Raw genomic sequence first — 57671 nt, forward strand, 5'->3', positions numbered from 1 at the left:
GGGTCGGGATCCCGACCGGGCCGCCTTCCAGGATGACTTCCCCATCACCAGACACGTCGGTCTCCTCCTGCCGAATCGAGCAGATCACCGATGCAACCGAACTCAAAGTTGTTTCCCCACAACGAAGTCTGTCGACATGGTCACGGTTTCTCAATAATTGAGCGGCATTTTCACACCTGTGGGCGTGATCCGGCCGGGGGCCGGCGCGCAAGGGATTCACACGGAATCGGGCACCTTCAGCCGCTGGTCGAGCACCGCGAGCACCTCCGCCTGGTGCTCGACCAGGTAGAAGTGCCCGCCGGGGAAGACGCGCAGGTCCACTTCGGCGTCGGTGTGCTCCCGCCACGCTTCGGCTTCCGCCAGGGTGACCTTCGGGTCGTCGTCACCGAGCAGCACCGTGATCGGGCAGGCCACCTTCGCCCCGGCCTCGCCCTGGTAGGTCTCGGCCGCGCGGTAGTCGCTGCGAACCGCGGGCAGGATCATGCGCAGCAGCTCGTCGTCGCCGAGCACGCCCGCAGCGGTCCCGCTCAGCTTCCGCAGGTCCGCGACGAGCCCGTCGTCATCGCTCAGGTGCACCCACTCGTCCCGGTGCGTCGACGGTGCGCGGCGGCCGGACGCGATCAGCCGGATCGGCGCGACCTCCATGCGGCGCGCCACCTCGAAGCCGACCGCCGCGCCCATGCTGTGGCCGAAGAGCGCCAGCGGGCGATCCGCCCACGGCCGCAGCTCGGCGGCGAGCCGGTCCGCGAGCTCACCGATGTCGTCGATGCAGCGCTCCGCCAACCGGTCCTGGCGGCCGGGGTACTGCACCGACAGCACCTCGACCCGCGGCGCGAGCGCGCGGGACAGCGGGAAGTAGAAGCTGGCCGAGCCGCCCGCGTGCGGCAGCGCGACCAGGCGGACCCCGGCGTCGGGCGCCGGGTGGAAGCGGCGGATCCACAACTGGCCGCCGCGTGCTGGAACAGTCACCGTTCTTCCTCCGGTCACAGCGGAATGTTGCCGTGGTGGCCGCGGCCGGCGACGGCCTCGGCGAGCGCGGCGGCGACCCGGCGCCGGGTGTCCGCGGGATCGATCACCTCGTCCACCACGCCGATGTCAAGCGCACGGCCGACGCCGCCGGCGAGGCGCTCGTGCTCGTCGACGAGCTCGGCCCGCAGCGCCGTCCGCAGGTCTTCATCGTCCACTGCGGACAGTTTCTTGCGGTGCAGGATTCCCACCGCCGCCTCGGTGCCCATCACCGCGACTTCGGCCTCCGGCCAGGTGAACACCGCGCTCGCGCCCAGCGCTCGGGAATTCATCGCGATGTAGGCACCGCCATATGCCTTCCGTGTCACCAGCGTCACCCGAGGCACTACGGATTCGGCGAAGGCGTAGAGCAACTTGGCGCCGCGGCGCACCACCCCGGCCCATTCCTGGTCCACGCCGGGCAGGTAGCCGGGCACGTCGACGATGACCAGCAGCTGCACGCCGAACGAGTCGCACATCCGCACGAACCTCGCCGCCTTCTCCGCCGACGACGAATCCAGGCAGCCGCCCTTGCGCAACGGGTTGTTCGCGACGACGCCCACGGTGCGCCCGCCGAGCCGGCCCAGGCCGGTGACCACGTTGGGCGCCCACTTCTGCTGCAACTCGTCGAAACCGCTGGCGGCATCGAGGATCTCGCGCACCAGCGGGTGCACGTCGTAGGCGCGGTTGGCGGCAGCCGGCAGCAACGACCGCAGATCCTTGCGCTCCGCCACCGCGCGCAGGTCGAAAGCGCCTTGCTGGGCGAGCAGGCCGGTGATCCGGCGAGCCCTGGTGTAGGCGTCCGCCTCCGAGTCGGCCAGCACGTGCGCGACGCCCGACTTCTGCCCGTGCGCCGCCGGACCGCCGAGCCCGGCCATGTCGACCTGCTCGCCGGTGACGCTGCGCACGACGTCCGGCCCGGTGACGAACAGCCGACCGTCGGCCGCCATGATCACCACATCGGTCAGCGCCGGCCCGTACGCTGCGGCACCGGCCGCGGGACCGAGCACGACCGAGATCTGCGGGACCCGCCCGGAAGCTCGGATCATCGCGGCGAACATCTGGCCGACGCCGTCCATCGACTCCACACCCTCGGCGAGCTTCGCCCCGCCGGAATGCCACAGCCCGATCACCGGGCACCGGTCCCGGACGGCGCGGTCGACGGCATCGACGATGCGCCGCGCCCCGTCCGCACCCAGCGCGCCGCCCATCTTGGTGGCGTCCGTGCAGTACGCGATCACCCGGGCACCGTCGATCCGCCCCGCCACCGCAGCCACCCCGCTGTCGTCCGGCAGGTGCAGCGGGGTGGTGGAATCGCTGTCGAGCAGCAGCGCCAGCCGCGCGACCGGTAGGCGGGGATCCGGGGCTCGTTCGGCGATCAGCCGCGGTGCGGCGGTGGCAGTCAACTTCAACCTCCCGGCTTCTGCGAGTCGTTGACCCGATCAGTCCTGCCGCCGGGGGATTCCGGCGAGGCACGAGCAGAACGCGCGGTTTCAACCGGAACCGCACCGGACTTCGCGAGGTGATCGGCGCCCGCCCCATCTTCGGGCATCGGGCACCGCCTCGCCGCGCGAATGCGAGCGAGTCCAAGAGCGGCGGCTAAAGGAAAAACCTCTTCACCGCAACAGGAAATCCCGTGCCGAGATCGTCTCCGGCGGCCCGCGTCCGGAATCGCGACTACCGCGAGGCGCCGGAACTCGTTCGTGCCACCGGGAAATCGGTCCACGACCACCGATCGGGGCGGCACCCGCACGATCGTGGGCAGCGCCGTCAAGGTTCCAGCACGAGCTTGCCGCGCGTCCGCCGGCCGAGCATGTCCTCGTGCGCCCGCCGCGCCTCGCCGAGCGGGTACACGCCGCCGATCGCCGGGCGCAGCCGGCCGGCGGCGGTGAGGGCGAACAGCTCCGCCAGCGGCTCCCGGTACCTGCCGGGCAACGAGATCACCTGCGGCAGCCAGAACCCGCCGACCGCAACGGTGCGTTCGATGACCTGCGCCGTCGCGATCGGGGCGGGCAGCACGTGGGACGCCACGCCGTAGGTGACGATCCGCCCGAGCGGGGCGAGCGCGTCCAGCGCCGCGTCGAAGACCGCCCCGCCGGTGGCGTCGAAGATGATGTCCACCGGCCGCCCGGCGTTGGCCTCGACGACCCGGTCGCGATATCCCGCGGCCGCGCCGTCCACGGCGACGTCGGCGCCGACGGCCATCGCGAAAGCCCGCTTGTCGGGGCTCGACGCCGCGGCCACCACCCGGCCCGCCCCGAACAGCTTCGCCAGCTGGACCAGCAGCGATCCCACCCCGCCCGCGGCCGCGTTCACCACCACCGACTCGCCGGGGACGATCCGCGCGCAGGTGCGCAGCAGGTGCCAGGCCGACAGGCCCTGGACGCCGAGCGCGACGGCCTGGTGGTCGTCGACGCCGTCCGGGACCTCGGCGACGAACGGGGAGGACGTGACGACCAGCTCGGCGTACCCGCCGCCGTCCATCATGGCGAGGACGCGCCGCCCGTCGGCGGTGCGGCCGACCACCTCACCACCCGGGACGTAGGGCAGCTCTACCGGCTTGAGGTAGGAATTCGCCGTGCACATGGTGTCCATGTAGTTGACGCCGGCGGCGCTGACCCGGATGGCCACCGCACCGTTGCCGGATGCCGGATCCGGCACTTCTTCCTGTACGAGCACTTCCGGCCCGCCGTACCGGGAAATCTGGATGGCGCGCACCGCATCTCCAAGCGCTGTGCTGCGATCACGGACCACCCAGGACTACCACACGGTCCCCCGCTGGGCGCACCAGAACGGATCACCTCATCGAAAGACTGAAAACCATTGCGCCGCAACAATATATGAAGCGATCTCGGCATCATCATTGCGAACCGTAATCGCCCTTCCGGGCAGGACAACGAAGACGAGTGAGCTGCCTTCTCGATCGGGCATGATCGGTCGAGAAACCGCCTTGGGTGCCTTAGAAATGGGGCGGATCTCCCGCATTCACCCCGGAAGGAGCCCCTCCCATGAAGGCCCAGACCCCCAGCAACGCGCCCCGGCCGAACGAGAAAGCCGCGCCGCTGATCGGCCGTCGGGGCAAGTGGGTGTTGGCGAGCCTCTCCGCCGGCCTGCTGGCCGCCGGAACGCTGGTGGTCTCGAGCGGGCCGACCGCGCTGTCCGCGGCGAACGTCGACGAACCGGTGCACGGCGAATCGTGCAGCGGAACCGCGACGCTGAAGATCACGCCGGGCCTCAAGCGGACCGAGCAGGAGATCACCTTCAGCTACGTCGAGGGCGGGCACAGCGGGCGGTGCGTCTCCACCCTGCCGATCACCGGCACGAAGGCCCACGAGGTCGAGGTCAAGGGCAAGGGCGACTGCGAGTCCGCGATCGTGTGGGTGAAGGACCGCGTGCGCTGGACCACCCACGACCAGTCCGAGCGCACCAGCGTGATGGAGTTCGTGAGCACGTTCCAGATCGCCGGGGACGTCATCATCGAGCGGTCGGTGGGCCGGGTCACCGAAGGCGAGCTCAAGGGCCACATCATCGAGAACAACACCATCGGCCGGATCGACCCGGCGAAGTGCGACTCCCCGGAAGGCCTCACCGAGATCACCCTGACGGGTCTGTACAACACCAGCCTCGGCTGAGCACCTGCGCCCGGCCCCGGAACCCGCGTGTTGAACGAGCCGACAGGGAGTTCACTTGGTACCCGGATCTGACCGCGCAGGGATAGGAGATCGTTCGGCCGCCGATGACGGGATCGCCGTCATCGGCGCCGCATGTCGGCTCCCGAAGGCAGCGGACATGCGCGCGTTGTGGCGGCTGCTGCGGGACGGCGGCAGCGCGATCGCCGACGCACCTGCCGACCGCTGCGGCCCCGATGCGTCCGGGGCCACCCGCCGGGGCGGGTTCCTCGATCGCGTCGACGGCTTCGACGCCGACTTCTTCGGCATCTCGCCGCGCGAGGCCCGCGCGATGGATCCCCAGCAGCGGCTGGTCCTGGAGCTGGCCTGGGAGGCGCTCGAAGACGCCGGGCTCGTCGCGGACCGGATCCGGGGCAGCCGGGCCGGCGTGTTCCTCGGGTGCGCGGCCGACGACTACGCGACCCTGCTGCACCGCCGCGCGCCGCGGGCGATCGGCCGGCACACCTCGACCGGCTTGCAGCGCGGCATCATCGCGAATCGCGTGTCGTACGCCCTGGGGCTGCGCGGCCCGAGCATGGTCGTCGACAGCGCGCAGTCGTCGTCGCTGGTGGCCGTGCACCTCGCCTGCGAGAACCTGCGGTCCGGGGAGACCGACCTGGCGCTGGCGGGCGGTGTGAACCTCATCCTCGCGCCGGAGAGCTCGGAGTGCGTGGAGGAGTTCGGCAGCCTGTCTCCCGACGGCCGCTGCTACACCTTCGACGCCCGCGCCAACGGATACGTGCGCGGCGAAGGCGGCGGCGTGGTCGTCCTCAAGCCCCTATCGCGGGCGGTGGCCGACGGCGACCCGATCTACTGCGTGATCCGCGGCGGAGCGATCAACAACGACGGCGCTGGCGACGGCCTGACGGTGCCCGATTCGTTGGCACAGCGGGAAGTCATCCGTGCGGCGTACGCGGCGTCCGGCGTGGACCCGGCGGAGGTGCAGTACGTCGAGCTGCACGGCACGGGCACGAAGGTGGGCGATCCGGTGGAGGCCTCGGCGCTCGGTGCGGCGCTGGGCGCCGCCCGGCCGACCGGCTCTCCCCTGCCGGTCGGCTCCGCCAAGACGAACGTCGGGCACCTGGAGGGCGCGGCGGGCATCGTCGGCCTGCTCAAGGTGGCGCTGGCCATCCGGCACCGCATGCTGCCGCCGAGCCTCAACTTCGAGACGCCGAATCCCGCTATTCCGCTGGATTCCCTGAACCTGGCGGTCCAGCGGGAACTCGGGCCGTGGCCCCGGCCGGACCGGCCGCTGACGGCGGGCGCGAGTTCCTTCGGCATGGGCGGCACGAACTGCCACCTAGTCATGACGGAGCCGCCGGCCACGGAGACCGACGCGCCCGGCGACATCACCGGCACCGTGCCCTGGCTGGTTTCGGGGAAGACCCCGGAAGCGCTGTGCGCGCAGGCGGCCCGGCTGCACGCACACCTCCGCGAGCACCGGGAGTGGTCGCCGTCCGACGTGGCGTGGTCGCTGGCGACCACGCGGAGCCAGCACGCGCAGCGCGCCGCGATCCTCGGCAGCGACGAAGAAGAACTGCTCGCCCGGCTGGAAGAACTCGCGCGGGGCGGTGAAGGTCCGGGGCTCGTGCGCGGCGTGGCGACGAGCGGCAGCAGCGTCGCGATGCTGTTCTCCGGGCAGGGCAGCCAACGGGCCGGGATGGGACGCGAACTCCACCGCACCTTTCCCGAATTCGCCGAAGCTTGGGACGAGGTGTGCGAGCACCTCGATCCGCTGCTCGGCCTGGACCGCCCGCTCACCGAGGTCGTCTTCGCAGGCAGCCAGGACGCCCTGAACGAGACGCTCATCGCGCAGCCCGCCCTGTTCGTGCTCCAGGTCGCGCTGTTCCGGCTGTTCGAGGTGCACGGCATCGGCGCCGACTTCCTCATCGGCCACTCCGTGGGCGAGCTGAGCGCGGCGCACGTCTCCGGCATCCTCACCTTGCCCGATGCGGCGACGCTGCTCGCCGCCCGCGCGCGCCTCATGCAGTCGCTGCCGGCCTCCGGCGTCATGGCCGCCGTGCAGGCGACCGAAGCCGAACTCGCCCGGTCCCACCCCGAACTCGCCGACCCGGCGAGCGGTGTGGCCATCGCGGCGCTCAACGCGCCGGACAGCACGGTGATCTCCGGCGAGCCCGAGCCGGTGGACGCGATCCTGCGGCATTGGGGTCAAGCAGGCCGCCACGTCCGGCCGCTGCGCACCAGCCGCGCCTTCCACTCACCGCACTGCGACGCCATCCTCGACGAGTTGGAGTCGACCGCGGCACGGCTCACCTACCACCGGCCGCGCATCCCGATCATCTCCACCCTGACCGGTGATCGCAGCGATGCGATCACGACGCCGGGCTACTGGGTGCGCCAGCTGCGCGATCCCGTCCGGTTCCACCCGGCGCTGACCTGGCTCCACCGCAACCACGAAGCGACCCACCACCTGGAGATAGGCCCGGGTACGACCCTCACGACGCTCGCGCGCGAGGTGCACGGCAACATCCCGGCCATCCCGGCGCTGCACCCGGACCTTCCGGAACCCGAGAGCGTGCTGACCTGCCTCGCCCGCGCGCACGCGACCGGCGTTCCCGTCGACTGGACGGCTCTGCTGCCCGCAGGCCGGCGGATCGACCTGCCGACCTACGCCTTCCAGCGGCGGCGGTACTGGCTGGATGAGGAGGCGACCGACGACGAGGCGGTCGCGGCGCCCGCGGCCAAGAGCGAGCAGGACCCGCTGGAGCTCGTGCGCTCCCAGGCCGCCGTCATCCTGGGGCATTCCTCGCCCGAGGACGTCGAACCGCGACGCACGCTCCGCGAGCTCGGCTTCGACTCGCTCGGGACGGTGGAGCTGCGCGACCGTCTCTCCGCCGCCACCGGGCTCCGGCTGACGACCGCTGCGCTCTACAGCTACCCAACGCCCGTCGAACTCGCCGATCACCTGCGCGCGGAGCTCGCCGGGGCCGGTGGGGAATCGACCGCGGTCAGCACGTCGGCCAGCGATGAGCCGATCGCGATCGTGGGCATGGCCTGCCGCCTGCCCGGTGGCGCGCGGTCGCCGGAGGACCTGTGGCGGCTCGTCACCTCCGGTGCGGACGCGATCTCCGGGTTCCCCACCGATCGCGGCTGGGACCTGGACGCCCTCTTCGACCCGGATCCGGCCGCGGCCGGCAAGTCCTACACCCGGCAGGGCGGATTCCTGCACGACGCGGCGGCCTTCGATCCCGCCTTCTTCGGCATCAGCCCGCGCGAAGCGCTGGCGATGGACCCCCAGCAGCGGCTGCTGCTGGAAACGTCGTGGGAGGCGCTGGAGCGCGCCGGGATCGATCCGGCGGCGCTGCGCGGCACGTCCACCGGGACGTTCGTCGGCGCGACCGCGCAGGACTACGGGCCTCGCCTGGACCAGTCCGGCGAGGGGCATGCGCTGACCGGCACCACGCCGAGCATCCTGTCCGGGCGGATCGCCTACTCCCTGGGCTTGCACGGCCCGGCGGTCACAGTGGACACCGCATGCTCGTCGTCGCTGGTGGCGATGCACCTGGCCTGCGAATCGCTGCGGTCGGGCGAGTCGGGCCTGGCGCTGGCCGGCGGCGTGACCGTGATGGCCACGCCCGGCATGTTCGTCGAGTTCAGCCGCCAGCGCGGGCTCGCGCAGAACGGGCGCTGCAAGGCGTTCTCCGCCGACGCCGACGGAACCAGCTGGGCCGAAGGCGTCGGAGTGGTGGTGCTGGAGCGGCTGTCGGAGGCCGTGCGCAACGGCCACCGGGTCCTGGCGGTGATCCGGGGAAGCGCGATCAACCAGGACGGCGCCAGCAACGGCCTGACCGCGCCGAGCGGACTTGCCCAGGAGCGGGTGATCCTGCAGGCCTTGGCCAACGCCGGGCTCACGCCCGCAGACGTCGACGCCGTGGAAGCCCACGGCACGGGCACGGCGTTGGGCGATCCGATCGAAGCCCAAGCGCTGCTCGCCACCTACGGCAAGCACCACAGCCCCGAACGGCCGGTGTGGCTGGGATCGCTGAAGTCCAACATCGGGCACACCCAAGCAGCTGCGGGCGTCGCCGGTGTCATCAAGATGGTGCAGGCGCTCCGCCACGAAGAGCTGCCCGCCACGCTGCACGCCGACGAACCGTCCCCCCACGTCGACTGGAGCAGCGGCGCCGTCGCACTGCTCGATCAACCCCGGCCGTGGACCGAGGGCGAACGGCCGCGTCGCGCCGCCGTCTCGTCGTTCGGCATCTCCGGCACCAACGCACACCTCGTCCTCGAACAGCCGCCGACCGCGTCCACAACGGACGCCCCGATCTCGACTACGGATTCGGGCGCCGTGCCGTGGATGATCTCCGCGAGAACGCCGGAAGCTCTTTCATCGCAAGCAGAACGCCTGCTTTCCCACCTCGGTGACCGGGACGACTGGACCCCGGCCGAGGTGGCTCGGTCGCTGGCCACCACCCGCACCGCCTTCGCGCACCGGGCTGCGATCGTCGGCACCGGCCGCGAGGAATTGCTGGCGGGACTGGAAACCCTCGCCCGTTCCGAGGACGCTTCGGACATCGTGCGAGGCATCGCCGCAGACCAGCCGAGCCTCGCCATGCTGCTGTCCGGCCAGGGAAGCCAGCGACCCGGCATGGGCCGTGGGCTGCACGAAGCGTTCCCGGTGTTCGCCCGCGCCTGGGACGACACATGCGCGCACCTGGACCCGCTGCTGGGTCTGGACCGACCGCTCACCGACATCGTGTTCCACGGCGACGACGCCGAGGTGGAACGAACACTGGTCGCTCAGCCTGCGCTGTTCGCACTGCAGATCGCGTTGTTCCGGTTGCTCGAACACCACGGCATCGTGCCGGATCACCTCATCGGCCATTCCGTCGGCGAGCTCACCGCCGCGCACCTGGCCGGGGTGTTCTCCCTGCCCGACGCCGCCGACCTGCTCGCCGGGCGGGCCCGGTTGATGCAGGCGCTCCCCGCGCACGGGGTCATGGCCGGGATCCAGGCAGCGGAGCAGGAACTCCTCGACGCGCACCCCGAGCTCCGCGATCCGCGCAGCGGCGTCTCGATCGCCGCGGTCAACGCCCCGCAGTCGACCGTCGTCTCCGGTGATCCCGACGCCGTCCACGCCATCGGCGAGCACTGGCGCGGGCAGGGCCGCACCGTCCGGGACCTGCACACCAGCCGCGCTTTCCACTCGCCGCACTGCGAGCCGCTGCTCGACGAGCTCGAACGCATCGCCAGCGCGCTGACCTTCCACCCGCCGAAGATCCCGATCATCTCCACCGTCACCGGGAACGTCACCGACGAGCTCACCACCCCGGCCTACTGGGCACGCCAGGTACGTCGACCGGTCCGCTTCGCGCCTGCCCTCGCCTGGCTCCACGAGCACCACAACGTCACCCATCATCTGGAGCTCGGGCCCGACGCGACCCTCACCACCCTCGCGCGCACCACGCGCGACACACCAAGCCACCCCACCTTGCGCGCCGGCACCGACGACGTGACCGCCTACGTCGCCGCCCTCGCCGGTGCCCACGCCACGGGCCTCCCGGTCCGCTGGCCCGCGCTCCTCCCGCCGAGCCGGACCGTCGACCTCCCCACCTACGCCTTCCAGCACCAGCGGTACTGGCTGAACGCGGAACGGTCGGCCGGACCCCCCGAGGCGCTGGGGCTGGCGAGCACCGGGCACCCGCTGCTAGCCGCACGCGTCGACATGCCGCAGACCGGCGAGACGGTCTTCACCGGGCGGCTCTCGCTCGAAACGCAGCCGTGGCTGGCCGACCACGTCGTCCAGGACACCGTGCTGCTCCCGGGCACCGCGCTACTCGACATGACGTTGCACGCGGCCGCGCAACTCGACTGCACCGTCGAAGAACTCACCCTCCACACGCCGCTCGCGTTGCCCGCCCACGGGCACCTCGCGCTGCGCCTGACGATCGCGCCGGAGAGCGAGTCCGGAAATCGCGATGTCACCATCCACTCCCGCGAGTCGGCCGACGACGAAGCCCAGGACTGGGTTCAGCACGCTGCGGGTGCTTTGAGCGTCGACGCGCAACGTCCTCGGGGTGACTTCCCGGAGACCGCGCCGCCGGAGCACGCCACGCCGGTGGATCTGGCCGATGCGTACGACATCTTCGGCGACCGCGGCCTCGACTACGGGCCAGCGTTCCAGGGGCTCCAGGCCCTGTGGGAGGACGGCGACGACCTGTACGCCGAGGTCACCTTGCCCGAAGAAGCCGGCGCAGGCGGCTGGGCGATCCACCCCGCACTGCTCGATCCGGCGGTCCAGGCGGCCCTGCTGCCGAGGCTCGGCGACTCCCAGGACGCGCTCCTTCCCTTCTCCTGGAGCGGAATCCGGCTCCACCAGCGGGGCGCGCAACGCCTCCGGGTCGGCATCCGGCCGGTCGGTTCCGGCACGATCCGCATCGCCGCCGCGGACGAGACCGGCGATCCCGTGGCCGAGATCGAGGCCCTGACCCTGCGGCCGGCCGCGACCACCGGCGGCCGGGACGCCGAGCTGCTCCGTCTGAAGTGGACGCAGCTGAACGCGGATCTGCACGCGGACAGCGGTGATCCGCGCCCCGATGTGGTACTGGCCGACTTCCGCGCGATCGATCCGCCGGAGGACGTCCCGGCGTGCGTTGCGCGAGTCACCCGGGAAGCGCTGGATCAGGTGCAGAGCTGGTTGTCGGACGGCGCGGAGACGCGTCTGGCGTTGGTGACGCGGGGCGCGGTGGCGGTGCAGCCGGGAGAGGTTCCGGACCTGGTCACCGGCCCGCTGTGGGGTCTGCTGCGGGTGGCGCAGAACGAGCACCCCGACCGGATCCTGCTCGTCGATGCCGACGCGCACACCGATCACGACGGGCTGCGGCAAGTCGTCGGCGTTGCCCTGCACCAGGGTGAACCGCAGATCGCGGTGCGCGGCGATTCGCTGTTCGTACCCCGGCTGACGCGCGCCCAGGAGGTCCTCACGCCGCCCGAGGGCCGTGCGTGGCGGCTGGACGTGACCGACCGCGGCAGCATCGACAACCTCGACTTTGCGGCATTCGAGGCGGCCGAGGCGCCGCTTTCGGCTGGTCAGGTCCGGGTCGCGGTGCGGGCCGTCGGGTTGAACTTCCGCGATGTGCTCAACGCCCTCGGCATGTACCCCGGCACCCCGCCGCTGGGCATCGAGGTCGCCGGCGTCGTCACCGAGGCCGCCTCCGATGTCGATCACCTGTCGGTCGGCGACCGGGTGGCGGGCATGCTGCCCGGCGCGATGGGCCCGCTGGCGGTCGGCGATCATCGGGTGTTCGCCCGCGTACCGCAGGACTGGACTTTCGCCCAGGCCGCCGCCACGCCCGCGGTGTTCCTCACCGCGTACCACGCCCTCCACCACCTCGCGCGGGTCCAGCCCGGGCAGCGCGTGCTCGTGCACGCCGCAGCGGGCGGTGTCGGCATGGCCGCAATCCAGCTGCTCCAGCACTACGGCGCCGACATCTACGCCACCGCACACCCGGGCAAATGGGCGACCCTGCGCGAACTCGGCATCCCCGCAGATCACATCGCCTCGTCGCGCACCCCGGATTTCGCGACGCAGTTCCCCTCAGTCGACGTCGTCCTCAACTCGCTCACCGGCGATCTCCTCGACGCATCGCTGGAACTGCTCAAACCGGGTGGGCACTTCGTCGAACTCGGCAAGACCGACCCCCGAGACCCCGCCGAACACCCCGGACTGCACTACCACGCCTTCGACCTCACCGAAGCCGATCCCGGCCACCTGCAGGCCATGCTCGGCGACCTCACCCGCCTGTTCGCCAGCGGCGCCCTAGCCCCGTTGCCGGTGACCGCCTGGGACATCCGGCAGGCCCCAGACGCCTTCCGGCACCTCAGCAACGCCCGCCACACCGGCAAACTCGCACTCACCATCCCCACACCATCCAAACCTCACGGCACCATCCTCATCACCGGCGGCACCGGCGCCCTCGGCACCACCCTCGCCCGCCACCTCGCCGCACAACACCCCGGACACCTCCTCCTGGCCAGCCGCCGAGGCCCAGCAGCACCGGGAGCGGCACAGCTCCGGGACGAGCTGCGAGCGCTTGGGGCGGACGTCAGCATCACGGCCTGCGACTTCACCGATTCCGCTGCCGTGCAACGACTTCTCGACACCATCCCGGCCGACCGGCCGCTCACCGGCGTCGTCCACGCCGCCGGCGCCCTGCACGACGCCCCGGTACACGCGCTCACCGCCGAGCAGCTCGCCGCAGTACTGAAATCCAAAGTGGACTCGGCCTGGAACCTGCACCACGCCACCCGGCAGCACGATCTCGCGTTCTTCGCCCTCTACTCCTCCGCCGCCGCACTGTTCGGCAACCCCGGCCAGGCCAACTACGCCGCCGCCAACACCTTCCTCGACACCCTCGCCGAACACCGCCACACCCAAGGGCTTCCGGCGCACTCGCTCGCCTGGGGACCTTGGAGCACCGACCGCGGCATGACGCAGCACCTCACCCCCGGCGAGCGGGAGCGCATGGCGGACATCGGGATGCACTTCCTCGATCCCGGCGAGGCGCTCCGCCTTTTCGACCAGGCCGGCGGCAGCCCGGACCCGTACCTGGTGCCGCTCCGCCTCGACAACAAGCGCCGGCCGGTCGCACTGCTGAGCGACCTGGCTCCCGGCCGGACCCGAACGCGGCGGGCAGCGGCACCGTCGTCGTTGGCCGGTCGCTTGGCGGCCGTGCCCGAGGCGCAGCGCCACCGCATGGTGCTGGAGCTCGTCCAAACCCACGCCGCTGCGGTGCTGGGCCACTCCGATCCGGCGAGCATCGACGCGCGGCCGAGCTTCAAGAGCCTGGGGTTCGACTCGTTGACCTCGGTGGAGCTGCGGAATCGGCTCGCCGCCGCCACCGGGCTTTCCCTGCCGCCCGGACTGATCTTCGACCACCCCACGCCCGGGACGCTGTCCGACCGGCTGTGCGCCCTCCTGCTCGCCGATCGCCCGAAGACCCGGCCCGGCCCGAGGACGACGCGGCGCGCTGACGACGAGCCGATCGCCATCGTCGGCATGGCCTGCCGGCTTCCCGGCAGCGTGCGTTCGCCGGACGAACTGTGGCAGCTGGTCGCGGCCGGCGGCGACGCCATCACCGGCTTCCCCACCAACCGCGGCTGGAACCTGGATGACCTCTTCGACCCGGACCCCGACGCGTCGGGGAAGTCCTACGCCCGCCACGGCGGGTTCCTGCACGACGCCGACCAGTTCGACCCCGCGTTCTTCGGTATCAGCCCGCGCGAAGCGCTCGCCATGGACCCCCAGCAGCGACTCCTGCTGGAAACCACCTGGGAGGTCCTCGAAAACGCGGGCATCGACCCCGACGAGCTGCGCGGCAGCCCGACCGGCGTCTTCGTCGGAGCGATCCCGCAGGACTACGGGGCGCGGCTGCACAACGCGGCGAAGGACGTGGAAGGGCACGTCCTGACCGGCACGACCTCCAGCGCGATCTCGGGGCGCGTGGCCTATCTGCTGGGGTTGGAAGGCCCGGCGGTGACCGTGGACACCGCGTGCTCGTCGTCGCTGGTGGCGATGCATCTGGCGTGCCAGTCGCTGCGGTCGGGCGAGTCGAGCATGGCGCTGGCAGGCGGGGCCACCGTGATGGCCACGCCCGGGATGTTCATCGAGTTCAGCCGCCAGCGCGGGCTCGCACGGGACGGCCGCTGCAAGGCGTTCTCCGCCGACGCCGACGGCACGAGCTGGGCCGAAGGCGCCGGGGTCGTAGCACTGGAACGCCTCTCCGACGCGCAGCGCAACGGCCACCGCGTTCTCGCCGTGATCCGGGGTAGCGCGGTGAACCAGGACGGCGCCAGCAACGGCCTCACCGCACCCAACGGACCGTCGCAGGAACGCGTCATCCTGCAAGCACTGGCCAACGCCGGGCTCACCCCCGCCGACATCGACGCCGTCGAAGCCCACGGCACCGGGACCTCGCTCGGCGACCCCATCGAAGCCCAAGCCCTGCTGGCCACATACGGCCAGAGCCACACCGCCGAACGACCGGTGTGGCTCGGGTCGCTGAAGTCCAACATCGGCCACACCCAGGCAGCGGCAGGCGTCGCGGGCGTCATCAAAATGGTGCAGGCGTTCCACCACGACGAACTGCCCGCGACGCTGCACGCCGACGAACCATCGGCACACATCGACTGGAGCGGCGGCACTCTCGCGCTACTCACCGAGCCGCAGCCCTGGCCGGAAACCGACCGGCCACGCCGCGCCGCCGTCTCCTCCTTCGGCGTCTCCGGCACCAACGCACATCTCATCCTCGAACAGGCGCCGCCAGAAGAGTCCACATTGGACGACGACTCTGCGGAAATCATCGTCGGTACTGGTGATCTGGTTCCGTGGGTGGTCTCCGCCAGGACGCCCGAGGCCCTCGCGGCGCAAGCAGCACGGCTGCACGACCACTTGGCGCAGGACTCCGGTTGGACGCCTTCGAACGTGGCATGGTCGCTGGCCACCACCCGTGCCGCGCTCGAGCACCGAGCCGTGGTCCTCGGGCGCGACCGGGACGAGCTTCTGAACGAGCTGCATGCCTTGGCCCGCGGCGAGGTCTCCCCCCGGCTCATGCAGCGCACCGGCCCCATGACGCCGGACCCGGATCGCGTGGTGCTGGTCTTCCCCGGCCAGGGCGGCCAATGGCCCGGCATGGGCCGCGAACTGCTCGACACCAACCCCGTCTTCACCGCCGCCCTGGCCGAATGCGATCAAGCGTTGTCGCGGTATCAGGACTGGTCGGTGACCGACCTGCTCCGCAACGGCAACGCCTTGGAACGGGTCGATGTCATCCAACCCGCGCTGTTCGCCGTCATGGTCTCCCTGACCCGAGTCTGGCAATCCCATGGAGTACGACCAGCCGCCGTCGTCGGCCACTCCCAAGGAGAAATCGCCGCCGCACACATCGCAGGCGCACTCGACCTCGACCAAGCCGCACGCATCGTCGCCCTGCGATCCCAGCTGATCCGCACCCACCTCGCCGGACACGGCAGCATGCTCTCCACCGCACTCTCCGTCAACGACCTCAAACCCCATCTCGACGAACGCGTTTCGATCGCCGCGATCAACAGCCCCACCGCCACGGTGCTCTCCGGCGACTCCGACGCCATCCACCACCTCCACGCCACACTCACCGACCAAGGTGTGCGATCCCGCGTGCTACCGGTGGACTACGCCTCCCACAGCCACCACGTCCAGAACCTCCGGCAGCCGCTGCTGGAACGACTCGCCGGACTCACCCCGCGAGCCGCCGAAATCCCGTTCCACTCCACCGTCACCGGCGAGGCGCACGACACCACCGGACTCGACGCCGAGTACTGGTACACCAACCTCGCCACCACCGTCGAATTCCACCGCACCATCACGCGGCTGAACGCCTCCGGGCACCACACCTACCTCGAACCCAGCCCGCACCCCACGCTGACGCACCACATCAACACCATCGCCGCCGACGCGACCAGCGCGACCACGCTGCACCGCGACCACCCCGGCCGGGACACGCTCCTCGCCAACGCCGCGCACCTCTGGGCCAACGGCACACCCATCGCATGGCAGGCCGTCCTGCCCGCCCGCGAGCGCATCGCCCTCCCCACATACCCGTTCCAGCGCGAACGGTTCTGGCTCGCACCGAACACCACCCGCATGGCGGAAAGCGAGGTCACCCGCCGCCCCAAGCGCGACACGACATCCACCGCCAAGCTCCGCCAGCAGCTCGCCCAGCTCCCCGAGCACCAACGGCACACCCACCTCCTCGACCACGTCATCCGGCACGCCGCCGCCGTCCTCGACTACGCCGATCCCGACTCGATCCCCACCCACCACACGTTCCAGCAGATCGGCTACGACTCCGTCACCGCGATCCAGCTCCGCAACCAACTCGCCGCCACCACCCGGATCTCCCTCCCCGCCACCCTCATCTACGACCACCCCACGCCCACCCAGCTGGCGGACCACCTGCTGGAACTGCTGCTGGGCGAGCCGAGCGCCCGGTCCACACCGGACTCCGCGCCGATCGACGAGCGCGAGCCGATCGCGGTCGTCGGCATGGCGTGCCGGCTGCCGGGCGGTGTCGCATCGCCGGACCAGCTCTGGGACCTGGTCGCCTCCGCCACGGACGCGATCTCGGACTTCCCGGCGAACCGCGGCTGGGACCTCCAGCGCCTCTTCCACCCTGATCCCGACAACCCGGGGACGACGTACTGCCGGCAGGGCGGGTTCCTGCTGGACGCGGCGGAGTTCGATCCGGCGTTCTTCGGCATCAGCCCGCGCGAGGCGCTCCCCATGGATCCCCAGCAGCGCCTGCTCCTCGAAACCACGTGGGAAGCGATCGAGAACGCCGGAATCGATCCGGCAACGCTCCGCGGCACCGCGACCGGGACCTTCGTCGGAGCGACCGCGCAGGACTACGGTCCGCCGCTGCACCAGGTGGCACCGGATTCCTCCGGCCACGCGCTCACGGGCACGACACCGAGCGTCATGTCGGGGCGGGTCGCCTACACCCTCGGGCTGGAAGGCCCGGCGGTCACAGTGGACACCGCGTGCTCGTCGTCGCTGGTGGCGATGCACCTCGCGTGCCAGTCGCTGCGCTCCGGCGAGGCGAGGCTGGCGCTGGCCGGCGGGGTGACGATCATGGCGGCTCCGGGCATCTTCCTGGAGTTCAGCCGCCAGCGGGGCCTGGCGCGGGATGGGCGCTGCAAGGCGTTTTCCGCCGCAGCGGACGGCACCACCTGGTCGGAAGGCGTCGGGGTCGTGATGCTGGAGCGGCTCTCGGACGCCCAGCGCAACGGTCACCGCGTGCTGGCGGTGATCCGCGGCAGCGCGATCAACCAGGACGGCGCCAGCAACGGACTGACCGCACCCAACGGTCCTTCCCAGGAACGCGTCATCCAGCAGGCGCTCGCCAACGCTGGGCTCGCACCCGCCGACATCGACGCCGTCGAAGCCCATGGCACCGGAACATCGCTGGGCGACCCCATCGAAGCGCGGGCACTGCTGGCCACCTACGGCCAGCATCACACCGCCGAACGTCCCTTGTGGCTGGGATCGCTGAAATCCAACATCGGCCACACCCAAGCAGCGGCCGGAGTTGCGGGCGTCATCAAGATGATCCAGGCCCTCCAGCACAACCAGCTGCCCGCCACGCTCCACGCCGACGAGCCCTCGACCCACATCGACTGGAGCAGCGGTGCGCTCGCGCTGCTCACGGAGTCCCGGTCCTGGCCGGAAGACGACCGGCCGCGCCGGGCCGCGGTCTCGTCCTTCGGTGTATCCGGCACCAACGCACACCTCATCCTCGAACAGGCACCACCGAACGAGTCCACAAAGGACTTCGTCGGTTCGGTTCAGGTGCCGTGGATGATTTCCGCGAAGACACCGGACGCCCTGACAGCGCAAGCGGAACGGCTGCACACCCAGCTCCGCGACCGGGACGACTGGACGCCCGCCGAGGTGGCCTGGTCACTCGCCACCACCCGAGCCGCCTTCGAACACCGCGCCGCGATCCTGGGCTCCGACCGCGAGGAATTGCTGGCAGGGCTGGATGATCTGGCCCGTGGCCGGGACGCGGACGGGATCATCCGCGGTTCGGCGACGAGCCGCCGCAACCACGTGGCGATGCTGCTGTCCGGGCAAGGCAGCCAGCGCCCAGGCATGGGACGCGGCCTGCACGAGGCGTTCCCGGTGTTCGCCGAAGCCTGGGACGAGGCATGCGCACACCTAGACCCGCTGCTCGGACTGGACCGGCCACTCACCGACATCGTCTTCCACGGCAAGCCCGACGAAGTCGAAGACACGCTGATCGCGCAGCCAGCGCTGTTCGCGCTGCAGGTCGCCTTGTTCCGTCTGCTCGAACACCACGGCGTCACCCCCGACTACCTCATCGGCCACTCCATCGGCGAACTCACCGCCGCCCACCTCGCGGGCGTACTCACGTTGCCCGACGCAGCGCGCCTGCTGGCCGCGCGGGCCCAGCTGATGCGCACCCTGCCCAGCACCGGGGTGATGGCGAGCATCCAGGCCGGCGAAGACGAACTCACCGCTGCCCACCCCGAACTCCTCGACCCGGACAGCGGCGTGTCCATCGCCGCGATCAACAGCCCACAGTCCACGGTGATCTCCGGCGACCCCGGCCCGGTGCGAGCCATCACCGAGCACTGGCGGGATCAGGGCCGCACCACCCGGGAACTGCACACCAGCCGCGCTTTCCACTCGCCCCACTGCGAGCCGCTGGTCGACGCGCTCGAACAGACCGCCCGGGAGCTGACCTACCACCCGCCGACGATCCCGATCGTCTCCACCGTCACCGGGACCATCACCGACGACATCGCGACTCCGGTCTACTGGGCCCGGCAGGTCCGGCGGGCCGTCCGGTTCCACCCCGCGCTCACCTGGCTGCACCAGAACCACACCGTCACGCACCACATCGAGCTCGGGCCGGACACCACGCTCTCCACCCTCGCCCGGACCACCCACGACACGCCCAGCCACGCCACCCTCAAGCCCGGCACGAACGACACCACCGCGTACCTCACGGCTCTGACCTGCGCGCACACCACCGGACTCGGCCCGCGCTGGGCCACCCTCCTGCCCCCGGCCCGGACCTTCGACCTGCCCACCTACGCCTTCCAGCGCCAGCGGTACTGGCTCAACCCGACGGCTTCCACCGGAAGGCCCGAGGCGCTGGGGCTGGACAGCAGCGGGCACCCGCTGCTGTCCGCGCGCACCGATGTCCCCGACACCGGCGAGGTGATCTTCACCGGGCGCGTCTCGCTCGACGACCACCCCTGGCTCGCCGACCACGTCGTCCAGGGCACCGTCCTGCTGCCCGGCACCGCGTTCCTCGACATGGCGCTCCACGTCGCCACCGAGCTCGGGCATCAACTGGACGACCTCACCGTCCTCACGCCCCTCGAACTCCCGGAGCACGGCCACATCGCGCTCCACGTGACCGCCACGCCCGTTGACGACGACGGCAGGCGGAGCCTGTCGATCCATTCACGCGGTGAGGGCGAGTCGTGGACCCGCCACGCGACCGCCACCGCCAGCAGCGTCGAGGGCGACGATGCACCGGACCTGACGGTCTGGCCTCCGGAAGGGGCGGTCGCCGTCGACGTCGGCGATCTGTACGACGTGCTCGCCGGGCACGGCTTCGACTACGGCCCGGCGTTCCGCGGCCTGCACTCCGCCTGGCGGCTCGGCGACGACATCTACGCCGAGGTCGCATTGCCCGACGAGAACAGCACGCAGGGCTGGACGGTCCACCCCGCGCTCCTCGATGCCACCCAGCACGCCGCCGTCATCGGCGACGACCGGGGCGACGGCCGAACCCGACTGGTCTTCTCCTGGGCGGATGTCCGCCTCCACCTCGCCGGTTCGTCGCGGCTTCGCGTCCGGCTGCGCCACATCGGCGAGGACGCCATGGCGCTCGCCATGGCCGACCACACCGGGCGCCCGGTGGCGACCATCGGGTCGTTGACCCTTCGGCGGTCGACCGGCGGGCGCAGCGGCGAGCTGTTCCACGTCGATTGGGTGCCGCACTCCGCCGAACCCGGCGACGAGGCCCCCGAGGCGCTGGTGCTCGACTACCGGTCGCCTGCGGGCAGCGGGTCCGTTCCGGCCCGGGTGGAGAGCCTGGCGCAGGAGGTCCTGGGGCGGGTGCAGGAGTGGCTGTCGGATCCGGAGCAGCCTGCGACCCACCTGGTAGTGGTGACCCGAGGCGCGGTGGCGGTGCATCCGGGTGAGACGCCGGACCTGGTCACGGGGCCGTTGTGGGGCCTGCTGCGGGTGGCCCAGAACGAGCACCCGGATCGCATCCTGCTCGTCGACACCGACGATCTTTTCCAGCAGGACGTGCCGGATCTGCTGCGGAAGGCCATCGCCTCGGGCTCGTGGCAGCTGGCGCTGCGGGGAGGTGCGATGTTCGCGCCCCGCTTGAGCCGCGCCGATTCCCGGCAGGAGCTGACGCCGCCCGGAACCGGTGCTTGGCGGCTGGACGTGACCGAGCGCGGCAGCATCGACAACCTCCACCTCGCGGCGTTCGCGGACGCCGAGGCGCCGCTCGCGGCCGGTCAGGTCCGGGTTGCGGTGCGGGCCGTCGGCGTGAACTTCCGCGACGTCCTCAACACCCTCGGCATGTACCCCGGCACCCCGCCGCTGGGAATCGAGGGCGCCGGGGTGATCACCGAGGTCGCCGGGGATGTCGGGGACCTGTCGGTCGGCGATCGGGTGTGGGGCATCCTGCCCGGCGCGATGGGCCCGCTCGCGATCACCGACCACCGGCTCCTGGCGCCGGTGCCCGACGGGTGGAGCTTCGCCCAGGCCGCCACCGCCCCCGCGGTCTTCCTCACCACCTACCACGCCCTCCACCACCTGGTGGGAGTCCAACCAGGACAGAAGGTCCTCGTGCACGCCGCCGCGGGTGGCATCGGGATGGCCGCGATCCAACTGCTCCAGCACTACGGCGCCGACATCTACGCCACCGCCCACCCCAGCAAATGGGCAACCCTGCGAGAACTCGGCATTCCCGCAGATCACATCGCGTCCTCCCGCACCCCGGACTTCGCCACGCAGTTCCCTTCGGTCGACGTCGTGCTGAACTCGCTCACCGGAGAACTGCTCGACGCTTCGCTGGAGCTGCTCACACCCGGCGGGTACTTCATCGAACTCGGCAAGACCGACCCCCGCGATCCCGCCGAACACCCCGGTCTGCACTACCACGCCTTCGACCTCACCGAAGTCGACCCGACCCACCTGCAGGCCATGCTCACCGATCTCACCGCGCTGTTCGATCAACGCCGGCTGACCCCGCTGCCGCTGACCACGTGGGACGTCCGCCGGGCTCCGGAGGCGTTCCGGCACCTCAGCAATGCCCGCCACACCGGCAAACTCGCACTCACCATCCCCACCGCGCCCGACCCGCGTGGCACCATCCTCATCACCGGCGGCACCGGCGCCCTCGGCAGCGTCATGGCCCGGCACCTGGCCACCCGCTACCCCGGCTGCCGCCTCCTGCTCGCCGGCCGTCAGGGCCCGGCCGCGCCCAACGCCGAGAGCCTCCGCGGCGAGCTGACCGCGCTCGGAGCCGCTGTCACCATCGCGGCCTGCGACATCACCGACGCCCGCCAACTCACCGAGCTGGTCGACGGCATCCCCGCCGAGCACCCGCTGACCGGCGTCGTCCACACCGCAGGCGTCCTCCGCGACGCACCAGTGCACGCGCTCACCGCCGAGCAGCTCACCGCGGTCCTGGAATCCAAAGTGGACACCGCTTGGAACCTGCACCATGCCACCCGGCAGCAGGACCTCGCGTTCTTCGTCCTCTACTCCTCCGCCGCCGGATTCCTCGGCAACCCCGGCCAGGCCAACTACGCCGCCGCCAACACCTTCCTCGACGTCTTCGCCCGATACCGCCGCATCCAAGGGCTTCCCGCTCACTCACTCGCGTGGGGACCCTGGAACACCGGCGACGGCATGACCCAGCACCTCACGCATGCCGACCAGCAACGCATGGCGAACACCGGCGCCCTGCCGTTCGGACCGGAGGACGGGATCCGCCTGTTCGAGGAGGCGCTCGGCAGTTCCGAGCCGATGTTGCTGCCGATCAAGCTCGACCCGAAGGCGCTCCGGCGCCACCAAGCCCCCGCGTCGCTCGCCGGCCGAATCCCCGAGCAGCGCAGGGAGACGCAGCCGCGGAACACCGAGCCGCTCACGGCCCGGTTGCAGGGGATGCCCGAGCAGCACCAGCACCGCACTGTGCTGGAAGTCGTCCGGATGCACGCCGCCGCCGTTCTAGGGCACGCCGGTTGCGACGCCATCCCCGCCGATCGCCCGTTCCTGGAGCTCGGTTTCGACTCGCTCACCTCGGTGGAGCTGCGCAACCGGCTCGCCACGGCCACCGACCTGCGGCTGCCCACCACTCTCGTCTTCGAGCACCCGACGCCGCACAAGATGGCCGCGCACCTGCGCGCCGAGCTGATCGGCGGGGATGGCGACGCCACGTCCGTGCTGTCCGCGCTCAGCCACCTCGAAGACGTCCTGGCGACGATCCCCTTGCACGCCGATTCGCGGAACGAGGTCGTGGCGAGGCTGACCGCGCTGCTCGGGACCCACCACGGCGAGCGCGTCACCGCCGACGACGCGATCGACTCTGCGTCCGACGAGGAGATCTTCGAACTCATCGACCGCGACCTCGAACAGTCCTGACCCGAGCGCCCCGAAGGAGGAGGACATCGCGATGGCGAACGAGGAGAAGCTCCGCAGCTACCTCAAGCGCGTCACCGCCGAGCTGCGGCAGGCGCGGCAGCGGTTGAGCGCGGCTGCGGTCCCCGAGCCGATCGCCATCGTCGGGATGGGATGCCGGTTCCCGGGCGGTGTCGCCTCGCCGGCGCAGTTGTGGGAGCTCGTGGCGGCCGGCCGGGACGCGATCTCCGGTTTTCCCGCAGACCGGGGCTGGAACCTCGACGCGCTGTACCACCCGGACCCGGAGCACCGCGGGACGAGCTACGTCCGGGAGGGCGGATTCCTGCACGACGCAGCGGAATTCGACGCCGCGTTCTTCGGCATCAGCCCGCGCGAAGTCCCGGCCATCGATCCGCAGCAGCGGTTGCTGCTGGAAACCTCCTGGGAGGCACTCGAACACGCGGGCATCGATCCCCTGTCGCTGGACGGCAGCCCGACCGGCGTGTTCACCGGCGTCATGTACCAGGACTACGGGTCGCGGCTGGCGCCGCTCATCCCCGCCGAGTTCGAGGGGTACGTGGGCCACGGCAGCGCTGGCAGCGTGGCGTCCGGCCGCGTGTCCTACACGCTCGGGTTGGAGGGACCGGCGGTCACCGTGGACACCGCCTGCTCGTCGTCGCTGGTGGCGATCCATCTCGCCTGCCAGTCGCTGCGGGCCGGTGAGTCGACGCTCGCGTTGGCCGGTGGGGCCACCCTCATGGCCACGCCCACCATGTTCGTGGAGTTCAGCAGGCAGCGCGCCCTGTCCCCGGATGGCCGGTGCAAGCCGTTCGCCGCGGCGGCGGACGGCACCAGCTGGGCCGAAGGCGTCGGGGTCGTGGTGCTGGAACGGCTCTCCGACGCCCAGCGCAACGGCCATCCCGTGCTGGCGGTGATCCGGGGCAGCGCGGTCAACCAGGACGGCGCGAGCAACGGGTTGACCGCGCCCAACGGGTCTTCGCAGCAGCGGGTGATCTTGAAGGCGCTGGCGGCCGCGGGGCTTGGGCCCGCCGATGTCGATGCCGTCGAAGCCCACGGCACCGGCACTTCGCTGGGAGATCCGATCGAGGCCCAAGCGCTGCTGGCGACTTATGGGAAGCACCGGACCGCCGAACGCCCGTTGTGGTTGGGGTCACTGAAGTCCAACGTCGGCCACACCCAGGCCGCGGCCGGGGTCGGTGGCGTCATCAAGATGGTCCAGGCCCTCCGGCACGGCGAGTTGCCCGCATCGCTGCACGCCGAGGCGCTGTCGCCGCACGTCGACTGGAGCAGCGGGGCGCTCGCGCTGCTCACCGAATCCCGGCCGTGGCCGGATGTCGACCGGCCGCGCCGGGCCGCCGTGTCGTCCTTCGGCGTCTCCGGCACCAACTCACACCTCGTCCTCGAACTGCCGACTCGCGACACTGAGTCCACACAGGACAGTTCGCGTGCGGAGATCGTGGTTGTGGATCGTGCTTCGAGAGCTGGGGACGATCCGGTGCCGTGGGTGATCTCCGGGAAGACTCCGGAGGCACTTGAAGCATCCGCGGGGCGGCTGCACGAGCATCTGTCCGCGAGCGAGGACTGGACGCCCGGGGATGTCGGGGCGGCTCTGAGCAAGCGCAGCGGCTTCGCGCACCGCGTTGTGCTCCTCGGCAAGGATCGGCACGACCTCCTGCAACACCTACGCGATCTCGCCGGCGGCGCCGAGGCATCGGGCATCATCCGGCGCACGCAGCCCCCGGCCCACGACACCGACGGGATCGTCATGGTCTTCCCCGGGCAGGGCGGCCAATGGGCCGGCATGGGTCGCCAACTGCTCGACACCAACCCCGTTTTCGCCGCAGCCATGGCCGAATGCGATCAAGCGCTATCGGCGTACCAGGACTGGTCGGTCACCGATCTGCTGCGCAACGGATCCCCGCTGGACCGCGTCGACATCGTCCAACCGGCGCTGTTCGCCGTCATGGTGTCCCTGACCCGGGTCTGGCGGGCACTTGGAGTTCAACCTGCCGCCGTCGTCGGCCACTCCCAAGGAGAAATCGCCGCCGCGCACATCGCCGGCGCGCTCGATCTCGACCAGGCGGCACGCGTCGTCGCCCTGCGGTCGCAGCTGATCCGCACCCACCTCGCCGGACACGGCGGCATGCTGTCGGTCCCGCTCTCCGTCGATGATCTCCGCTCCCATCTCGACCCGGAACGCGTTTCGATCGCCGCGATCAACAGCCCCACCGCCACCGTGCTCTCCGGCGATACCGACGCCATCCGCGCACTTCACAACACTCTGACCGATCGGGAAGTGCGCTCGCGGATCTTGCCCGTGGACTACGCCTCCCACAGCCACCACGTCCACACCCTGCAACGGCAACTCCTGGAAAAGCTGGCCGGACTCACACCGCAGACCGCCGAAATCCCGTTCCACTCCACCGTCACCGGCAAGGTGCTGGACACCACCGGCCTGGATGCCGAGTACTGGTACACCAACCTCGCCACCACCGTGAACTTCCACGACACCATCGCCCAGCTCCACACCACCGGACATCTGGTCTACCTGGAACCCAGCCCACACCCCACCCTCACCCACCACATCACCGCCTTGCCGGACGTGGTCACCGCCAGCACGCTGCACCGCGACCACCCCGACACCGACACTCTCCTCACCAACGCCGCACACCTGTGGGTCCACGGCGCGCCGATCACCTGGCAGGCCGTCCTGCCCGCCCGCGAGCACGTCGAACTCCCCACCTATCCCTTCCAACGCGAGCGCTACTGGCTCGACGGTCCGCAGCACGACGGCCTGAACGAGGTTCGGCATCGCGTCGCTTGGCACCCCGTTCCCACACCGGCCCGGCGACCCAACGGGGCCTGGCTGGTCGTTTCGCCGCCCGATGTCGCGCGCCGATGGCAGGAGGTCGTGTCCGACGCGTTGACCGCTGGTGGCGCGATCGTGAGGCACCTGACCATCGATGAAGCGGCCGAGCGGAATCTACCGGAAGCGCTTGCCTCACAAGGATCTTTCGAAGGTGTCGTATCCCTGCTCGCCCTGACCGAGCGGCCGCAGCCTGCACGCCACGCGGTCGCAGCCGATGCTCTGGTGCAGGCCGATATCCGCACGCCGTTGTGGTTCCTGACGAGCGGGGCGGCCTCGACGGGCCCGTCCGAACCTGCGGCCGATCTCGACCGGGCGCTCCTGCTCGGGCTGACGCGGGAGGCCATCGGAGAGCGCCCAGGCATCGGCCTGTTGGACCTCCCCGCAGGCCCGGACGAGCTCTCGCCCCCCGATCTGACCGGCTGCCTGTCGCAGCCCGGTGGCGAATTCGCCCTTCGCGAGGCCGGACTCCTCGCCCGGCGGCTGGTCCACGCGCCGGTCGACAGCGCCCGGCCCGTTCGCGACTGGTGCCCGCGCGATACCGCGCTCGTCACCGACTGCACGTCCGAGAGCGGTCTGCACCTCGCGGAGTGGCTGGCCCGGCGCGGGGCGGAGCACCTGGTGCTGCTCGTCGACCCCGAGCAGCCCGACCCGATCGAGCTCGAAGCCGCGCTGACCGAGCGGGGCGCCAAGGTGACCGTCGCGCGCTGCGCCCCGACCGATCGCGCCGGGCTGGACGAAGTGCTGTCCTCGATCCCGCAGCAATATCCGCTGAGGACAATCCTGCACATCGCGGGGTCGCCGCTCGCCGAACCTCGCGGTGCACTGAACCTGGACGAGCTGACTCGCGGCCACGATCTCGACGCCTTCGTGCTCCTCTCGACCGCCGGCAGCGCCGTCAGCGAGGTGTTGGACTCGGTCGCCAGGCAGCGACGGGAGCACGGGCTACCGGCGGTCTCGATGACCTGGAGTCCCGGCGCGGCTCCCGTTTCGGGCGCCCTGAAGCAGGCGCTCGATCACGACGAGACCTCGATCGTGCTGTTCCGGCGCGAGCAGTCCGCGGAGCCGGTCGCCGACGCGGAAGGCCGACCGAGCGACCTCGCCGGACGGCTCGCCGCCGCGCCCGGCAGCGAGAAGCGGAAGATCCTCCTGGAGACCGTGCAATCCCTGGCCGCCGTCGTGCTTCGGCACTCGGAGCCGCAGCAGATCGCGCCCGGTCAGCCGTTCAAGGAACTCGGCTTCGACTCGATCACCGCGGTGGAGTTCCGCAACCGGCTCAACTCGATCACCGGGCTCTCACTGCCGGTCACCGTCCTGTTCGACCATCCCACGGCGGAGGCGCTGGTCGAGCGGCTGCACGCCGACCTCGTCCCGGCACCCTCGATCGCGGCGGCGCTCGACGGCCTGGAATCCGCGCTGTCCGCGCAAGATATGTCAGAAGTGGACAGGCGACGGCTGGCGGCGATCGCCGACTCCTGGCTGCCCGGTGCTCCGCAGCCGGACGGGGTCGCCGCGCGGCTCGAATCCGCGTCGAACGAGGACCTCGTCGAATTCATCAACCGCGAGCTCGGCATCAGCTGACCGGCAGAAAGAGGTTGCTGCGCATGACCACCGACGATCAGATGCGACACCTGCTCGCTCGGGTCACCGCTGAGCTGCACGACACGCGCAACCGGCTGCGCGCAGCGGAGGACGAGGCGTCCGAGCCGATCGCGATCGTGGGCATGGCATGCCGCTTCCCCGGCAGCGTCACCTCTCCGGACGAGCTCTGGGAGCTGGTTCGCACCGGCACCGACGCGATCTCCGAGTTCCCCGCCGATCGCGGCTGGGACGTGGACGAGCTGTACGACGCGGATGCGGACGCGGCCGGGAAGTCGTACGTCCGGCACGGCGGATTCCTCCGGGACGCATCGGCTTTCGATGCCGCGTTCTTCGGGATCAGCCCGCGCGAGGCGACGGCGATGGACCCGCAGCAGCGTCTGCTGCTGGAGACCTCTTGGGAGGCCGTCGAGAACGCCGGCATCGCCCCCGGCGGTCTTCGCGGCAGCCGCACCGGGGTGTTCGCGGGAACGGTGCTGCCGGAGTACGGCCCGCCGCTGCGCGAACCGCTGGAGGGTTTCGAGGGCTACTTCCTCACCGGCAAGGCGCTGAGCGTGGTGTCCGGCCGGGTCGCCTACTCGCTCGGGTTGGAGGGCCCGGCGGTCACCGTGGACACCGCCTGCTCGTCCTCCCTGGTGGCGATGCACCTCGCCTGCCAGTCACTGCGCTCCGGCGAATCGACGCTCGCCCTGGCAGGCGGAGTCACCGTCATGGCATCGCCCGGAATCTTCATCGAATTCAGCCGCCAACGCGGACTTTCCCCCGACGGGCGTTGCAAAGCGTTCTCCGCCAAAGCCGACGGCACCGGCTGGGCCGAAGGCGCAGGCGTCATCGTGCTGGAACGCCTCTCCGACGCACAGCGCAACGACCACCGCGTTCTCGCCGTGATCCGCGGCAGCGCGGTCAACCAGGACGGCGCCAGCAACGGCCTCACCGCACCCAACGGACCGTCGCAAGTGCGTGTCATCCAGGAAGCGCTCACCAACGCCGGACTGACGCCTGCCGACGTCGACGCCGTCGAAGCCCATGGGACCGGGACCTCGCTCGGCGACCCGATCGAAGCGCAAGCGCTCCTGGCGACCTACGGCAAGCACCACAGCGCCGAACGTCCGCTGTGGTTGGGCTCGCTGAAGTCCAACATCGGCCACACCCAGGCCGCCGCAGGCGTCGCAGGTGTCATCAAAGTAGTTCAGGCGCTCAACAACGAAGAGCTGCCCGCCACGCTCCACGCCGCAGAACCCTCACCTCATATCGACTGGAGCAGCGGCAGTCTTGCGCTGCTCACCGAATCCCGGCCCTGGCCTGAAGGCGACCGCCCGCGCCGCGCCGCCGTCTCGTCCTTCGGCGTCTCCGGCACCAACGCGCACCTCATCCTCGAACAGGCACCCCAAGGTGCCGCCGCACCTGTCGAAGGAGAGGCTGACGCCGACGCTGGAGTGGTGCCGTGGGTGATCTCGGCGAAAACGCCAGAGGCCCTTGAAGCACAGGCCGAACGCTTGCACGCTCACCTCTGCGGCCGGGATGAGTGGACGCCTGCCGAGGTCTCCCGGTCGCTGGCCACGACCCGCACCCACTTCCCGCACCGCGCCTCGATCATCGGCGCTGATCGGCAGGAATTGCTGTCAGGGCTGGGAGCCATCGCCCGTGCTGAGACAAGTGATGCGGTGACGCTCGGCGCTGCGGTGGACAACCCGGGCATCGCCATGTTGTTGTCCGGGCAGGGCAGCCAGCGGCCTGGCATGGGACGCGGCTTGTACGAGGCGTTCCCGGTCTTCGCTCAAGACTGGGACGAAGCCTGCGCACACCTCGACCCGCTGCTCGGACTGGATCGGCCGCTCACCGACATCGTCTTCCACGGCCAGCCCGCCGAGGTCGAGCAGACGCTCGTCGCGCAACCCGCGCTGTTCGTGCTGCAGGTGGCGTTGTTCCGGCTGTTGGAACACCACGGGATCAGGCCCGACTACCTCATCGGCCACTCCGTAGGCGAACTCACCGCCGCCCACCTCGCCGGTGTGTTCACCCTGGCAGACGCGGCCGTCTTGCTGGCTGCACGGGCCAAGCTGATGCAGAACCTCCCCGCCCACGGGGTCATGACCGGGATCAACGCGAGCGAGCGAGAACTCACCGAGGCACATCCCGAACTCCTCGATGCGCGAAGCGGCGTTTCCATCGCCGCGATCAATGGGCCACAGTCCACAGTGGTCTCCGGCGACCCAGATCCGGTGCAGGCCATCGCCGACCACTGGCGGAGCCAGGGCCGCACCGTCCGGAAACTCCACACCAGCCGCGCCTTCCACTCTCCGCACTGCGAGCCGCTGCTCGACGAACTCGAACGGACCGCCCGCGAGCTGACCTTCCACCCGCCGAAGATCCCGATCATCTCGACCGTCACCGGAAGCCCCACCGACGACATCACGACCCCGGCCTACTGGGCCCGTCAGGTGCGCCAGGCCGTCCGCTTCGCGCCCGCCCTCGCCTGGCTGCACCAGCACCGCGGCGTCACCCACCACCTCGAGCTGGGGCCCGACGCCACCCTCACCGCCCTCGCGCGTGCCACTCACGACACGCCCAGCCACGCCACGCTGAACCCCGGCACCGACGACGCCACCAGCTACCTCACCGCACTCGCCCACGCCCACACCACCGGACTCAGCCCCGACTGGGCCGCGCTCCTGTCACCGGCTCGGACGCTCGACCTGCCTACTTACGCGTTCCAGCACGAGAAGTACTGGCTCAACCCGCCGGCGACGGGACGCCCGGAACAGCTCGGCATGGCCACCACCGGCCATCCCCTGCTCACCGCACGGATCACCACGCCCCACACCGGCGAAACCACCCTCACCGGACGCATCTCGCTCGACACCCACCCCTGGCTCGCCGACCACGCCGTCCAAGGCAACGTCCTGCTCCCCGGGACCGCGTTCCTCGACATGACGCTCCACGCCGCCGCACAACTCGGCTGCGCCGTCGACGAACTCACCCTCCACACACCACTCGAACTCCCCGGCCACGGGCACGTCGCGCTCCACATGGCGATCGCCGCCGAGGACGCCAGTCGGCGAACCGTCGCGCTCTACTCCCGCGCTCCCGGGGCAGAAGAGGTCTGGACGCGCCACGCCACCGGCACGCTCGTCGACGTTCCCGAGGACTCGTCCACCACCGCTGTGGACCTCGCCACTTGGCCACCCGCGGGTGCGGTGCCAGTCGACGTCAGCGACCTCTACGACCGCCTCGCCGACCACGGTTTCGGTTACGGGCCGACCTTCCAGGGGCTCCACACCGCCTGGCGGGACGGCGATGACATCTACGCCGAGGTCGCGCTACCAGACGATCACAGCACCGGCGGTTGGGCGGTCCACCCCGCGCTCCTCGACGCCGCGCAGCACGCCGGGCTGATCGGGGGCGATTCGCAGGACCGCCGAACCCGCCTGGTCTTCTCGTGGTCGGGCGTGCGCATCCACGGCTCCGCGACGACCGGTCTCCGGGTCCGCCTCCGGCACTCCGGGGCCGACGCGTTCCAGCTCGACCTGGCCGACCAGGATGGGCTTCCGGTCGCCACCATCGAATCGCTCGCACTTCGGCGGGTGTCGAACGCGGTACCGGAGGACAACGGCCTGCTGCGCCTGGACTGGGTGCCGCAGTCGTTCGACGACACCGACGCACCGCAGTCGCGCTGGGCGCTGATCGACTCGGGCGTGGCCGCGCTGAGCGATGCCGTGGCATCCGGCGAGCCGGCTCCGGACATCGCGGTGCTCGACCAGCGCGGCCTCGCCGCCGATGACGACATCGCGCGGCTCGTCGGCGAGGTATCGCAGCGGGTCGTGGCGGAGCTGCAGGCTTGGCTGAAGGCGCCGCACCTCGCCGGAACGCGCCTGGTGCTGGTGACCCGCGGTGCGGTGGCGGTGCAGCCGGGCGAAGTCCCGGACCTGGTCACGGGGCCGCTGTGGGGCCTGCTCCGGGTGGCGCAGAACGAGCACCCCGACCGCTTCGTGCTCGTCGACACCGACTCCCCCGGCGACGACGAGGAGCTGCGGCGCACCGTCGATGCAGCTCTGCGGCACGGTGAGGCGCAGATCGCGGTGCGCGGCGATGCCGTGCTCGTGCCCCGGCTGGTCCGCGCCGACGCGCGGAACGAGCTGGCGGCCCCGGACTCGATGTCCTGGCGATTGGACGTGTCCGAGCGGGGCAGCATCGACAACCTGTTCCTCACTGAGTTCCCGGAGGCGCAGGCACCTCTCGCGGCCGGGCAGGTGCGGGTCGCCGTGCGGGCGGTCGGCGTGAACTTCCGCGACGTCCTCAACACCCTCGGCATGTACCCCGGGACTCCGCCGCTCGGCGTCGAGGGCGCTGGGGTGATCACCGAGATCGCCGACGACGTGCCCGGCCTGCGGGTCGGCGACCGGGTGTGGGGCGTCCTGCCCGGCGCGATGGGTCCGCTGGCGGTCACCGACCACCGGCTGTTGGCGCCGATTCCCGACGGGTGGAGCTTCGCCCAGGCCGCCGCAACGCCTGCGGTGTTCTTGACCGCCTACTACGCCCTGCGCCACCTCACGACCGTCCAGCCCGGGCAGAAGGTCCTGGTGCACGCCGCCGCGGGCGGGGTCGGGATGGCCGCCGTCCAGCTCCTCCAGGACTGCGGCGCCGACATCTACGCCACCGCACACCCCACCAAGTGGGCCCTCCTGCGCGAACTCGGCATCCGCGCAGATCACATCGCCTCGTCGCGCACTCAGGACTTCGCGACGCAGTTCCCCTCGGTCGACGTCGTCCTGAACTCGCTCACCGGGGAACTCCTCGACGCCTCGCTGGGCCTGCTCAACGAGGGCGGGCACTTCATCGAGCTCGGCAAGACCGACCTCCGCGACCCCGGCGACCATCCCGGGTTGCACTTCCACGCCTTCGACCTCTCCGAGATCGATCCCGCTCACCAGCAGGGCATGCTGGCCGATCTCACCGGCCTCTTCGAGCGCGGACGGCTCACCGCGCTGCCGGTCACGGCGTGGGACATCCGGCAGGCCCCGGAGGCGTTCCGCTACCTCGCCAACGCGCGGCACACCGGCAAGCTCGTGCTCACCGTTCCCGCAGCGCCCGATCCGCGTGGCACCATCCTGATCACCGGCGGCACCGGCGCGCTGGGCAGCGTTCTCGCCCGGCACCTCGCCGCGCAACACCCCGACTGCCACCTCCTCCTGGCCAGCCGCCACGGCTCGGCCGCGGCCAACGCCGACGCCCTGCGCGACGAGCTCGGCTCCCGGGTCACCATCGCCACCTGCGACGTCACCGACCCGCACCAGCTCTCCGCACTGATCAGCAGCATCCCCGCCGAACGCCCGCTGACCGGCGTCGTCCACACCGCCGGCGTGCTCCGCGACGCGCCGCTGCACGCCCTCACCGCGGAGCAGATGTCCACCGTTGTCGAATCCAAAGTGAACTCGGCCTGGAATCTCCACCTCGCCACGCGGCACCACGATCTAGCCTTCTTCGTCCTCTACTCGTCAGCGGCAGGAATCTTCGGCAACCCCGGCCAAGGCAACTACGCCGCCGCCAACACCTTCCTCGACGCACTCGCCCAACACCGCCACACCCACGGACTCCCCGCGCACGCCCTGGCCTGGGGCCCCTGGAACACCAGCGACGGCATGACCCAGCACCTCACGCATGCCGACCAACAACGCATGGCGGGCATCGGCGCCCTGCCCTTCGATCCGGACGGCGGCGCGGCTGCTTTCGACGCGGCCTGCAGGCGGCCGGCGCCGTTCCTCGCCCCGCTGCGCCTCGACACGTCGCGGCTTCGGAACGCCCCGGCGATTCTCGGCGATCTCAAACCTCGGCAGGCCGCCGAACGGCGTCCGAACCGGACCTTGGAACAGCTCCTCGACGGCCTCGACGAGAACCAGCGCGAGCAGGCCCTCCTGCAGGTGGTCCGGCGCGAGGCCGCCGCCGTTCTCGGGCATTCCGGGGCCGAGCCGATTCCGGCCGGCCGCGTGTTCCTGGACCTCGGGTTCGATTCGCTCACCTCGGTCGAACTGCGCAACCGGCTCGCCGCGGCGACCGGCCTGCGGCTGCCCACCACGCTGGCCTTCGACCACCCCACGCCCGAAGCGCTCGCCGCCCACCTCCACCAGCGGCTCCTCCCCCGAGCGCAGCAGGTCGCCACCCCGGCTCGTGCCTCGGCGTCCGACGAGCCCATCGCCATCGTCGGCATGGCGTGCCGCCTGCCCGGCGGTGTCCACTCGCCGGACGAGCTGTGGCAGCTCCTCGCCGGTAACGCGGACGCCATCACCGGCTTCCCCACCAACCGAGGCTGGGACCTCGCCACGCTCTTCAGCTCCGCCCCCGACAACCCGGGCACCAGCTATGCCCGGCGCGGCGGATTCCTGCACGAGGCCGACGAGTTCGACGCCGCGTTCTTCGACATCAGCCCCCGGGAAGCCGCGACGATCGACCCGCAGCAACGGCTGCTGCTCGAAACCTCGTGGGAAGCGCTCGAACACGCGCGCATCAACCCGGCGTCGCTGCCGGGTAGCCGGACCGGGGTGTTCACCGGCGTGATCTACCAGGATTACGCGGGGCGGCTCGCCGGCCGGGTGCTCCCGGAGTTCGAGGGCTATCTCGGCAACGGCAGCGCGGGCAGCATCGCCTCGGGCCGGGTGTCCTACACCTTCGGCCTGGAAGGCCCGGCGGTCACGGTGGACACCGCGTGCTCGTCGTCGCTGGTGGCGATGCACCTCGCCTGCCAATCGCTGCGGTCCGGCGAGTCGAGCTTGGCACTGGCCGGGGGCGCCAGCGTCATGGCCACGCCCACCCCGTTCATCGAGTTCAGCCGCCAGCGCGGGCTGGCGCAGGACGGCCGCTGCAAGGCGTTCTCCGCCGACGCCGACGGCACCGGCTGGGCCGAAGGCGCCGGGGTCGTGGTGCTGGAGCGGCTGTCCGACGCGCAGCGCAATGGCCATCGCATCCTTGCCGTGATCAGGGGAAGTGCCGTCAACCAGGACGGTGCGAGCAACGGGCTTACCGCACCCAATGGGCCGTCGCAGGAACGCGTCATCCTGGAAGCGCTCAACAACGCCGGACTCACGCCCGCCGACGTCGACGCCGTCGAGGCTCATGGCACCGGAACGTCACTGGGCGATCCCATTGAAGCCCAAGCACTACTGGCAACCTACGGCCAGCACCACACCGTGGAACGCCCCTTGTGGCTGGGATCGCTGAAATCCAACATCGGCCACACCCAAGCAGCTGCCGGCGTCGCAGGCGTCATCAAGATGATCCAGGCCCTCCACCACGACCAGCTGCCCGCCACGCTCCACGCCGACGAGCCCTCGACCCACGTCGACTGGAGCAGCGGCGCACTCGCGCTGCTCACCGAACCTCAGCCCTGGCCCGAGGCCGACCAGCCGCGCCGCGCCGCCGTCTCCTCCTTCGGTGTTTCCGGCACCAACGCACACCTCATCCTCGAACAGGCACCACCACAGGAGTCCACAAAGGACGATCCTCTCACGACGATCGTTCCGTGGGTGTTCTCCGCGAGAACACCGGAAGCACTGACGGCGCAAGCACAACGGCTGCACGACCAGCTCCGCGACCGGGACGACTGGACGCCTGCCGAGGTGGCCTGGTCACTGGCCACCACCCGGGCCACCTTCGAACACCGCGCCGCCGTTCTCGCAGATGACCGCCAGGAGCTTCTGGCCGGACTGGAAACCCTCGTCCGCGCCGGGGAAAGCGCGTCCGTGGCAAGAGGCGTCGCAGCAGCCGATCCGGGCGTGGCGATGCTGTTGTCCGGGCAAGGAAGCCAGCGTCCAGGCATGGGACGCGGCCTGCACGAGGCGTTCCCCGTGTTCGCCGAAGCCTGGGACGAGGCATGCGCACACCTCGACCCGCTGCTCGGACTGGACCGCCCGCTCACCGACATCGTCTTCCACGGCAACCCCGAAGAAGTGGCGGACACACTGATCGCACAGCCAGCGCTGTTCGCACTTCAGGTCGCGCTTTTCCGGCTACTCGAACACCACGGGATCAGACCCGACTACCTCATCGGCCACTCCATCGGCGAACTCACCGCCGTCCACCTGGCCGGAGTACTGACCCTGACAGACACCGCAACGCTGCTGGCCGCCCGAGCCCGCCTGATGCAAAGCCTCCCTGGACACGGCGTCATGGCCGGCATCGGCGCCAGCGAGCAGGAACTCATCGAGACGCATCCCGAACTCCTCGATGCGCGAAGCGGCGTTTCGATCGCGGCGATCAACGGCCCGCGCTCCACCGTCGTCTCCGGCGACCCCGATCCCGTGCGCGCCATCGCCGAACACTGGCGAAACCAGGGGCGCACCGCCAAGGAACTGCACACCAGCCGGGCCTTCCACTCACCCCACTGCGAGCAGATCCTCGACGAACTGGAACGCACCGCCGACCAGCTGACCTACCACCCGCCGAAGATCCCGATCATCTCCACCGTCACCGGGACGACCACCGATGACATCACCACCCCGGCCTACTGGGCACGCCAAGTACGCCAGCCCGTGCGCTTCGCACCCGCCCTCGCCTGGCTCCACGAGAACCACAGCGTCACCCACCACCTGGAACTAGGGCCCGACGCCACCCTCACCACCCATGCCCTGACCAGCCACGACGAGACGCCGAGCCTCCCCACGCAGCAACCTGGCGCCGACGGTGCCGCCGGTTACCTCGGCGCCCTCACCCACGCCCACACCACCGGACTCTCGCCGCACTGGCCCGCGGTCCTCACCCCGACCCGGACCGTCGACCTGCCCACCTACGCCTTCCAGCGCCAGTCCTTCTGGCTCGCCCCGCCGGACGACCGCGGCGCCGAGACCGGCGCCGATGCCGGTTTCTGGACCGCCGTGGAGGACAACGACCCCGGTGCGGTCGCGAAGGTCCTCGACATCGCTCCCGAGGCCCCGCTGCACGACGTCGTGCCCGCCTTGTCGGCGTGGCGACGCCGTCGGCGCGACTCGGTCAAGTTGAGCTCGTGGCGCTACGAGGTCCAGTGGCACCCGACCCCCGCGCCGGAGAATCCCACTGCACTGCAAGGGAATTGGCTGATCATCAGCGCACCCGACACCGACCGGGACATGCTCGACACCGTCGCGCAGGCCATGGCCGGGGCCGAGTCGCATCCGATCCTGATCGACGATCAGCCCTCCCGGAGCGAGTTGGCCGACCTCCTCCGGGACGAAGCCCCGACCGGCATCGTCTCGCTGTCCGGCACGGTCGCCGCCACGATCACGCTCGTCCAGGCGCTCGGCGACGCAGGTATCACGGCCCCGTTGTGGTGCCTGACGCGCGGCGCGGTCGGAGTCGACGTGCACGACGAGCCGCCCAACGCCGAGCTCGCGGCGCTGTGGGGCCTGGGCCGGGTGATCGCGCTCGAACACCCGGACCGCTGGGGCGGGCTGGTCGACCTGCCGCGCCGCCCCGACCGCCGGGCCGTCGCGTCCCTCGCCGCGATCCTCGCCGACCGCGCGGAGGACCAGGTCGCGATCCGGTCGGCAGGCGCCCACGTCGCGCGGCTGGCCCGGGTGCCCGCAAGGACCGAATCCCCCTGGCAGCCCGACGAAGCCGTCCTGCTGACCGGGGCTTCGCCCGGCGTGGATCGCCTGACCGAGCTGCTGGGCGAGCACGGCATCGCCACGACCCCGGACCCCGGGCGCACCGTGTTCCACATCGTTCCCGGCGAAACGGCCACCGGGCTCCTGGCCACCACGGACGCGGCGGACGTCGAAGCGGCGATGCGGCGCTCGATCGCCGAGCTCGCCCAACTCGACGAACTGCTCGTCAACGGGCGGATCGAAACGCTGGTCGTCCTCTCGGCCGTGACCGACGCCTGGGGCGCCGAGGGCTACGCGGCCGGGGCCGCGACCAGCGCCTGGGTCGACGCGCTGGTGCGTCGGCGCAGGGCCGCCGGACTGCGCGCGGTCTCGGTCGAGTGGGGTCCGTGGGACGACTCGGACAACGCCGAGGCGGCCCGGCGGCGGGGTCTGCTCGGGATGTCCCCGGCGCTGGCCATCGCCTCGTTGCGGCAGGCCATCGGCAACGACGACCACGTCGTCGCCGTCGCGGACGTCGACTGGAACCGGTTCGTCGCGTCGAACGCGTCCCGCTGCTTCGCCGGCCTCGCCGAAACCGGCCACGACGCGGCCGCGAGCTCCGACGAGCCGCACGCCGCACTGCGCGAGCGGATCACCGGCCTTCCCGAGAAGGAACGACGCCGGGCCGTGGTGGAGCTGGTGCGCGGCGAGGTCGCCGCCGTGTTGGGGCATGCCGATCCGGCGGCGGTCCCGGCGAGCCGGCCGCTGCAGGAGCTCGGCTTCGAATCTCTCACCGCCGTCCAGTTGCGCAACCGCCTCGCCAAGAGCACCGGGTTGCGGTTGTCGGCGACGCTGGCCTTCGACCACCCGACGCTCGCAGCCCTCGCCGACCACGTCCTCGGCCGGCTCACCCCCGAGGCGCCGGCCGCCGCACCCGTTGCCGCGCAGGCGGCCTCGGGCGAGGCCATCGCGATCGTGGGCATGGCGTGCCGGTTGCCCGGCGGCGTCGATTCGCCGGAGGGGTTGTGGGACCTGGTCGACTCCGGGACCGACGCGATCACACCGTTCCCGGCGAACCGCGGCTGGGACCTCGCCGGGATCTTCGACCCCGACCCGGACGCCGTCGGCAGGACCTACGTCCGCAGCGGCGGATTCCTGCACGACGCGGCGGCGTTCGACCCGGAGTTCTTCAGCATCAGCCCGCGGGAAGCGCTGGCGATGGACCCGCAGCAGCGGCTGCTGCTGGAGACCTCCTGGGAGGCATTGGAGCGCGCGGGAATCGACCCGGCGACGCTGCGGAGCACGCCGACCGGCGTCTTCGCGGGAACGAACGGCCAGGACTACGCGGCGGTGCTGCGGCGCAAGCCGACGCCGGGCGAGCTGGAACCGTTCGTCGGCACCGGCACCACCGCCAGCGTCCTGTCGGGCCGCGTCGCGTACATCCTGGGGCTGGAAGGCCCGGCGGTGACCGTGGACACCGCGTGCTCGTCGTCGCTGGTGGCGATCCACCTGGCGTGCCAGTCGCTGCGCTCCGGCGAGTCGAGCCTGGCGCTCGCCGGAGGCGCCAGCATCATGGCCACGCCGGACGTGTTCATCGAGTTCAGCCGCCAGCGCGGGCTGGCGCAGGACGGGCGCTGCAAGGCGTTTTCGGCCTCGGCGGACGGCACCAGCTGGTCCGAGGGCGTCGGGGTGGTGGTGCTGGAACGGCTCTCCGACGCCGAACGCAATGGTCATCGCGTGCTCGCGGTGGTTCGCGGCAGCGCGGTGAACCAGGACGGCGCCAGCAACGGCCTGACCGCACCCAACGGTCCGTCGCAGGAACGCGTCATCCTGCAAGCGCTCGCCAATGCCGGGCTCACCCCCGCCGATGTCGACGCCGTCGAAGCGCACGGCACCGGGACGTCGTTGGGCGATCCGATCGAAGCCCAAGCACTGCTTGCGACGTACGGCCGGCACCACACCGCCGAGAAGCCCCTGCTGCTGGGGTCGTTGAAGTCCAACATCGGCCACGCCCAGGCCGCCGCAGGCGTCGCAGGCGTCATCAAGACGGTGCAGGCGCTCAACCACGAAGAACTGCCCGCAACGTTGCACGCCGACGAACCCTCACCGCACATCGACTGGAGCAGCGGCACACTCGCTCTGCTCACCGAACCCCAGCCCTGGCCGGAAAATGGCCGACCTCGCCGCGCCGCCGTGTCCGCCTTCGGCGTTTCCGGCACCAACGCACACGTCATCCTCGAACAGCCGTCCCAGGCCGCAGAGCGCACGGGGGTCGCGGATCCTGGCGGCGTGCTCGTGCCGTGGGTCGTCTCCGCGAAGACTCCGGAAGCCCTTGAAGCACAAGCGGAACAACTGCACTCCCGGCTTATGGAGAACCCGGACTGGTCGCCCGCCGAGGTGGCGTGGTCGCTGGCCACCGCGCGGACCGCCTTCGCGCACCGCGCCGCGGTCTTCGGCAGCGACCACGAGGAACTGGTGGCAGGTCTGAAGAACCTGGCTCATTCAGGAGAACACCCCGGCGTAGCACGGGGTATCGCGGTAGACGAGCCCGCTGTGGCCATGTTGTTGTCCGGGCAGGGCAGCCAGCGGCCCGGCATGGGACACGGCCTGTACGAGGCGTACCCGGTCTTCGCGCAAGCCTGGGACGAAGCCTGCGCACACCTGGACCCGCTGCTGGGACTGGACCGGCCGCTCACCGACATCGTGTTCCGCGGCCAGGACAACGAGGTTCACCAGACACTCGTCGCACAACCCGCACTGTTCGTGCTGCAGGTGGCATTGTTCCGGCTGCTCGAACACCACGGCATCACCCCGGACTACCTCATCGGCCACTCCATCGGCGAACTCACCGCCGCCCACCTCGCCGGAGTGTTCACGTTGCCCGACGCCGCACGCCTGCTGGCCGCACGCGCCCGGCTGATGCAGAACCTCCCCGCACACGGCGTCATGGCCGGGATCAACGCAGGCGAGCAAGAACTCACCGAAGCACATCCCGAACTCCTCGATGTGCAAAGCGGCGTTTCCATCGCCGCCATCAACAGTCCGCGGTCCACAGTGATCTCCGGCGACCCCGCACCAGTGCGGGCCATCACCGAGCACTGGCGGAACCAGGGGCGCACCGTCCGGAACCTGCACACCAGCAGGGCCTTCCACTCACCCCACTGCGAGCCGCTGATCGCCGAAATGGAACGGACCGCCCACGGCCTGGCCTTCCACCCGCCGAAGATCCCGATCATCTCCACCGTCACCGGAACCCCCACCGATGACATCACCACCCCGGCCTACTGGGCACGCCAAGTTCGCCAAGCCGTCCGCTTCGCACCCGCCCTCGCGTGGCTCCACCGACACCACACCATCACCCACCACCTCGAAATCGGGCCCGACACCACCCTCACCACCCTCGCCCGAACCACCCACGACACACCGGGCCACGCCACCCTCGAACCCGGCACCGACGACACCACCGCGTACCTCACCTCCATCACCTACGCGCACACCACCGGACTCAGCCCCGACTGGACTGCGGTCCTCACCCCTGCCCGAACCCTCGACCTGCCCACCTACCCCTTCCAGCGGCGGGACTTCTGGGCGACGCCGCAGCAGTCGAGCCGCGCCGAAGATCTGGGCTTCGAGAGCACCGGCCATCCGCTGCTCAGCGCGCGCATCGACGTGCCGCAGACCGGCCAGGTCATCTTCACGGGCCAGATCGCGCAAGACGCGCCGCTGACTGGCACCGCCGTTCTCGACATGGCGCTGCACGCAGCCAACCGGCTAGGGCACCTGCTCGACGAGTTGACCATCCACAATGGATATTCCCAGGACCGCACCGTGCTACAGCTGGTCACCACGCCAGGCGACGACGACAACGTCGCGCTGACCCTCCACTCACGCTGCGGGGACGGCGATTGGACCCTGCACGCATCCGGCCGCCTCCGCAGCGCCACTCCCGCCGCGGCGGACATCGCTCCGGTCGATCTCCAGGACTTCTACGACGAGATCGCCGACGGCGAAGCCCATCAGGCCGGAACTGCGGGCTTGCGAGCCGCGTGGCGCTACGACGGCCCGACCGAGGTGCAGCTCGACGTCGTGGACGAGTCCGGTCTTCCGGTGGGGGCCGTGCGGCTCGACCTGAAGGCCCTCACCTCGGGCCCGGCCGCCCCCGACCGCCTGTTCCGGCTCGTCTGGCGGCCCCTCGCTCAGCAGGCCGAGGCGGTGGACCTGGGCTGGATCGCGTCCGGGCAGGACCCGTTGCCCGACAACGACATCGTCGTGATCGATCAGCGCGATCACCCGGATCCGGACGCCGACATCCCGGCGCTCGTGGGCCGGCGGACCCAGCAGCTCCTCGACCTCGTGCAGGCCTGGCTGGGCCAGGAATCCGGGTCGCGGCTCGTGCTGCTCACCCGCAACGCGGTCACCGTCCACCCCGGCGAAGCGCCGGACCTCGGCACCGCGCCGCTGTGGGGGCTGCTGCGCCCCGCGCAGACCGAGCATCCCGACCGGATCGTGCTGATGGACGTCGACGATCCGGATGCGGCACCCGAAACCATCGGCCGGGCCGTCGCAACCGCGCTGCACCACGGGGAACAGCAGGTCGCACTCCGGGACGGGGAGCTGTTCGCCCAGCGCCTGGCGCCCACCGAGCCGACCGACGACGGCTCCGCGCGCGGACTCGACCCGGACGGCACCGTGCTCATCACCGGCGGCACCGGCGCGCTGGGCAGCCTCGTAGCCCGTCACCTAGCGGCGGCGCACCGGGGGCCGCTGCTGCTGGTCAGCCGCCAGGGACCGGCAGCCTCCGGCGCCGAGCGGCTCCTCGCCGACCTGGCCGCGCTCGGCGCCGAGGCCGAGATCGCCGCCTGCGACCTCACCGATCCGGCGGCCCTGGCCGGGTTGCTCGACGGCATTCCCGATGAGCACCCGCTGACCGGTGTCATCCACACCGCCGGCGTCCTGCGGGACGCCCCGGTGCACGCCCTCCGGCCCGACGACCTGGCGGCAGTGCTGGCCCCCAAGGTCACCGCGGCGTGGAACCTGCACGAGGCCACGCGGCGGCACGAACCGGACGTGTTCGTCCTGTTCTCCTCCGCCGTGGCGATCTTCGGCAACCCGGGGCAGGCGAACTACGCAGCGGCGAACGCGTTCCTCGACGCCCTCGCCCAGCACCGGGGCGATCTCGGTTTGCCCGCGCACGCCCTGGCCTGGGGGCCGTGGCAGGTCTCCAGCGGCATGTCCACCGACCTGAGCGAGGTCAACCTCGCGAGGATGACCCAGGCCGGCATCGTTCCGCTGCAACCCGACGACGGCCTCCGGCTGTTCGACGAGGCCTGCCGGACTCCCAGCACGCACCTACTCCCCCTGCACCTCGATGCGACGACCCTGCGCGCCTACGCCCGCACAAACCCCGTGCCGCCGCTGCTGACCGAGTTCCTCCCGCGACAGCGGGCACAACGTTCCGCTGCCGAGCCGCTGCACCGGCGGCTGGCCGGGATGTCGGAGACGCAGCAGCTGGAGGCGCTGCTGGACCTGGTGCGGGATCAGGTGGCGGGCGTGCTCGGGCACGCCGGCCGGGACGACGTGCCCGAGGACCGGCCGTTCCTGGACCTCGGCTTCGACTCGCTGACCGCCGTCGAACTCCGCAACCGGATCACCGCCGCCACGGACCTGCCGCTGGCCACGACCCTCGTCTTCGACCACCCGACGCCCGCCAAGGTCGCCGTCCTCCTGCACCGGAAGTTCTTCGGCGAGCCGACCGACATCCCGCCGCATGGCGGCCGACCCGCCGCGGAGCCCGCGGCGGACATCGACGCCATGGACGTGGAAAGCCTGGTGCAGAAGGCATTCGAGAGTAGCGGGCGCTAGCCCCCGGGAACCAAGGGACCGAAATGGAAACCTCACGGGACAAGCTCGTCGAAGCGCTGCGGCTGTCGCTCAAGGAGAACGAGTCGCTGCGCCAACGGCACCAGCAGTTCACCGCGGCGGCCAAGGAACCGGTGGCGATCGTCGGCATGGCGTGCCGGCTGCCGGGCGGCGTCCGCTCACCGGAGCAGCTCTGGCGGCTGGTGAGCTCCGGCGCGGACGCGATCTCCGGCTTCCCGGTCAACCGCGGTTGGGACCTGGACGCGCTGTTCGACCCCGATCCCGATGCCGCCGGGAAGTCCTACGCCCGCCACGGCGGTTTCCTGCACGAGGCCGACGAGTTCGACGCCGCGTTCTTCGGCATCAGCCCCCGCGAGGCGGTCGCGATCGACCCGCAGCAGCGGCTGCTGCTGGAGACGTCGTGGGAGGCATTGGAGCACGCCGGGATCGCGCCGGCGGCGCTGCAAGGTAGCCGGACCGGCGTGTTCGCGGGCGTGAACTACCAGGATTACGGCGGTCGCCTCGCGCTGTGCATCCCGGAGGAGTTCGAGGGGTACCTCGGCCACGGCAGCGCGGGCAGCATCGCGTCCGGCCGCGTGTCCTACACCCTCGGGCTGGAAGGCCCTGCGGTCACCGTGGACACCGCGTGCTCGTCGTCGCTGGTGGCGATGCACCTGGCGTGCCAGTCGCTGCGGTCGGGCGAATCGACCCTCGCGCTGGCGGGCGGCGTCACGATCATGGCGACGCCGACCCCGTTCATCGAGTTCAGCCGCCAGCGCGGGCTGGCTCGGGATGGGCGCTGCAAGGCGTTCTCCGCCGACGCCGACGGAACGAGCTGGGCCGAAGGCGTCGGTATCGTCGTGCTGGAGCGGCTGTCCGAGGCCGTGCGCAACGGCCACCGCGTTCTGGCCGTGATCCGCGGCAGCGCGGTCAACCAGGACGGCGCCAGCAACGGACTGACCGCGCCCAATGGGCCGTCGCAGGAACGTGTGATCCTGCAAGCGCTGGCCAACGCCGGACTCACCCCGGCCGATGTCGACGCGGTGGAAGCCCATGGCACCGGGACGTCGTTGGGCGATCCCATCGAGGCGCAGGCGCTGCTGGCGACCTACGGTCAGCACCACAGTTCCGAGCGGCCGGTGTGGCTGGCTTCGCTGAAGTCCAACATCGGCCACACCCAGGCCGCGTCCGGGGTGGCGGGCGTCATCAAGATGGTGCAGGCCCTCCAGCACGGCCGGCTGCCTTCCACCCTGCACGCCGAGGAGCCCTCTCCCCACGTCGACTGGAGCAGCGGCAGCCTCGCACTGCTTACCGAGCCGCAGGCGTGGCCCGAGGCCGAGCGCCCGCGCCGCGCCGCCGTCTCCTCCTTCGGCGTTTCGGGCACCAACGCCCACCTCATCATCGAACAGGCACCACGAGGAGAGTCCACACAGGACACCGAGATCGCCGGAGGGAACGCAGACGGCCCGGTACCGTGGGTGATCTCCGCGAAGACACCGGAAGCTCTTGCATCGCAAGCAGAACGCCTGCTTTCCGACCTCAGTGAACGGGATGGGTGGACGCCTGTCGAGGTGGCGCGATCGCTGGCCACCACCCGCACCCACTTCCCGCACCGAGCCGCGATCGTCGGTGATCGCCGGGAACTGCTGTCCGGTCTCGACGATCTGGCCCGGGGGCAGGACGGGATCATCCGCGGTCTGGCAAGCAGCCGCCGCAGCCGCGTGGCCATGCTTCTTTCCGGGCAGGGCAGCCAACGGCCCGGCATGGGACGCGGCCTGTACGAGGCGTACCCGGTATTTGCGGCGTCCTGGGACGAAGCCTGCGCACACCTGGACCCGCTACTGGGACTGGACCGGCCGCTCACCGACATCGTGTTCCGCGGCCAGGACGACGAGGTTCAGCAGACACTCGTCGCACAACCTGCACTGTTCGCACTTCAGGTCGCGTTGTTCCGACTGCTCGAACACCACGGGATCAGGCCCGACTACCTCATCGGCCACTCCGTCGGCGAACTCACCGCCGCCCACCTCGCCGGTGTGCTCACCCTGGCAGACGCGGCCATCCTGTTGGCCACCCGCGCCCGCCTGATGCAAAGCCTTCCCGCACACGGGGTCATGGCCGGCATCCAAGCCGGCGAACGCGAGCTCATCGACGCTCACCCCGAGCTCTTGGACCCGCAGAGCGGTGTTTCCATCGCGGCGATCAACAGCCCTCAGTCCACAGTGGTCTCGGGCGACGCCGACCCGGTGCGAGCCATCACCGAACACTGGCGGAACCAGGGCCGCACCACGCGAGAGCTGCACACCAGCCGGGCTTTCCACTCACCTCACTGCGAGCAGATCCTCGACGAGCTGGCACGGGCCGCCGACCAGCTGACCTACCACCCGCCGAAGATCCCGATCATCTCGACCGTCACCGGGACCGTCACCGACGAGATCGCGACGGCCGCCTACTGGGCCCGGCAGGTGCGCGAGGCCGTGCGCTTCGCGCCCGCTCTCGCCTGGCTCCACCAGAACCACGGCGTCACCCACCACCTGGAGCTCGGGCCCGACACCACCCTGACCTCCCTGGCGGGCACCACCCACGACACGCCGGGCTACGCCACGCTGCATCCCGACTCCGATGACACCACCGCTTATCTCACCGCGCTCGTCAGCGCGCACACCACCGGGCTCAGCCCCGACTGGGCCGCGCTCCTGCCACCGGCCCGGACGCTCGACCTGCCGACCTACGCGTTCCAGCGCCAACGCTTCTGGCTCAACCCGCCGACCACCGAACGGCCCGAACAACTCGGCATGGCCACCACCGGCCATCCCTTCCTCACCGCACGGATCACCACGCCCCACACCGGCGAAACGATCCTCACCGGGCGGATCTCGCTCGACACCCACCCCTGGCTCGCCGACCACACCGTGCAGAACAACGTCCTGCTCCCCGGGACCGCGTTCCTCGACATGGCGCTCCACGCCGCCGCGCAGGTCGGGTGCCGGCTCGCCGACCTGAGCATCCACGCGCCGCTCGCGCTGCCCGACCACGGGCAGGTCGCGCTGCACATGGCCATCACCGCCGACGGCGACTCCGGCCAGCGGACGTTCACCCTCTACTGCCGCTCGCAGGACGTCTCGGCCGACGAGGTTCATCCCGAGGAGTTCTGGACGCGCCACGCCACCGGCACCCTCGTGCCCGACGACGTCCCGCACGCGGGCGACGCGTTCGCGTCGTGGCCGCCGGAAGGCGCGATTCCCGTTGACACCGCGGACCTCTACGACCGGCTGACCGACCTCGGCTTCGACTACGGCCCGGCCTTCCGGGGGCTCCACGCCGCCTGGGAACGCGATGGCGAGGTCTTCGCCGAGATCGAGCTCTCCGAGCAGCACGACACCCGGGAGTGGGCGGTGCACCCGGCGCTGTTCGACGGGGTCCTGCACACCACGTTCCTGCTGGACTGGAGCGGCGACGAAGACCGGATCCGGCTGCCGTTCTCGTGGGCGGACGTCCGGCTGCACGGCCGGTGCCCGTCGCGGCTGCGGGTGCGGACGTCCCGCACCGGCGCCGATGCGGTGCGGATCACGGCCGCGGACGAGTCCGGGCATCCGGTGGTGGAGGTCGAGTCGCTGACACTGCGGCCGCTGGCCGGGGCTCCGCGGCGCGCCGAATCGGGCCGCCTGTTCGAGCTCGACTGGCTACCGATCACCGACGACCGGAAGGCCGATCTCGACTCCGATGTCGTGCTGCTCGACTACCGGAGTGCCGGGGCCGACGCGGACGAAGACATCCCTGCGCTGGCCGGGCGCCTGGCCGACGAGCTGCTGTTCCGCGTCCAGAACTGGCTGCGCGAGGGCGAAACGGCCGGTGAGTTGCTGGTGGTGCTCACCGATCGTGCGGTCGCCGTCAGCGCCGAGGAGGCCCCGGATCTGGCGACCGCGCCGCTGTGGGGGCTGCTGCGGTCCGCACAGTCCGAGCACCCGGGCCGGATCCTGCTGGTCGACGTCGATTCCGGCGCCGACGCCGGCACCGTCGAGCGGTTGATCGCCACGGCCGTGAGCCACGACGAGCCGCAGCTCGCCGCGCGAGACGACGCGGTGTTCGTGTCGCGGTTGACGGCCGCGGCGCCGGCGACCGGAACGGTGGAGCTCTCCGGCGGGACCGTGCTCATCACCGGCGGCACCGGCGCCCTCGGCGGCGCACTGGCACGCCACCTCGCCGCACAGCACCCCGACTGCCACCTCCTCCTGGCCAGCCGCCAAGGCCCGGCCGCCCCCAACGCCCAAGCACTTCAGGACGAACTCGGTGCAGCGGTCACCATCACCGCCTGCGACGTCACCGACCCGCAGCAGCTCTCCGCACTGATCGGCGACATCCCCGCCGAACGACCGCTGACCGGCGTCGTCCACACCGCCGGAGTTCTCGACGACAGCCCCGTCCACGCGCTCACACCTGAACAGCTCGCCGCCGTTCTCAAATCCAAAGTGGACTCTGCCTGGCATCTCCACCTCGCCACGCAGCACCGCGATCTGGCGTTCTTCGTCCTCTACTCGTCCATCGCGGGGATCTTCGGCAACCCCGGCCAGGCCAACTACGCCGCCGCCAACACCTTCCTCGACGCGCTGGCCCAACACCGCCATGCCAACGGCCAACCCGCGCATTCCCTCGCCTGGGGCCCCTGGAACACCAGCGACGGCATGACGAGCGGCCTGGACCGGGGCGATGTGGAACGCCTCACCCGCGCCGGGGTCATGCCGCTGGCGGAGGCCGACGGTCTCGCGCTGTTCGACGGCGCACTTCGTTCTGCGCGGCCGAATCCCGTGCCCCTGGACCTGGACCGGGCGGCGCTCAGGCGCTACTCGCGCTCGGCTTCCCTCCCGCCGCTGTTCAGCGAGCTGGTTTCCCGGCGCACCGCCGGCCAATCCGGAGCACTCACCCAGCAGCTCGCGGCCCTGCCCGACCGGCAGCGGCACAAGGCCCTGCTGGATCTGGTCCGGACCCAGGCGGCGACGGTGCTGGGCCATGCCGGTGCGACCGCGATTCCCGCCGACGGCCCGTTCCTGGACCTCGGGTTCGACTCCCTCACGTCGGTCGAACTGCGCAACCGGCTCGCCACCGCCTCCGGCCTGCAACTCCCCACCACCCTCGCCTTCGACCACCCCACCCCGGAAGCACTCGCCACCTACCTCGACCGCCAGCTCCTCCCCCGGACTCAGCAGGCCGCCGCCGCGCCCGCCCGCACCGCCGCCACCGACGAGCCCATCGCGATCGTCGGCATGGCGTGCCGCCTGCCCGGCGGCGTGCACTCGCCGGACGAGCTGTGGCAGCTGGTCGCCTCCGGCACCGATGCCATCACCGGCTTCCCCACCAACCGCGGCTGGAACCTCGCCACCCTCTTCGACCCCGACCCGGACAACCCCGGCACCAGCTACACCCGCCACGGCGGATTCCTCCACGAGGCCGACCAGTTCGACCCCGCGCCCTTCAACATCAGCCCCCGCGAGGCGGCCGCGATCGACCCGCAGCAGCGCCTGCTGCTCGAAACGTCGTGGGAAGCGCTGGAACACGCGGGCATCGACCCCCGGGCCCTCCGCACCACCAGCACCGGCGTGTTCACCGGGATCATGTACCAGGACTACGGGGCCCGGCTGGTTCACCACATCCCGCCGGAGTTCGAGGGTTACGTGGGCAACGGCAGCGCGGGCAGCATCGCCTCCGGCCGCATCGCCTACACCTTCGGGCTGCAGGGCCCCGCCATCACCGTCGACACCGCCTGCTCGTCGTCGCTCGTCACGATCCACCTGGCCTGCCAGTCCCTCCGCGCCGGCGAATCGACGCTCGCCCTGGCCGGCGGCGCCACGGTCATGTCCACGCCCACGGTGTTCGTGGAGTTCAGCCGCCAGCGCGGGCTCGCGCAGGACGGCCGCTGCAAGTCCTTCTCCGCAGCTGCGGACGGGACGAGCTGGGCCGAAGGCGCAGGCGTCGTGGTGCTGGAACGGCTCTCCGACGCCCGGCGAAACGGCCACCGCGTGCTGGCACTGGTGCGCGGCAGCGCGGTGAACCAGGACGGCGCGAGCAACGGGCTCACCGCACCCAACGGGCCCTCGCAGGAACGCGTGATCCTGCAGGCGCTGGCCAATGCGGGGCTCCGCCCGGCCGACGTCGACGTGGTCGAAGCGCACGGCACCGGGACGTCGTTGGGCGACCCCGTCGAGGCCCAAGCCGTGCTGGCGACCTACGGACAGCACCACACCGCCGAGAAGCCCTTGTGGCTGGGGTCGCTGAAGTCCAACATCGGCCACAGTCAGGCCGCCGCGGGCGTCGCGGGCGTCATCAAGATGATCCAGGCGCTGCACCACGAAGAACTGCCCGCCACGCTGCACGCCGACGAACCGTCACCACACGTCGACTGGAGCAGCGGCAGCGTCGCGCTGCTCACCGAAGCGCGGCCGTGGCCCGAAGGCGACCAGCCTCGCCGCGCCGCCGTGTCCTCCTTCGGCGTCTCCGGCACCAATGCCCACCTCATCATCGAGCAGGCGCCGGCAGAAGAGTCCACAAAGGATGAATCCTCGCTTGCTGTTCCGTGGATCGTCTCCGCCCAGAGCCCCGAAGCGCTCCAGGGACAGGCGGCGCGGCTGCTCGCCCGGCTCCGGGAGGACGCCGACTGGGCACCGCAGGCGGTCGGCTCGTCGTTGAGCTCGCGGGCGAGCTTCGACTGCCGGGCCGCGGTCCTGGGTGGCGACCGCGAGGAACTGCTGACCGGGCTGGAGTCCATCGCCCGCGCCGGGGAAAACCCCGGCGTGGTGCGCGGTATCGCGGTGGGCGATCCGAGCGCCGCGATGTTGTTGTCGGGTCAGGGAAGCCAGCGGCCTGGCATGGGCCGCGGGCTGCACGAGGCGTTCCCGGTGTTCGCGCAGGCCTGGGACGAGGCGTGTGCGCACCTGGACCCGCTGCTGGGGCTGGACCGGCCGCTGTCGGAGATCGTGTTCCACGGCCGGGACGAAGAGGTCGAGCAGACGCTCGTCGCTCAGCCCGCGCTGTTCGTGCTGCAGGTGGCGCTGTTCCGGTTGCTGGAACACCACGGCATCACCCCGGACCACCTCATCGGCCACTCCGTCGGCGAGCTCACCGCCGCCCACCTGGCCGGGGTGTTCTCCCTGCCGGACGCGGCGGCGCTGCTGGCCGGGCGGGCCCGGCTGATGCACGCCCTGCCCGACACCGGTGTGATGGCCGGGATCCAGGCCGGGGAGGACGAGCTCACCGAGGCGCACCCCGAGCTCCTCGACCCGAGCAGCGGCGTCGGCATCGCCGCGATCAACGCGCCCCGGTCCACCGTCATCTCCGGCGACCACGGCCCGGTGCGGGCCATCGCCGACATCTGGCGGGGCCGGGGCCGCACGGTCCGGGAACTGCACACCAGCCGGGCGTTCCACTCCGCGCACTGCGATCCGCTCGTCGACGAGCTGGCGCGGATCGCCGAGCATGTGACCTACCACCCGCCGACGATCCCGATCGTCTCGACCGTCACCGGGACCCCCACCGACGACATCGCCACCCCGGAGTACTGGGCCCGCCAGATCCGCCGGCCGGTCCGCTTCCACCCGGCGCTCACCTGGCTGCACGAGAACCACGCCGTCACGCACCACCTGGAGCTGGGCCCCGACGCCACCCTCACCACTCTCGTCAGGTCCGCCCTCGACACGCCCGCACACCCCACCCTGCAGGCCGGCACCGACGACACCACCGCGTACCTCGATGCCCTCGCCCGCGCCCACACCACCGGCCTGTCGCCCCGCTGGGCGGCGCTGCTGCCGCAAGGCCGGCTTCTCGACCTGCCCACCTACGCCTTCCAGCGCCAGCGCTTCTGGCTTGAAGCGCCGCCCGGTGGCGCGGCGGAGCACCTGGGCATGACCGCCGCCGCGCACCCGCTGCTCCCGGCCCGGGTCGAGTCGCCGGACACCGACGAGATCGTCTTCACCGGGCGGATCTCGCTCGACACCCACCCCTGGCTCGCCGACCACGCCGTGCAGGGCACTGTGCTGCTGCCCGGCACTGCCTTCCTCGACATGGCCGTCCACGCCGCTGCGGAACTGGACCAGGAGCTCGAAGACCTCACCGTCCACACTGCACTCCCGCTCCCCCGGCACGACCACATCACGCTGCGCCTGACCGTCAAACCGGACGGCGACACCGGCCGTTCCGCGCTGAACGTGTTCTCGCGCCGCGACTACGGGCCGTGGACCAGCCACGCCGCCGGAACCCTCGGTGTGATCGATCCGGCGCCGGAACCGGACCTCACCAGCTGGCCGCCGGCGGAGGCGGAGCCGATCGACGTCGGCGACCTCTACGACCGCCTCGCCGAGCTCGGCTTCGACTACGGCCCCTCCTTCCAGGGTCTCCACGCCGCCTGGCGGCTCGGCGACGACCTCTACTCCGAGGTCGCGCTTCCGGAGGACCAAGGCACGGGCACGTGGGGCATCCACCCGGCGCTGCTGGACGCGGCCCTGCACACCGCGTTCCTCGCCGAGGACGGCGAAGGCGCGCTGCCCTTCTCCTGGAGCGGCGTCCGCGTCCACCACGGCAGCGCCTCGCGGCTGCGCGTGCACCTGCGCCGCACCGGTCCCGAAAGCCTGAGCGTCGACCTCGCCGACGAAACCGGGCAGCCCGTCGCCGCGATCGAATCCCTGGTCCTGCGGCAGCTGACGATGCCGGTCGATCCAGACCGGCAGGGCAGCCTGTTCCAGCTCGCCTGGTCCCCGCGCACGTGGAACTCCACCGCCGCGAGCCAGCGGTGCGCGTTCCACCGACCGGGCGACGAGTTGGCTCTGGATTCCGAGGTCGTGGTCCTGGACTTCCGGTCAACGGACGACGACCTGGCTTGCGCTGCAACGAGATTGACGCACGAGGCGCTCGCGCAAGTGCAGTCTTGGCTCGCCCGGGAGTCGTCCGCCCACCTCGCGCTGCTCACCGAGGGCGCGGCGGCGGTGCGCCCGGGCGACGTCCCCGATCCGGCCGCGGCGGCCGTGTGGGGCCTCTTGCGGCCGGCGCAGAACGAACACCCCGGCCGCATCGTCCTTCTCGACGTGGATGCCGCGACGGAGAACGAGGCCGTCGAGCAGGCGATCTCCGACGCGCTGCACCACGACGAGCCGCAGATCGCGGTCCGCGACGGTGCGATGTTCGTACCGCGCTTGCGGCCCGCGCCGGAGCCCGGCGAGGCGGCCGCACCGGACCCGAACGGCACGATCCTCATCACCGGCGGCACCGGCGCCCTCGGCAGCGCCCTGGCCAGGCACCTGGCCGCCCGGCACACCGGACGCCTGCTGCTCGTCAGCAGGCAGGGCCCCGCCGCCCCTGGAGCCGAGGCGCTCGGCCACGAGCTGGGCGCGTCGGCCGACATCGTGGCCTGCGATGTCACCGACCCCGAGGCCCTGCAGCGGCTCCTGGACGGCATTCCCGACGACGAGCCGCTGACCGGCGTCATCCACACGGCGGGCGTGCTCGACGACGCGCCCGTCCACGCCCTGCGCGAGGAGCAGTTGACCGCGGTGCTGCGGCCCAAGGTGGACGCAGCGTGGAACCTGCACCGGGCCACGCTCGGCCACGACCTCGCTCTCTTCGTGCTGTTCTCCTCCGCTGGCGCTGTGCTCGGGAACCCAGGGCAGGCGAACTACGCCGCCGCGAACACCTTCCTCGACGCACTCGCCGAATACCGGTGGGCCCACGGCCTGCCGGCGCAGTCCCTCGCGTGGGGCGCGTGGGCCTCGCCGGAGGGCATGGCGGGGCAGCTCGACCGGACCGCAGCGGAACGCGCGGGCCTGCGGGCGTTCGACCTCGATGAGGGGCTTCGCCTGTTCGACGACGCGTGCCGCACGCCGCTGCCCTACCTCGTGCCGCTCGGGCTGGACATGACGAGCCTGCGGGCCCACGCCCGAACTCAAGGCGTTCCGCCGCTGTTGCAGGAGCTGGTCCCGCAGCGGCGCCGGAAGCCGGAAGCGCCCATCCACCGGCTGGCGAACCTGCCGGAGCAGGAGCGGGCGCGCGCGGTGCTGGATCTCGTGCGCGGCCAGGCCGCCGCCGTGCTCGGCCACGGCGGGAGCCAGGACATCCCGGGCGACAAGCAGTTCCTGGAGCTGGGCTTCGACTCGCTCACCGCCGTCGAGCTGCGCAGCCGCCTCATGGCCGCGACCGGGCTGAGCCTGCCGACCACCGCCGTCTTCGACCACCCGACTCCCGCCCGGCTGGCCGAGCACATCCGGGGCGTCCTGACGAACGCGGGCACCCGGCGCACCGTCGTCGCGTCCCGGGGCTCCGACACGGAACCGGTGGCGATCGTCGGCATGGCGTGCCGGCTCCCCGGGAAGGTGAACTCGCCGGACGAGCTGTGGGAGCTGGTGAGCTCCGGCACCGACGCCGTCACCGGGTTCCCCGCCGACCGCGGCTGGAACCTGGACGACCTCTTCGACCCGGACCCGGGCGCGGTCGGCAAGTCCTACGCCCGGCACGGCGGGTTCCTGGACGCCCCGGCGGCTTTCGACGCCGCGTTCTTCGGGATCAGCCCGCGCGAAGCGCTGGCGATGGACCCGCAGCAGCGGCTGCTGCTGGAGACCACCTGGGAAGCGCTCGAACGCGCCGGGATCGACCCCGAGGCGCTGCGCGGCACCAGCGCCGGGGTGTTCCTGGGCATGATGTACCAGGACTACGCCACCCGACTGGCCGGTCGTTCGCTCGGGGAGCTGGAAGGGTTCCTCGGCAACGGCAGCGCGGGCAGCGTCGCCTCCGGCCGCGTGTCCTACACCTTCGGCTTGGAGGGCCCGGCGGTCACAGTGGACACCGCCTGCTCGTCCTCGCTGGTCGCCATGCACCTCGCCTGCCAGTCACTGCGATCCGGCGAATCGACGCTCGCCCTGGCAGGCGGAGTCACCGTCATGGCATCACCCGGGATCTTCATCGAATTCAGCCGCCAACGAGGCCTGGCAAAAGACGGCCGCTGCAAAGCGTTCTCCGCCAACGCCGACGGCACCGGATGGGCCGAAGGCGCCGGCGTCATCGTGCTGGAACGCCTGTCGGACGCCAAGCGCAACGGGCATCACGTCCTGGCAGTGATCCGCGGCAGCGCGGTCAACCAGGACGGCGCCAGCAACGGCCTCACCGCACCCAACGGGCCATCGCAAGTGCGTGTCATCCACCAGGCACTCGCGAACGCGGGGCTCACCCCATCCGACATCGACGTGGTCGAGGCTCACGGCACCGGGACCTCGCTGGGCGACCCCATCGAAGCCCAGGCACTCCTCGCCACCTACGGGGAGCACCACACCACCGAACGCCCGTTGTGGTTGGGCTCGCTGAAGTCCAACATCGGCCACACCCAAGCCGCCGCAGGCGTCGCAGGCGTCATCAAGATGGTCCAGGCCCTCCAGCACCGCGAACTGCCCGCGACTTTGCACGCCGACGAACCCTCGCCGCACATCGACTGGAGCAGCGGCACACTCGCACTGCTCACCGAACCCCAGCCCTGGCCGGAAACCGACCGGCCACGCCGCGCCGCCGTCTCCGCCTTCGGCGTCTCCGGCACCAACGCACACCTCATCCTCGAACAGCCCGAATCCACACAGGACAGTCCGGGATCCGGTTCGTCCACGGTGGCGGATCGCGCCGGTGACGACGTCGTTCCGTGGGTGATCTCCGCCCGAAGCACGGAAGCGCTTGCAGCACAAGCAGAACGACTGCACGGCCACTTGTTGATCGATTCCGGCTGGACGCCGTCGAAGGTGGCGTGGTCACTGGCCACCACCCGTGCCGCGCTCGAACACCGAGCCGTGATCCTCGGGCACGACCGTGACGAGCTGCTGGCCGAGCTCCACACCCTGGCCCGCGGCAGCGACTCCCCCCGGATCGTCCGGCGCACCGGGGCCACGACAGCGGACCCGGATCGCGTGGTGCTGGTCTTCCCCGGTCAGGGCGGCCAATGGCCCGGCATGGGCCGCGAACTGCTCGACACCAACCCCGTTTTCACCGGCGCCCTCGACGAGTGCGACCAAGCGCTATCGCGTTACCAGGACTGGTCGGTCGCTGAGCTGCTGCGCAGCGGGGGCGAGCTGGAACGGGTGGATGTCATCCAGCCCGCGTTGTTCGCCGTCATGGTCTCCCTGACCCGGGTTTGGCAGTCCTACGGGGTCCGGCCTGCCGCCGTCGTCGGCCATTCCCAAGGCGAGATCGCCGCCGCGCACATCGCGGGCGCACTCGATCTCGACCAGGCCGCCCGGGTGATCGCGTTGCGGTCGCAGCTGATCCACGCGCACCTCGCCGGACACGGCAGCATGCTCTCCACTGCACTGTCTGTCGACGGCCTCGAGCCGTACCTCGACTCGGAGCGGGTCTCGGTCGCCGCGATCAACAGCCCGACCGCGACCGTGCTCTCCGGCGACACCGACGCCATCCGCCGCCTCCACCAGGTGCTGATCGAACAGGGCATTCGAGCGCGGCTGCTACCGGTGGACTACGCCTCCCACAGCCACCACGTCCGCACCCTGCAACAGCAACTGCTGGAAAAGCTGGCCGGACTCACTCCGCAGCCCAGCGAAATCCCGTTCCACTCCACCGTCACCGGCGATGCCTTGGATACCACCAGGCTTGACGCCGAGTACTGGTACACCAACCTCGCCACCACCGTGAACTTCCACGCCACGATCACCCGGCTGAACGCCGCCGGGCACCGTGTCTACCTCGAACCGAGCCCGCACCCCACGCTCACCCACCACATCGACCACCCCGACGCGATCACCGCGAACACCCTGCAGCGCGACCGGTCCGACACCGACACCCTGTTGGCCAACGCCGCCCGCCTCTGGACCCACGGCACGCCGATCGCCTGGGCCGAGGTCCTGCCCGCCGAGCGGCACATCGCGCTGCCCACGTATCCCTTCCAGCGCGAGGACTTCTGGCTGACCGTGCCCAGCGCCGCGGGCGAACCGGCGCAGCTGGGGCTGACCGGCACGGGCCACGCGCTGCTCGCCGCGCGGACGGAGGTGCCGGACACCGGTGAGACTGTGTTCACCGGGAGCGTCTCGCTCGACGCTCACCCGTGGCTGGCCGATCACGCGGTGAATGGGACGGTCCTGCTCCCCGGCACGGCGTTCCTCGACATGGCGCTGCATGCCGCCGCGCAGCTCGGATACGAAGGCGTCGAAGAGCTCACCCTCCACGCTCCGCTCGTGATGCCCGTGGACGGCCGGCTCACCGTGCACCTGACCATCGCGTCCGGCGAGCCCGCCTTGAGCCTGCATTCGAGGGACGAGAGCGACGGTTCCTGGACACGCCACGCCACAGGCGTGCTTCTCGAAGACGCGCTCGACGAAGAAGAAGCCATGTTCACCGCGTGGCCGCCGCCGGGCGCGACACCGATCGACATCGGCGACCTCTACGACGCGGTGTCCGAGCACGGCTTCGACTACGGCCCGGCGTTCCAAGGGCTCCACACCGCCTGGCAGCTCGGCGATAGCGTCTATGCCGAGATCGGGGCCGACGCCCTCCGAAGCGCGGACGGGTGGGCGGTCCACCCGGCCCTGCTCGACGCCGCCCTCCACACCGCGTTCGTCGGCCAGGCCGAGGACGCCGAGCCCCGAGTGCCCTACTCCTGGTCCGGTGTGCGCCTGCACCAGCATGGCGCGGCACCGGCGCGTGTCCGCATGACCCGCACCGGCGCCGACACCATCCGGATCAGCACCGCGGACGACACCGGCCGCCTGGTGGCGACCGTCGAGTCGTTGACGCTGCGCCCACTGCCCGCCGTGCGGACCGAAGCACGGGGCGGCCTGTTCCAGGTCACCTGGGCGCCCGTGGCCGAAACGGCCGACGACGCCGAACTCCCGGAGCTCGTCCTGCTCGACCACCGGGATCCCGGCGACGGCGAAGCCCCGCCGGAGCTGGTGGAGCGGCTGACCCTGCAGGTCCTCGAAGCGGTGCAGGACTTCCTGAGCCGCGCCGAGACCACTGCGACTCGACTGGTGCTGCTCACCCGCGGCGCGGTCGCGGTCGACGCGTCCGAAGCTCCGGATCCGGCGACCGCCGCGTTGTGGGGGCTGCTGCGCTCAGCGCAGACCGAGCACCCGGACCGATTCCTGCTCGTCGACACCGATCGGCTCGGTAACGACGACGCAGTGCACCGGGCGATCGCAACCGCGTTGCGGCACGACGAACCGCAGATCGCCTTGCGCGGCAACGCAATTGTCGCTCCTCGCTTGACGTCCATCGATCCGCAGGACGACGTCTCCCTGCCCGATGACGGCACCATTCTGATCACGGGTGGCACCGGCGGTCTCGGCAGCGCCCTCGCCCGCCACCTCGCCGCACGGCACACCGGGCACCTGCTCCTGGCGAGCCGGCAGGGCCCGGCCGCGCCGGGAGCGGCCGAGCTCCACGACGAGCTGCAGGCCCTGGGAGCAAGCGTCAGCATCGCGGCCTGCGACTTCACCGACGCCGATGCCGTGCGGGAGCTCCTCGGCAACGTCCCGGCCGAGCATCCCCTCACCGGCGTCATCCACACCGCCGGTGTCCTCGACGACGCGCCGGTGCACGCCCTGCGCCCGGAGCAGCTGACCGCCGTCCTGGCCCCGAAGGTCACCGCCGCGTGGCACCTGCACCAGGCCACTCACGACCACGACCTGGCGATGTTCGTGCTGTTCTCGTCCGCGGCCGGGGTCTTCGGCGCGCCGGGCCAGGCCAACTACGCGGCGGCCAACTCCTTCCTCGACGCCCTCGCCCAGTACCGGGTCGCCCACGGCGCTCCGGCCCGCTCCCTGGCGTGGGGCACGTGGAACACCAGCCACAGCATGACCGAGCACCTGGCCGCCGCCGACCGGGATCGCCTGGCCCGCTCGGGTGTCCTCCCGCTCGAACCCGACGAAGGCATGCGGCTGTTCGACGCGGCCTGCGGCACG

Annotated in this window: 8 protein-coding genes and 1 pseudogene (2 of these 9 cut by a window edge); 5 read left to right on the forward strand and 4 right to left on the reverse strand. The window is 71.2% G+C overall.

Features of this window, described 5'->3' with window-relative positions:
- The 4 genes from E1288_RS21350 to E1288_RS21365 all read right to left on the reverse strand — a co-directional run.
- Nucleotides 1–55, reverse strand: partial view of a DUF5988 family protein gene (locus E1288_RS21350; RefSeq protein WP_207954474.1) — the 5' portion only. Its footprint begins 155 nt before the window's first position; only the first 55 of its 210 coding nucleotides appear in the window; the start codon lies at nucleotides 53–55; its stop codon lies beyond the left edge, outside the window.
- Nucleotides 56–216: 161 nt separating this feature from the next.
- Nucleotides 217–969 (reverse strand): thioesterase II family protein, encoded by a 753-nt coding sequence (locus E1288_RS21355; protein ID WP_132487787.1) that lies wholly within the window; start codon nucleotides 967–969, stop codon nucleotides 217–219.
- Nucleotides 970–983: 14 nt separating this feature from the next.
- Nucleotides 984–2411: an acyl-CoA carboxylase subunit beta gene (locus E1288_RS21360; protein ID WP_132487789.1), complete on the reverse strand. Its 1428-nt coding sequence runs from the start codon at nucleotides 2409–2411 to the stop codon at nucleotides 984–986.
- Nucleotides 2412–2775: 364 nt separating this feature from the next.
- A complete protein-coding gene (locus E1288_RS21365) occupies nucleotides 2776–3723 on the reverse strand; it encodes a quinone oxidoreductase family protein (RefSeq protein ID WP_132487791.1) in 948 nt (315 codons plus the stop codon).
- 290 nt (nucleotides 3724–4013) lie between these two features.
- Between E1288_RS21365 and E1288_RS21370 the strand changes: the two genes are divergently transcribed.
- The 5 genes and pseudogenes from E1288_RS21370 to E1288_RS48885 all read left to right on the forward strand — a co-directional run.
- Complete coding sequence (locus E1288_RS21370) at nucleotides 4014–4637, forward strand: hypothetical protein (protein ID WP_132487793.1); 624 nt, start codon at nucleotides 4014–4016, stop codon at nucleotides 4635–4637.
- Between the two features lie 112 nt (nucleotides 4638–4749).
- Nucleotides 4750–22875 carry a type I polyketide synthase gene (locus E1288_RS47995; RefSeq protein ID WP_456320505.1) on the forward strand — a complete coding sequence of 6042 codons (18126 nt, stop codon included), beginning with the start codon at nucleotides 4750–4752 and terminating at the stop codon, nucleotides 22873–22875.
- A 25-nt stretch (nucleotides 22876–22900) separates the two neighbouring features.
- Nucleotides 22901–27070: pseudogene (locus E1288_RS21425) on the forward strand (beta-ketoacyl synthase N-terminal-like domain-containing protein); the annotation flags it as partial.
- Between the two features lie 272 nt (nucleotides 27071–27342).
- Nucleotides 27343–42750, forward strand: coding sequence for a type I polyketide synthase (locus E1288_RS48880; protein ID WP_235883713.1), 15408 nt, complete (start codon nucleotides 27343–27345; stop codon nucleotides 42748–42750).
- A 23-nt stretch (nucleotides 42751–42773) separates the two neighbouring features.
- The coding region annotated (locus E1288_RS48885) for a type I polyketide synthase (protein WP_235883714.1) crosses the window boundary (this coding region is incomplete at its 3' end): on the forward strand, nucleotides 42774–57671 show 14898 of its 19533 nt. 4635 nt of the annotated region lie beyond the right edge of the window.

Source organism: Saccharopolyspora elongata, assembly GCF_004348985.1.
Lineage (GTDB): Bacteria > Actinomycetota > Actinomycetes > Mycobacteriales > Pseudonocardiaceae > Saccharopolyspora > Saccharopolyspora elongata.

Coding starts and splice junctions, on each gene's coding strand:
- E1288_RS21370 (WP_132487793.1), top strand. CDS start 4,014: ATGAAGGCCCAGACCCCCAGCAACGCGCCCCGGCCGAACGAGAAAGCC.
- E1288_RS48880 (WP_235883713.1), top strand. CDS start 27,343: ATGACCACCGACGATCAGATGCGACACCTGCTCGCTCGGGTCACCGCT.